The sequence below is a fragment of the Catonella sp. genome (genome assembly GCF_057250765.1).
The window spans coordinates 1-55,494 of the sequence record NZ_DBHIEC010000018.1; the positions used below are offsets into that span (position 1 = coordinate 1).

The 55,494-nt window shown below is 38.8% G+C and carries 42 protein-coding genes and 1 pseudogene; 5 read left to right on the forward strand and 38 right to left on the reverse strand.

The annotated features are described in order from the left end of the window. Positions 1 to 86: 86 nt before the first annotated feature. Entirely contained in the window at positions 87 to 746 is a 660-nt protein-coding gene (locus ACO6HM_RS09470) for a DUF3990 domain-containing protein (protein ID WP_485390804.1), read from the forward strand. 1 nt (position 747) lies between these two features. Next, complete coding sequence (locus ACO6HM_RS09475) at positions 748 to 1,194, forward strand: hypothetical protein (protein ID WP_485390805.1); 447 nt, start codon at positions 748 to 750, stop codon at positions 1,192 to 1,194. Positions 1,195 to 1,291: 97 nt separating this feature from the next. On the opposite strand, the gene ACO6HM_RS09480 is transcribed toward ACO6HM_RS09475, so the two are convergent. The 4 genes and pseudogenes from ACO6HM_RS09480 to cls form a co-directional block, all read right to left on the reverse strand. After that, positions 1,292 to 2,959: an amino acid ABC transporter ATP-binding/permease protein gene (locus ACO6HM_RS09480; protein WP_485390842.1), complete on the reverse strand. Its 1,668-nt coding sequence runs from the start codon at positions 2,957 to 2,959 to the stop codon at positions 1,292 to 1,294. Between the two features lie 117 nt (positions 2,960 to 3,076). After that, positions 3,077 to 4,801: pseudogene (locus ACO6HM_RS09485) on the reverse strand (ABC transporter ATP-binding protein/permease); the annotation flags it as partial. Further along, positions 4,794 to 5,234, reverse strand: a complete 441-nt coding sequence (locus tag ACO6HM_RS09490) for a YbaN family protein (protein WP_485390806.1) — start codon at positions 5,232 to 5,234, stop codon at positions 4,794 to 4,796. The gene ACO6HM_RS09490 and the pseudogene ACO6HM_RS09485, both read right to left, overlap by 8 nt. A gap of 13 nt (positions 5,235 to 5,247) precedes the next feature. Next, the gene (gene cls, locus ACO6HM_RS09495) at positions 5,248 to 6,813 is read right to left on the reverse strand and encodes a cardiolipin synthase (protein WP_485378555.1); all 1,566 of its coding nucleotides are present in this window, start codon (positions 6,811 to 6,813) and stop codon (positions 5,248 to 5,250) included. 304 nt (positions 6,814 to 7,117) lie between these two features. Between cls and ACO6HM_RS09500 the strand changes: the two genes are divergently transcribed. Then, positions 7,118 to 10,024, forward strand: a complete 2,907-nt coding sequence (locus ACO6HM_RS09500; protein WP_485390807.1) for a transglutaminase domain-containing protein — start codon at positions 7,118 to 7,120, stop codon at positions 10,022 to 10,024. Between the two features lie 55 nt (positions 10,025 to 10,079). On the opposite strand, the gene ACO6HM_RS09505 is transcribed toward ACO6HM_RS09500, so the two are convergent. The 6 genes from ACO6HM_RS09505 to ACO6HM_RS09530 form a co-directional block, all read right to left on the reverse strand. Next, positions 10,080 to 10,721: a helix-turn-helix transcriptional regulator gene (locus ACO6HM_RS09505; protein ID WP_485390808.1), complete on the reverse strand. Its 642-nt coding sequence runs from the start codon at positions 10,719 to 10,721 to the stop codon at positions 10,080 to 10,082. Then, complete coding sequence (locus ACO6HM_RS09510) at positions 10,687 to 11,376, reverse strand: DUF3990 domain-containing protein (RefSeq protein ID WP_485390809.1); 690 nt, start codon at positions 11,374 to 11,376, stop codon at positions 10,687 to 10,689. Before ACO6HM_RS09510 ends, ACO6HM_RS09505 begins: the two co-directional genes overlap by 35 nt. Positions 11,377 to 11,471: 95 nt before the next feature. Continuing rightward, positions 11,472 to 12,599, reverse strand: coding sequence for a metal ABC transporter permease (locus ACO6HM_RS09515; RefSeq protein WP_485390810.1), 1,128 nt, complete (start codon positions 12,597 to 12,599; stop codon positions 11,472 to 11,474). A 1-nt stretch (position 12,600) separates the two neighbouring features. Beyond that, positions 12,601 to 13,479, reverse strand: a complete 879-nt coding sequence (locus ACO6HM_RS09520; protein WP_485390811.1) for a metal ABC transporter permease — start codon at positions 13,477 to 13,479, stop codon at positions 12,601 to 12,603. Beyond that, the gene (locus ACO6HM_RS09525; protein WP_485390812.1) at positions 13,472 to 14,188 is read right to left on the reverse strand and encodes a metal ABC transporter ATP-binding protein; all 717 of its coding nucleotides are present in this window, start codon (positions 14,186 to 14,188) and stop codon (positions 13,472 to 13,474) included. The genes ACO6HM_RS09520 and ACO6HM_RS09525 overlap by 8 nt, the downstream gene beginning before the upstream one ends. A gap of 15 nt (positions 14,189 to 14,203) precedes the next feature. Next, positions 14,204 to 15,142: a metal ABC transporter solute-binding protein, Zn/Mn family gene (locus tag ACO6HM_RS09530; protein ID WP_485390813.1), complete on the reverse strand. Its 939-nt coding sequence runs from the start codon at positions 15,140 to 15,142 to the stop codon at positions 14,204 to 14,206. Between the two features lie 319 nt (positions 15,143 to 15,461). On the opposite strand from ACO6HM_RS09530, the gene ACO6HM_RS09535 reads away from it, so the two are divergent. Further along, on the forward strand, positions 15,462 to 17,693 hold the full coding sequence (locus tag ACO6HM_RS09535; protein ID WP_485390814.1) for an alpha-galactosidase: 2,232 nt from the start codon (positions 15,462 to 15,464) through the stop codon (positions 17,691 to 17,693). 81 nt (positions 17,694 to 17,774) lie between these two features. Here ACO6HM_RS09535 and ACO6HM_RS09540 read toward each other — a convergent pair whose 3' ends face one another. The 11 genes from ACO6HM_RS09540 to ACO6HM_RS09590 form a co-directional block, all read right to left on the reverse strand. Further along, positions 17,775 to 19,409 (reverse strand): sensor histidine kinase, encoded by a 1,635-nt coding sequence (locus ACO6HM_RS09540; RefSeq protein ID WP_485390815.1) that lies wholly within the window; start codon positions 19,407 to 19,409, stop codon positions 17,775 to 17,777. A 189-nt stretch (positions 19,410 to 19,598) separates the two neighbouring features. Beyond that, positions 19,599 to 21,170: a response regulator gene (locus tag ACO6HM_RS09545; protein ID WP_485390816.1), complete on the reverse strand. Its 1,572-nt coding sequence runs from the start codon at positions 21,168 to 21,170 to the stop codon at positions 19,599 to 19,601. Positions 21,171 to 21,243: 73 nt separating this feature from the next. Next, positions 21,244 to 23,454: a glycoside hydrolase family 3 N-terminal domain-containing protein gene (locus ACO6HM_RS09550; protein WP_485390817.1), complete on the reverse strand. Its 2,211-nt coding sequence runs from the start codon at positions 23,452 to 23,454 to the stop codon at positions 21,244 to 21,246. A gap of 32 nt (positions 23,455 to 23,486) precedes the next feature. After that, entirely contained in the window at positions 23,487 to 24,824 is a 1,338-nt protein-coding gene (locus tag ACO6HM_RS09555; protein ID WP_485390818.1) for an MATE family efflux transporter, read from the reverse strand. A gap of 11 nt (positions 24,825 to 24,835) precedes the next feature. Further along, entirely contained in the window at positions 24,836 to 26,794 is a 1,959-nt protein-coding gene (locus tag ACO6HM_RS09560; protein ID WP_485390819.1) for a family 20 glycosylhydrolase, read from the reverse strand. Between the two features lie 47 nt (positions 26,795 to 26,841). Continuing rightward, a complete protein-coding gene (locus ACO6HM_RS09565; RefSeq protein ID WP_485390820.1) occupies positions 26,842 to 28,434 on the reverse strand; it encodes an extracellular solute-binding protein in 1,593 nt (530 codons plus the stop codon). Positions 28,435 to 28,452: 18 nt separating this feature from the next. Then, a complete protein-coding gene (locus ACO6HM_RS09570) occupies positions 28,453 to 29,349 on the reverse strand; it encodes a carbohydrate ABC transporter permease (protein ID WP_485390821.1) in 897 nt (298 codons plus the stop codon). Between the two features lie 18 nt (positions 29,350 to 29,367). After that, the gene (locus tag ACO6HM_RS09575) at positions 29,368 to 30,297 is read right to left on the reverse strand and encodes an ABC transporter permease (protein WP_485390822.1); all 930 of its coding nucleotides are present in this window, start codon (positions 30,295 to 30,297) and stop codon (positions 29,368 to 29,370) included. 132 nt (positions 30,298 to 30,429) lie between these two features. After that, entirely contained in the window at positions 30,430 to 32,352 is a 1,923-nt protein-coding gene (locus tag ACO6HM_RS09580; RefSeq protein ID WP_485390823.1) for a beta-L-arabinofuranosidase domain-containing protein, read from the reverse strand. 68 nt (positions 32,353 to 32,420) lie between these two features. Continuing rightward, on the reverse strand, positions 32,421 to 33,416 hold the full coding sequence (locus ACO6HM_RS09585) for an aldo/keto reductase (protein WP_485390824.1): 996 nt from the start codon (positions 33,414 to 33,416) through the stop codon (positions 32,421 to 32,423). A 67-nt stretch (positions 33,417 to 33,483) separates the two neighbouring features. Further along, positions 33,484 to 34,578, reverse strand: a complete 1,095-nt coding sequence (locus ACO6HM_RS09590; protein ID WP_485390825.1) for a glycoside hydrolase family 88/105 protein — start codon at positions 34,576 to 34,578, stop codon at positions 33,484 to 33,486. Between the two features lie 417 nt (positions 34,579 to 34,995). Between ACO6HM_RS09590 and ACO6HM_RS09595 the strand changes: the two genes are divergently transcribed. After that, on the forward strand, positions 34,996 to 36,528 hold the full coding sequence (locus tag ACO6HM_RS09595; protein WP_485390826.1) for a hypothetical protein: 1,533 nt from the start codon (positions 34,996 to 34,998) through the stop codon (positions 36,526 to 36,528). A 183-nt stretch (positions 36,529 to 36,711) separates the two neighbouring features. Here ACO6HM_RS09595 and ACO6HM_RS09600 read toward each other — a convergent pair whose 3' ends face one another. The 17 genes from ACO6HM_RS09600 to ACO6HM_RS09680 all read right to left on the reverse strand — a co-directional run. Continuing rightward, entirely contained in the window at positions 36,712 to 36,930 is a 219-nt protein-coding gene (locus ACO6HM_RS09600) for a hypothetical protein (protein ID WP_485390827.1), read from the reverse strand. 129 nt (positions 36,931 to 37,059) lie between these two features. Beyond that, entirely contained in the window at positions 37,060 to 37,464 is a 405-nt protein-coding gene (locus tag ACO6HM_RS09605; RefSeq protein WP_485390828.1) for a hypothetical protein, read from the reverse strand. A gap of 70 nt (positions 37,465 to 37,534) precedes the next feature. After that, the gene (locus tag ACO6HM_RS09610) at positions 37,535 to 39,337 is read right to left on the reverse strand and encodes an RNA-binding domain-containing protein (protein ID WP_485390829.1); all 1,803 of its coding nucleotides are present in this window, start codon (positions 39,335 to 39,337) and stop codon (positions 37,535 to 37,537) included. Positions 39,338 to 39,438: 101 nt separating this feature from the next. Then, positions 39,439 to 40,263, reverse strand: coding sequence for a hypothetical protein (locus tag ACO6HM_RS09615; RefSeq protein ID WP_485390830.1), 825 nt, complete (start codon positions 40,261 to 40,263; stop codon positions 39,439 to 39,441). 613 nt (positions 40,264 to 40,876) lie between these two features. Then, positions 40,877 to 41,866 (reverse strand): GNAT family N-acetyltransferase, encoded by a 990-nt coding sequence (locus tag ACO6HM_RS09620; protein WP_485390831.1) that lies wholly within the window; start codon positions 41,864 to 41,866, stop codon positions 40,877 to 40,879. Positions 41,867 to 42,266: 400 nt separating this feature from the next. Beyond that, positions 42,267 to 43,697 (reverse strand): 23S rRNA (uracil(1939)-C(5))-methyltransferase RlmD, encoded by a 1,431-nt coding sequence (gene rlmD / locus ACO6HM_RS09625; protein ID WP_485390832.1) that lies wholly within the window; start codon positions 43,695 to 43,697, stop codon positions 42,267 to 42,269. Between the two features lies 1 nt (position 43,698). Continuing rightward, positions 43,699 to 44,649 (reverse strand): 3'-5' exoribonuclease YhaM family protein, encoded by a 951-nt coding sequence (locus ACO6HM_RS09630; protein WP_485378802.1) that lies wholly within the window; start codon positions 44,647 to 44,649, stop codon positions 43,699 to 43,701. Continuing rightward, positions 44,646 to 45,932, reverse strand: coding sequence for a S1C family serine protease (locus tag ACO6HM_RS09635; protein ID WP_485390833.1), 1,287 nt, complete (start codon positions 45,930 to 45,932; stop codon positions 44,646 to 44,648). The genes ACO6HM_RS09630 and ACO6HM_RS09635 overlap by 4 nt, the downstream gene beginning before the upstream one ends. Positions 45,933 to 45,934: 2 nt before the next feature. Beyond that, positions 45,935 to 47,350 (reverse strand): sensor histidine kinase, encoded by a 1,416-nt coding sequence (locus tag ACO6HM_RS09640; protein WP_485390834.1) that lies wholly within the window; start codon positions 47,348 to 47,350, stop codon positions 45,935 to 45,937. Between the two features lie 98 nt (positions 47,351 to 47,448). Beyond that, the gene (locus tag ACO6HM_RS09645; RefSeq protein WP_485390835.1) at positions 47,449 to 48,132 is read right to left on the reverse strand and encodes a D-lyxose/D-mannose family sugar isomerase; all 684 of its coding nucleotides are present in this window, start codon (positions 48,130 to 48,132) and stop codon (positions 47,449 to 47,451) included. Positions 48,133 to 48,143: 11 nt separating this feature from the next. Then, the gene (locus tag ACO6HM_RS09650) at positions 48,144 to 49,418 is read right to left on the reverse strand and encodes an ABC transporter substrate-binding protein (protein WP_485390836.1); all 1,275 of its coding nucleotides are present in this window, start codon (positions 49,416 to 49,418) and stop codon (positions 48,144 to 48,146) included. Between the two features lie 14 nt (positions 49,419 to 49,432). Further along, entirely contained in the window at positions 49,433 to 50,089 is a 657-nt protein-coding gene (locus ACO6HM_RS09655) for a response regulator transcription factor (RefSeq protein WP_485390837.1), read from the reverse strand. Next, positions 50,082 to 51,416: a sensor histidine kinase gene (locus ACO6HM_RS09660; protein ID WP_485390838.1), complete on the reverse strand. Its 1,335-nt coding sequence runs from the start codon at positions 51,414 to 51,416 to the stop codon at positions 50,082 to 50,084. The genes ACO6HM_RS09655 and ACO6HM_RS09660 overlap by 8 nt, the downstream gene beginning before the upstream one ends. A 2-nt stretch (positions 51,417 to 51,418) precedes the next feature. Further along, entirely contained in the window at positions 51,419 to 52,396 is a 978-nt protein-coding gene (locus ACO6HM_RS09665; protein WP_485390839.1) for a substrate-binding domain-containing protein, read from the reverse strand. 45 nt (positions 52,397 to 52,441) lie between these two features. Further along, the gene (locus ACO6HM_RS09670; protein ID WP_485390843.1) at positions 52,442 to 53,365 is read right to left on the reverse strand and encodes an ABC transporter permease; all 924 of its coding nucleotides are present in this window, start codon (positions 53,363 to 53,365) and stop codon (positions 52,442 to 52,444) included. Between the two features lie 95 nt (positions 53,366 to 53,460). After that, positions 53,461 to 54,945: a sugar ABC transporter ATP-binding protein gene (locus ACO6HM_RS09675; protein WP_485390840.1), complete on the reverse strand. Its 1,485-nt coding sequence runs from the start codon at positions 54,943 to 54,945 to the stop codon at positions 53,461 to 53,463. 211 nt (positions 54,946 to 55,156) lie between these two features. Further along, a partial coding sequence (locus ACO6HM_RS09680) for a substrate-binding domain-containing protein (RefSeq protein ID WP_485390841.1) occupies positions 55,157 to 55,494 on the reverse strand: 338 nt, incomplete at its 5' end.

A 55,494-nucleotide genomic window follows, 5' to 3' on the forward strand; every position in this document is an offset into this window, starting at 1 on the left:
GCTGTAGCAATCCTGTATCAATGGGTGTCAAATACTTTTGACACCCACATCATATAACATCATTATAAAAGAATTGGGGGCTATATATGGAGACATCAAAGCTTATACGCATTAATGAGTCTATAACTCTTTATCATGGCTCAAAATCAGGCATTAATGGGAATATTACACCAACAAGCAGAGAACACTGCGATTTTGGAAAAGGATTTTATATGGGCACCGAAAAATCACAGCCTCTCACACTAATTTGCAATTATCCAAATGCCAGCCTTTATACCCTAAATCTGGATTTAACAGGTCTTGATATTTTAGATTTGAATCTGGATTTAGACTGGGCACTGTTTGTAGCATATAATCGTGGCAAAATGGACATTATTAAAGGCTCTTCGCTATACAACAGGTATGCTGACTTAGGTGGAAACTATGATATAATAAAAGGCTATATTGCAAATGACAGGATGTTTATTGTATTAGACCGCTTTTTCAGTGGGATAATCACTGATATTGCACTTATTCACAGCCTCTCAGCCTTAAAGCTCGGTGAGCAGTATGTAGCCTTAACAAAGAAAGCCTGTGATAAAATTGAAATTATTAACAGCCAAGTCTTAACAGATGGCGAGCGTGAAAACTTAAAGCAAGAAAGCGAAATAAATCGTTCAAAAGGTGTTAGCTTAGCCGAGGAAATCTGTAGAAAATACAGGCGAGAGGGCAGATTTTTTGATGAAATCTTAAATATGGAGAATTGAGATGAAAAATTTTACACTCGAAAAAATGCAACTCTGTGATATACAGGGAAGACTTTTTGAACTTGCACTTAAAAAAGGTTATGACTGTCCTTCTTTCATAGAAGCCTTTATGAATAGCAGGGTTGCTGCCTGTCTTGATGATGTTTACGACAGAATGCAATGGGCAGGCGAAGAATATATGCTCGAAGAACTAGGTGACGAGGTAAATGGGCTTAAAAAAGCAGGTACCATTTTTGATAATGAGGTAATGTATTGGACGGGCTATTGCTACCGTTATTGGCATTATTATACAAATGAGTCAAGCAAGAGGATATATACAATCGCAGACGCTAAAACCATGAACGAGTGCTGGCAAGGTTTTCACACCCTCGATGTAGAGATGGCAATTGAGAACTTGAAGGAAATATACGCTCAAAAACAGGCTATGAATATTCAATATTCCACTTAACAATTAATCTTATAACCAAGGGTTACACCTTATCTTAGGGCGTAACCCTTGGTCTACTCTTTAATAGTTATATTAAATCAGGTTTAGTCCATATTATTTACCCCATCTCCACCATCTCATCCACAATATTCATAGTGGAATCTCTGTGTGAAACAAGGAGGATGGTTCTGCCCTTGCTCCTTTCCTTTAGAGCCTTCAATATAATTCCCTCATTTAAGGAATCCAGATTGCTGGTTGGCTCATCTAAGAGGATGAAAGGCGCATTGTAAAGGAATGCCCTCGCTATACCAAGTCTTTGCTTTTCTCCACTTGAAAGTGTATCTCCAAGCTCACCCACCAAGGTATCATAGCCCTTTGGAAGCCCCGAAATAAACTCATCTATTGAAGCTGCCCTCGCAGCCTCCCTTATTTCACTAAGTGTGGCATCAGGCTTACCAAGTGCGATATTCGAAGCTATCGTACCTGTGAAAAGGTGGGTTTCCTGAGTCACATAGCCCTCAAGCTTTCTAAGATCATCAGTAACTATCTGCTTTATATCCTTTCCCGAAATGAGAATCTCTCCTCCATCTGTCTCCCAGAACCTCATAAGCAGCTTAAGGAAGGTAGACTTACCTGAGCCGCTTGCCCCGTGTATGCCTAATATCCTGCCCTTCTTTATCTCCAAAGTGAAGTCTTCAAGGATAATCTTATCTCCATAAGAGAAATCTACATTCTTTGCCATTGCTCCCGAGAACTCCTTAAGCGTCACCCCATTCTTGCCCTTTTTAACCTCAACAACCTCAGGCTCTTCCTCAAGTAAGGCAAGCACACGCTCTCCACTTGCAAGAGTCTGATTCAGATTATTGGAAAGGGATGAAAGCGCTACTACAGGGCCGAAGGAACTCATCATTGCAATAGTTGATATCACCACAGCTTCAAAACTTATTACTCCATTACTGTAGAGAATGAGAGTTAAGAACAACATTCCATAGGAGAATAACTGTATGGCTCCATTGGTAAAGCTACGTTGCCTGCCCTCTGCATCAGCAAGCTCTTCCTGTATCTTAGCCAGTTGCACCGACTTTTTATAAATAGCCTTTTTCTTCTTCTCTCCTGCACCATACTGAATAGTCTCATCTATACCACGAAGCTCCCCAAGTACAAAGCTAGACAGCTCTCCCACAGAGTTTCTAAACTTCATTCCAAGGGCACTTCCCCTTCTGCCGTTAACGACAGGGATGATGGCACCTATTACCACATAGGCTATGAGTGCAAATACACCTGCTACTACCGAATAACTGCCTATAAACACAGTCATTATAAGAGATACGATGGCTGCAATGGCTATCGGAGATATTGTATGTGCATAGAAAACCTCCAAAAGCTCAATATCAGTAGTTATTATAGAAATGAGATTACCCTTGTCCCTGCCCTCAAGCTTAGCAGGGCAGAGCTTCCTAAGTGCCTCAAATATCTTATGTCTGATAACCGCAAGCAGCTTAAATGCTATAAAATGATTGCAGTACTGCTCAATGTAGTGAAATACTCCTCTTAATACAGCCACAAGCACCATAGCCGCCATTATCTTACTTACTTCCGCGCTAACTCCCGCATTTTTAGAGAGATAGTCCACAGCACCGGCAAGGAAGCCTCCTGTAGCAAGACTAAGCGCCTTAGCTCCAAGTATGGTAAGTGAGATGGCACAGAGATAGCCGGCTACTCCAAGTAAAATAGCAACAGCCATTATATGCAAAAGTGGCTTTATAAGGACTATAAGCCTGCTCATAATAGCAAGTCCGCTTCTTCTCTCTTCTCCCTTTGGCTCTGCATACTCTATTTCTTCGCCGTTTTCTTCACTATCAGCCACTACAGCCTTTCTTACGTTCGGCTTAAGCTCCTTCTTCTTTGCATAGGCTTCAAGGGCAGTCTGTGAGTTAAATAGCTTGGCGTACTTTCCATTCTTTGCAAGCAGTTCCTCATGCGTACCGCTTTCAGCTATCTCACCCTTATCCATCATATAGATATTGTCAGACTCTATTACATTGTAAAGTCTGTGAGAAATCATAATTACGGTTTTCTTGCCTGCAAGGCTCTTTATAACCTCCATTATCATCTCTTCGCTTTCAGCATCTATATTTGATGTAACCTCGTCAAATATCATTACCTCAGACTTAGATAGCAATGCCCTTGCAAGTGCCAGTCTTTGAGCCTGACCGCCTGAAAGGTTACCTGCCTTTTCACTAATCCTTGTATCAAGTCCGTCTCTCTCCTCAAAAAGCCCATCAAGTCTTACCTTTCTTAAGACCTCCCATAACCTTTCAGGAGTAGCATCCTTGTCAGCCATTCTAAGATTTTCTTCAACAGTTCCCTTGAAAATATAGCCATTTGACTTAACCAGGGTCACCTTTTTAAGAAGTGCTACCTCATCTACTTCCCTAAGTTCCTTACTGCCTATCTTTATACTTCCGGTGTAGCCCTTATTTCTTCCTGAAATTATACCTACAACCGTACTCTTGCCGCAGCCTGACTCACCAACAATGGATGTAAAGCTTCCCTTAGGAAAGAGCAGATTAACTTTTTTTAGTATATTTCTTTCTTCCTCGTACCTAAAGCCCACATCATAGAGGCTTATTACAGGAATCCCCTCATCTAACTCTTCGCTTCCCTTCTCTCCCTCATCGGTATCAAGAAGCTCAAATATCTTGTCGGAAGCCGACATTCCATTCATAGCTATATGAAAATACGAACCAAGTATTCTAAGAGGGAGGAAGAACTCTGATGCAAGGAGAATCACAGTAAGCATGCCTGCAAGGCTTATCTCTCCCTTAAGAAAATATCCTATTCCGACTAACATACCTACTGCTGTCCCGCCATAAGCCATTATATCCATAACAGTTGTCGATATTAGCTGCATGGTAAGGACCTTCATTGTTATCTTCCTAAAATGAGATGCCTCCACATCCATTTCGGCAGCCTTTCTCTCGTCTGCCCTATATATTTTGGAGGTGGTAAGTCCCTGGAGATTCTCTAAAAATGTATCTCCAAGCTCAGAATACACTCCCCAGTATTTCTTAAAGAGCCTTCCTGCTATCTTCATAACCGCCACTATTGAAACAGGAATGAGTGGTACGAGAAGGAGAAGTACAAGGCTGACTGCAAAGTTTACCTTGATAGCAAGCACCACAAAGAGAATAAGCGGTGCTGACATACTGTAGGCAAACTGTGGGAGATATCTGCCAAAGTAGGTTTCAAGCTGCTCCACTCCCTCTGAGCTAAGCTGAACTACCTGAGAGGTAGACACTTTCTCCCTGTAACCTGCACCAAGCCTAAGGAGCTTGTCATAGATTTTCTCCCTTATTATCCTTTTGACATCTACGCTTGCAAGGTAGGACTCCCTCACTTCAAGCTCTTCACAGGTAACCCTTATTATATACACTACTACAAAGGTAATGATTGCTATAAGAACAGCATTCCTGTCAAGTGCACCTCCTACAGCGTCTTCAAGCACACCTGCAAGTGTAAATACAAGGACTATCTGAGCAATTAACGACAGAATCTGCAACAATATATGATAAATAATATGCTTCCCGGCGTGTGACAATAGTCCTATCAGTCTCTTTTTAATCATTTTTATCCCCATCAATCTCTATATTTTTCGGGCTCTCATCCCCATTTTCATCCTCAGTATAATTCTTTACCCCAAATATAAAGTAAACCACATGGCAGACCCACACTATAGCGAGTACTATCCTGCCAATGGGAACATTTTTCATCATAAAAAAGCCAAATCCCATTACCAGGGTAACGCAGACAATAATTTTTATTTTTGTTTTAACAGTCATTCCTTTTTTCTTTACAAAGCTTTCAAGGTTTTTCTTGTATAGGTCTGTTGACATAAACCACTGATGAAGCCTATCCGAGCCTTTTGCAAATGCAAAGAGAGTTAACATATAAAACGGAAATGAAGGTAAGAGGGGAACTACAACTCCCACCGTACCTATACCAAAGCAGGTAAAGCCAAGTATTATCCAAAATATCTTTGTGACCTTATGTTTTTCCATGGTCTTCCCTTCACTACAATAATGATGCAAAAAGCCTCAAGAAGAGCTGTCCAAGCCTTATTACCGATCTTTTACCTGTGCTGTATTCTTCTGTCACCTCCCTGCACTGCCTAAATGTCTTCTCAAAGTCCTCTCTCATTTCGGTTGCGATACCCTCATCTACTATAAAGCAGGCATTTTCAAAATGATGGTAAAGGCTTCTATAGTCTAGGTTTATAGTGCCGCAGACAGCCATTTTATCATCTACCACATTCATCTTCGCGTGGCTAAACCCCGGAGTCCACTCGTATATCCTCACTCCATTTCTTGCAAGACCGTTGTAGAAAGAGCGGGTTACCTTATATACCAGCTTTTTATCAGGTATGCCGGGAGTTACTATCCTCACATCCACTCCACGCTTGGCTGCAAGGGAGATTGCATGGTTCATTTCATCCGTAATTATCAGGTAAGGAGTCATAAAGTAGCAGTATTTCTCCGCCTTATTTGCCATGCTTATATATACATTTTCTCCCACCTGTTCTTTATCTATCGGAATATCTCCATAAGGCTGTACAAAGGCCTTACTCTTTGCCACATAGTCAGTCCGTGGAAGATATTTCTCGATGTCAACATCATCCTTGTCCGAGCGCTTTACTGCATTCCACATCTCTAAGAATGATATTGTAAGAGACTTAACAGCATCTCCCTCAAGCCTTATTCCTGTATCCTTCCACATACCATAAGGATGGGTTAGGTTGAAATACTCATCTGCAAGGTTATAACCTCCCGTAAATCCAACCTTTCCGTCCACTATAGTCATCTTTCTATGGTCTCTGTTATTTAAGAACACATTGATACCGGGCATAAACGGATTAAACACCCTGCAGTTAATCCCAAGCGACTTGAGTCTTTTTGCAAAGTCTCTATTTACAAAGCCCACAGAGCCTACATCATCGTAATACACTCTGATTTCCACGCCCTTCCCAGCCTTCTCCACAAGTATCTCTTCTATTCTTCCCCAGGCAGTTGTATTCTGTATGGCAAAGTATTCCATAAAGATAAATTTCTCCGCCTGTTTAAGTGCCTCAAGCTGTGCCTCAAGCCCATCTTCAGCCCTGTCATAGTAGGTGACATCTGTATTTTCATATACGGGATAGTGAGAGTATTTACTTAAGTAAGCCGCAATCCCGTAGGCATTGGGTTCACACTCCTCCAGTTTATCTAATACATGTGTATTCTCAGGTAAAAGCGGAAATATCTGCTCATCTACCTTCTTATAACGCTCCTTCATCTTCTTGGTACCGCCATTTAAGCCGACAAGCAGATAAAGGGTAATTCCCACAACATGAGTTCCCAGTATAAGCAGTATCCACGGCATTTTCATTGAAGCCGTCTTTTGCTGTCCGTATATATACAGACTTAATGGCACTGTAATGATTCTAATTGTAACTTCTATCAAGGCAAAATCCCTGTAGAGATAGTTTATTATTATGAGAATCAAAGCAACCTCAACCAGTATAGACAGTACGACAAAGCTAAGCCTCTTGATACCGTTTCTGGTCTTACTCTTACTTTCTATGGTCTTTATTTTATCCACCATCATACCTCCGTACTCTGTAAAATAATCAATGACTTTCAATATCGTATACTATTTTAACATAACAACGCTTTTAATTCAATGATAGGACTCTAAATGTATATGACAGACTTTTTAATTCACATTTTTTAATGACAAAAGAGAAAAACTGTGATACACTATAGTTTGATTGGTTACTTTTTGAGTTTTTGTCTTTCTTGCAAATACATATATGTAACCTTTTGCATTATAAGTCATACACTACTCAACAAATCAGCCGATAAAGCCGAAATTATTAACAGATAGTCATTTAAGGAAGGACGGAAAAATGTTAAATAATAAAAACCAGAAATTATTCACTCTCTCAGCAAAAGGCGTTTGCTGTGGTTTACTTGCAACAGGATTGCTAATACAGACCGGCACTTACCCTGCTTTTGCAGCCACCTCCGGTCATAATAATTATAGAAATGCTCTCGCCTCTCTCTCAGATAGCGAGCTTCAGTCACTTCATGAAAAAATATGCAGTCTATGGGCTTATACTCAGGCTGAGGACGAGGATATCCTTATAAATGAGCACGAAATCACCCTAGATGTGGGCGATACCTTTAAGCTTGAGCTTAAAAGAACAAACGGTGAAGTAGTGCATGGGGTTGAATGGTTTGTAAAAACAAGGGTTCCTTATGATGAGCTATTTACAGCTGGAAACTACAATCTTCAGGATGGCGCCTGCTCTATAACGAGCGACGGACTTGTGACTGCCAAAAAAGCCGGTACGACAGAGTACTGGGCAAAGTACGGCGATGCCCTTTACAGATGTGTTGTAGTGGTAAATCAGGCGGGTGAAACAGCTCTTTCCAAAAAAGTAGTTGAAATAGCCGATAAGTTCAGGCATTTGAGTGATGTAGACAAGGTGATGGCTGTCCACGACTATCTCATAGACCACATAGAGTATTCCAATCCTCACATCAGAAGCTTTGCCTACGGTGCTTTGATTGAGGGAAAGGCAGTGTGTCAGGGTTATGCCCAGTCTCTTGCCATGATTCTTAATAACCTGAATGTCGAATGCCATACAATAGTAGCCATGACCAAAGGCTCTAATCCTGTGCTGCACGAATGGGTGAGGGTGAAGCTTGATGGAGAGTGGTACTACATTGACCTCACCTGGGACGATACTCCTTGGGCAGAGGACAAAAATTATAAATACTTTTTGATAAATACTGATATGATATCAAAGGACCACGAAACAGGGTATTCTCTTGCAGGCGGGCCTGAGGTAGACGGAAGTAAATATCTCTACTACGCTTACAAAAAGCAGGGTATATTTGCAGAGACAAAAGATGATATCGATAAGATTATAAAAGACCAGATTAATGCTACAAATCAGTCATATACTACGGTAAAAATAGCAGTGCCTGCCTCAGTCCCTGACTATGAGATTCATGGTGCGATAAAGAGAATAGCAGGGAATCAAGCTACCTTAAAAGAGTTAAATGACATTAAAAATACAAGTGGCAGTTATCATCATTACGGCTTTAATGTAGGCTTTATAAAGGCCGTTCCTACATCAAACGCAGAGCTTACGGGAATCAGGCCTATAAATGCTGCGGGCGGTACCACTACAGGCTTAGAGCTTACATTTAGCGAAGATATAGGAGAACTCACTCCTTTCAATGTAAAAATTAGTAATGCCCATATTACCGGTATCAGAAAAACAGGAGCAGGCATTTACGAGCTTACATTTGGAGAGCTTTTATCAAGAAATGATACTGACCTTACTGTTTCAGTAAGTAAGAGGGGATATAACATCTCAAACAGCGAAAAGACGGTGCATATAAGCGTAGCTAAAGAGCAGATGCCTGAAGTAGGCTTTGAGGCTACAGGGCTTACAGAGGGCAGGCTTGTAAGTGTAGAACCCGGGCTTAAGTACAGTGTGGGAGACGGTATCTGGCACGATATAACCTCCACATCTCCCGTTAATGTTACAACAATTTATAAGACTCCCATAGCTATCGTTAGAAAAAGCACAGTGGATGGCAGATTGGATTCAGAGGCTCAGTTTATTCGTCCTATCAATACCAGAGAGCCTATGAATCTAAGGGCGGTTAACTGCAGCACAAATAACAATGACGGTAAAATCCTCTATCTAAACCGTCAGATGGAATACCAAAAGAGTGGCGGCAGCACTTGGCTGGCAAGTCCCGGAAAAGAAGTTACAGGACTTTCAAGCGGAGAATACAAGGTAAGATATAAGGCCAGTGGCCTGAACCTGGCCTCAAGCGAGGTCACAGTGACCGTAAATGCAGGCCCTGCAAACACGGATGTACAAAGACCTTACACTCCTATATTTAGACCCGGTGTAAATGCCGGTACAGGCAGTCCTACAGGCGAAAATAATGGTTCAGTGGGCAGCTCCTCTGCCGGTGAGGTTGTAGGCTCTTCTGGAGGCGGCTTCGCTGGGGGTGGTGCTTCTAGCGGTGGTTCTGCAGGTGGTGGTTTCGCTGGTGGCGGTTTTACCGGTGGTGATTCTGCTGGTGGTGGTTTTGCCGGCGGTGGCTTCGCAGGTGGTGGTTTTGCCGGTGGTGGTTTTGCCGGTGGTGGCTTTGCCGGTGGTGGTTTTGCCGGTGGTGGCTTTGCCGGTGGTGCTGATACCGAGGCTGATAGTAAGAAGGCTGATGTCTCTAAGTCTAATGATGCAGGCGCAAAAGAAGCAGAGCGCAAAGATAATACAGCCTCTTCTACCGAAAGCACTGATGTTATAAGCATTTCTAAAAAGGTTGCTTCTTTTTCAAAGTCTGACCTTGATGACATTGTTAAGTCAGGCGTTAGGGCACTTAATATTACCGGCAACAAGGTGAAGCTTAGCTTTGAAGCAGAGGCAATTAAAGCGATTAGCAAGCAGGCAGAGGAAGATATAAATATAAAGGTAACAGGCAATAATACCGCCGGACTTTCCTCTAAGACAAAGAAACTTATAGGTGTCCATCCTGTATACGATATCAGTATTTCAGGAAAAGACGGCACAAAAATTACTACTCTGGGCAAGGGACGTGTGACAGTATCCATCCCTTACAAGCTTGGCAAATCAGAAAAAGCTGAAAATTTACTCATATATTACATTGACAAAAAGGGTAATGTTAAAAAAGTATCAAAGGCAGTTTATAGCTCTAAAACAAAAACCATAACCTTTGCAACAGGCAGGCTTACCCGCTTTGCTGTAGGGTATAAGAAGAAGTAAGACTTATAAATATGTTTTACTTTGATAAGCCCTCCGATAATTCGGAGGGCTTTATTTATCTCTCAATCAAATCCTCTACCTCACAGCCGAGGGTTTTAGCAAGGCGGTAAGCTGTTTCAAGACTTGCTTTGTTTATATCTTTATTGCGTTGCTCATACATTTGAATTGACCGAAGGCTAACACCTGAGAGCTTGGATAATTTTGATTGAGAACAACCATAGGTTTTACGAAACCGTTTTAAGTTTGTTTCAGGAAAAAAGCTCTTCACCCTCTCATCTATAATTTCAGCTGATTTTGTTATGTCTGCCTCATGTAAGGTATGGTACATTCTCTGCAAATCTGCAAATGACACAGCTCTTAATATTTCGCTAAATTTCCTGTTTGTATACCATTGATAATAGGCTACAACCCAGCCAATCCAGTACTCCTCACTACGTCCATAGGACTCTTTAGCCTCTACCTCAAGTATTTCTCCTTTAGTCTCAAATACAATTTCTCTCACAATTTCAATGCCGCTTTTGCCCACTATACTGGATGCTTCCCCATTTTCAATATGTCTGCTTACAGAACTTGTTGCAAATAGTTTTACAAAGTCATCACCTAGAATACCACAGTCATTTACCGCGTAATCAAAAGCAGTCCCAAGTACTGACTGTGCTTTATTAAGATATATTTCTTGGTATGCATGGATCGTCATTTGTTATGCCTCCTCTTATAATATCCTGAATATATAGTCCGTCGCTTTCTTTATCCAACATTTCAAAATACTGCCTATTAGCCTCATCATTTCTCGATTTGCGATGTACATAATATTTTCCCTGTTCTGCAACCTCAAAACCTTCATACTTTAGCTTTGTAAATGCATACTTTGATTTGATAACAATCTGCTCTCCTAATTTGCCTAACTTCATAGCCTGCGCAAGCTGTTCTACAGAAATAGCATTGTTGATAAACGACTCTGCATAGTCAAAATATGAATCATCTGCACGGTAGCCGGTAATAATATCAAATGCGTTAACATTTATACTAAACTTTTCAATAAGATAGTTTTTTGCTCTTCTTGCGACAGGCGTTGTAATAGAAAACAAGCGATGCTCCACTAACACTGCAATCCAGTTAAGTATAGTGTAAGCAGAACTATTTAAATTCAATATATTTAGATGTTTGGTATCAAGTGTGTATTTATTGGCAAATCCATCGTGCAAAGATGATACCGCCCATTCTTTAGCCAGTTCAAGGCTTTCAGTACAATAAAAGCCTATCCCAAAGTCATTATTCTTCCGGCCTTCACCCCACATTGGATGCTCAATTATTTTCTCTGATCCATGAAAAATAGTGATATAATCCTCCATCTTTTAACCCCCTTTTTGCGATTGCTTAGATTATATCACTATAGTGATAGTTTTTCAATTGATTTAATTCGGTTTTGCGTTATATTCCGTAGGATTTATTCCTCAATCTCCACGAACTTCTCCCTGCCTCTCTCGGTCAAATCATAAATATTCTTATCTATATCTATCCTTATAAACCCTTTTTTTATAAGTCTTCCTGCTATTTTATCAACCTCGGCCTGCTTCCATTTGAGATGGTTCTTGATTGAGCCTAATCCCAGTTCCTCACTTTCCTCCTTTTTGCCTGAATGATTACCTATATGGTTGAGGAAAAGTCCTAGTTTTAACTCACTTTTTCTCTGTAATCTTATAAATATAGCAGTAATCAGCCCTTCTCTATTAAACAAAAAGGTAAGTAAAAATGTAACTCCTGCGGCTGCCGCTGTCATTCCAGACATAGATACATTCATAAGAAGTGAAAGCACATAGCCTATACCAGAATTGATAACCGCATAGCCAACCGATATCACTATCATTACCTTTAGATCTTTACTTATAAGATAGGCTGCTGCCCCGGGAGTAATCAAAAACGAAACCACCAAAATAGCCCCCACCGCATCAAAGGCAGTAACTGCTGTAAACGATGAAAGTGTCATCAATGCATAAAACAGTGCTACCGAGGAAAATCCTGCAAGCTTTGCGAAGCCCCTATCAAAAGTAGTTATCTTAAGTTCCTTAAAAAAGATAATAACAAAGAGCAGGTTTATCAACAATAATATCTCCATTTGAACCAGAGCCTTAGGCAGGCTCATTCCAATAAACTCTACCCTATTTAATGGTGCAATTATGACCTCTCCCATTAGCACTATATCAGTATCCAGATGTACGTTCCTTGCAAATTTAGTGATTAAAACTACTGCAAGAGCAAAAAACATCGGAAAAACTATTCCCACTGCATCATCATTTTTAACAAGTCCTGTCCCTGAAAGAAACTCCACGACAAAGACAGTAATTACCCCAAACAATGCCGCTCCTGCTATTAGAAATGGCGAACCCACATCTTTTACTATGAAAAATGCGATAACTATTCCCAGTAAAACTGAATGTGAAATGGCATCTGAAACCATTGAAAGCTTCCTTAATACCAAAAACGGGCTCAAAATAGCACAAGCCATGGCAGTCGCTACTAGCACAAAAAGAGACTCGTAGGATATGGCAAAATATGACATTAGCGAATCTATCATTTCATCCCTGCCTCCTCATCCTAAGGTTCTTTATCATCCCATGTGGGCCTATCACAAGAGAAATGATTGCAAGACTTCCCATTATGAGGATAATAGTTGCTCCCGTACTCATCCCGTCATAAGCGGTTGATATATAAGTGCCGACAAGTGCTGAAACTCCACCAACCACACCTGCTATTATAAGCACCCGACTAAATTTATCACTCCACTGAAGAGCTGTAATTGCGGGTATTATAAGCAAAGATGAAATAAGGATAGCTCCCACAAGTTTCAGTCCTGTTGCTATTATTCCCATCGTCATTACAAGAATTATGCCATAGAGCAAAACCGTCCTTATCCCAATGGTGCTTGCATATATTTCATCAAATAAAAATACTTTTATTTCTTTATAAAACAAAATCAGTAAAACCAACATAGGTATGCCAACATATACAATAAGCTTTACATCATCCTTCATAATGTAAGCTGCCTGTCCGAAGATGTAGCTTGAAAGCCCTGACTGTGCTGCATCCTTATAAGTACTGTTGCCCTGAATATGGCTTTTTAGCACCATGCCCACTCCAAAAAATGAAGATAAAACTACTGCAAGTATCGCATCCAGCTTAAGCTTTGAATTCTCTTTTATAACTTGAATAAGCATGAAGGCAGTAGTACCTGAAACTACCGCCCCCAGAGTTAAAAGCACCGGTTCTCTTTGCATAAATAACATAAATGATAGGACTATCCCCGGAAATGCGGCATGACCAATGGCGTCTCCTATCAGCGACTGTCCCTTAAGTACTGTAATACAGCCCACAGCCCCTGCTATAGCAGCAAGCAAAAATGTCCCGCTTCCGACTATGATAAATGAATAGCTTGTAAGTATGTCGATGTTAAACATTTTTCATCATCGCCTTTTCTAAATTTTCGTTTGTGAATACCTCACTCACCCTGCCCGCGGCTACTACCTTTTTGTTGATAATTACAACATGGTCAAAATATTGCCTTATTGTGGCAAGATCGTGATGAACTATCACAGCAGTTTTCCCTTTTTTTTGCTCTTCTTTTATAAAATCAATTATTACCTTCTCTGTAACCTTATCTATGCCTGCAAGAGGCTCATCCATAAAATAAATCTCTGCCTCCTGTGCTATCAGCCTTGCTATAAATACCCTCTGTCTCTGCCCTCCTGAAAGCTTGGATATCTGCCTATTCTTAAACTCATACATGCCTATCCTTTTAAGAGCAGCCTCTGCTTTTTCCCTATCCTCCCTCCCGGGATGCCTAAACCAGCCAAGGTGTACATATCTGCCCATTAGCACCACATCCATAACCGTAGTAGGAAAGTCCCAGTTTACCTCAGAAGTCTGTGGAATATAGGCTATTTTCTTCTGAACCTTTTTAATAGGCTCACCCATAATCAAAATCTCTCCTGCAAGTTTTTTTTGAAGCCCTAATATCCCTTTTATTAAGGTCGATTTCCCTGCTCCATTAGGCCCTATTATGGCTGTAACCGAACCTGCCATTATATCTATGTCGCAATCCCTAAGTACAGGCTTGTCGTGGTAGGCTATGGTCAAATCCTCTACCTTTACAATCACCTCTTCCATGCCTACCCCTCCTTCTTACTTTAAGTTTTCAGTGATTAACTTTATATTGTGTTTATACATATCTATGTAAGTATCACCACTTTGCCCCTCGGGTGCAAGCGAGTCGGAAAACAGCTCATTTCCTTCGCCACTTACAACCTTTACATCAAAACCCTTCGCCTTGCAAGCCTCTTTAAGCTTCTCCATCCTTGCAGGATCTGTGGTAGATTCTGCAAATATAGCTTTAACCTTATGCTTCACAATAAAGTCAACAGTCTTATCTATATCTTTATTTGCAACCTCTGAATCTGTGCTAACCCCTTGTGGTGCTACAACTTCAATGCCGTATCTTCTTGAAAAATAGTTAAAGGCATCGTGTGGCGTAATCAGGTACCGTCCACCTTCAGGAATCTCTGCAAGTGATTTTTTATTTTCTTCATCAAGAGCTGACAGCTTTTCTAAGTAAGCTTTTGTATTTTTATCTATTTCATCTTTTTTATCAGGTAAAAGCTCAGAAAGCTTTGCGCCTGCATTCTCGGTGGCTTCTTTGTAAAGATCTACATCAAACCAAAAATGCGGATCTATTATTACCGCCCCATCTTCCTCCATCTTGCCTATTTTGTCCTCAGGAAATGTGGATGCTACCGCATATCCCTTCTTTTCAAGCACCTCCTGCATCTTCCCCTCAAAGTGCAGTCCATGAAAAAGCAGCAAATCAGCCTCTGCTATCTTCTTTAAGTCCTCAGGCTTTGCTACATATAGGTGAGGATCCTCTCCCGCAGGGATAATCAGCTCTTTATCCACCATATCACCTGCAAGCTGATTTACCATGTCGTACAGAAATGAAGTTGTTACTGTTACCTTCTTTTTAGGCTGAGAATCAGCATTACTTACAGCTTCCTTAGTACTACCCATATTCCCACAGCCTGTTAAAAGCAATACTCCAAATAGTAAAAATAATATTGTTTTTCTCAATTTTCTATTCTCCTTTTAGAAATAATTTAAAGCATGGATTGGTTAGTTATAACTAACTTATGCTTAGTATATTCTTATAGAGATTTCATGTCAAGTAGATTTTTCAGGAAGTAGTTTTCAAAAGCCTCAGTAAGCCTATTTTTCAGTTCTTTTCAAAATTTTAATCAAGGTATTGAAACCCGTCATATTAACCTGTAGAATAGACTTAAGCGGGTAGAGGTAACGCCAACTTCCCCGTTTATAGGCAGCTTAAACCCCTGCTTATATCTGTTTCAGAGTTTTTAACATTTTAACTTATATCACTTAACAGGAGGTATCTATGCCAATAGTATTTCACGAAAGTTCTATGACCTTCCATTTGTCAAATGGAAAGATAAGCTACATAATAAGCGTCATTCAAAATGGAGGAATCGAGAACCTCTACTATGGAAAGGCTATAAAAGACAGAGACAGCTTTTCCCACCACCATGAAGAGATGGGACGCGCACATATGGCTATCAGTGTGCCTGAGCCGGGACTGCTTGCACGACATTACATTAGAGATGAATATCCAAGCTATGGAACAGGTGACTTTAGAAGTCCTGCCTATACAGTTTTGCAGGAAAATGGAAGCCGCATAAGCGATTATAAATATATGGGCTACAACATACTCAAAGGCAAGCCAAGTCTTGCACCGCTTCCTTCTACTTATGTAGAATGTGATTCTGAGGCTGACACCCTTGAAATTACTTTGGTTGATGATGTAACAAATACCGAAATGATACTCTCCTATACCATTTATGCTGATTATCCTGTCATAACGAGGCATACCCGCTTTAATCACAAGGGAGAGGCTCCGATAGTTCTCACAAAGGCCCTAAGCTTTGCCGTAGACTTCCTTGATATGGATTATGAAATGATTCATTTCTCAGGAGCTTGGGCTAGAGAACGTTATCTAAAGAGAAGAAAACTTGAAATGGGTGTCCAGTCAATTGGAACCGTTACAGGAACAGGCTCCGGTGCTGACCACAACCCTTTTATAGCCCTTGCAAGGCCTGAAACTACCGAATGCTCAGGTGAAGCTTATGGCTTTAGCCTTGTCTACAGTGGCAATTTCTTAGCTCAGGTCGAAGTTTCTACCCACGATATGACCAGAGTAATGCTTGGCATACATCCTGAAAACTTTTCCTGGAAGCTTGAAAAGGGCGATAGCTTTGTAACTCCTGAGGCTGTGCTTGTGTACAGCGAGAGTGGCTTTAATTCGATGAGCCACTCTCTTCATGACCTATACAGAAACCGCTTGATCCGAGGAGAATGGAGGGATAAGGCTCGTCCTATCCTTCTTAATAACTGGGAGGCTACTTATTTTGACTTTGATGAGGAGAAGTTACTTAAGATTGCTTCAAAGGCTAAAGAAGTAGGCGTCGAGCTCTTCGTCCTTGATGATGGATGGTTCGGCGCAAGAGATGATGATTACAGGGGACTAGGTGACTGGTTTGCAAATACAAGAAAGCTCCCTGACGGTGTTCCCGGACTGGCTGACAAGGTAGAGGCTCTTGGCCTTAAGTTTGGTATCTGGGTAGAGCTTGAAATGGTGAATAAAGACAGTGACCTCTACAGAGCACATCCTGACTGGCTAATAGGTGCACCTGATAGATTTGAGTGCCACTCAAGGCATCAGCATGTTCTTGATATGTCAAGGGATGAGGTGGTTGACTATCTCTATGGCTGTATGGATAAGCTACTCTCAGAGTCAAAGGTTTCTTATATCAAATGGGATATGAACCGCTATATGACGGAGCCTTTTGGTAGGGAGCTTCCTTGTGACAGGCAGGGAGAATTTATGCACCGCTACATCCTCGGTGTGTACAAGCTCTACGACAGGCTTACCAAAAAATTCCCTCATGTGCTCTTTGAGTCCTGTGCAAGCGGAGGCGCAAGATTTGATCCGGGTATGCTCTACTATGCTCCACAGACCTGGACTAGTGATAATTCCGATGCAAATGAAAGAACCAAGATACAGTACAGTACTTCCTATATGTACCCTATCGTGTCTATGGGCTCTCACGTATCTGCAGTTCCTAATCACCAGATGAGCAGGACCACCAAGCTTTCGACCAGGGCTTCTGTGGCTTACTTTGGTACCTTCGGTTATGAGCTTGACCTTAATCTCCTTAGTGAAGAAGAAATTGAAGAGGTGAAGAAGCAGGTAAGCTTTATGAAGGAGCACAGGGAACTTATACAGTTAAAGAGCGACTTCTACAGACTAATCAGTCCTTTCGAGCACAACGAAACCGCCTGGATAGTTGTTGCAAAGGATAAGAGCGAAGCCATAGCCATGTATTATCAGAGGCTTTGCAAGATAAATGGTGCCTTCCTAAGGTTTAAGCTTGAAGGACTTTGCCCTGAGACCTGCTATGAAGTGTCCTACAATCTCTTAGGTAAAGAGATTTCCTACAAGGCTTATGGAGATGAGCTTATGCACATGGGTATACCTGTAAATAAGGGAGATCTTGGAACTATGGGCGGAGATTTTTCAGCGATAATATTTGTAATTAAGAAAGCAGTATAAACTGCAATTAAAATCCCTATCCTATAGAATGTATTAGAAATAGGCTAAAAATTAAACAGGACTGTCATATGGCAGTCCTGTTTAATTCTCTTTATATGGTATAGCCGGTATGCTCACAGTGACTACAGTTTCTTCATTTTCCTTACTTTCAAACTCCAAACCAAACTCAGAACCATAGTATAATTTAATCCTTTCATTTATATTTCTGACTCCATAACCCGAACCTGCGTGCTTTATCTCATTTGTCTCTTTTAGCAGGTTATCTATCTTATCTTTGGACATTCCTACCCCGTCATCTTTGATAATTATGTAGATTCTGTCCCCTTGAAGCACGAAGTTGATTTTTATTACACCTCTGCTATCCTCTTTTTCAAGAATACCATGCATGATGCTGTTTTCAACCAGGGGCTGAAGTATTATCTTTAATATAGAATACTTCTTAAGCCACTCTTTTTCCTCTATATCAAGACTTATTTTCTTTTCAAAACGCATATTTTGTATACGCACATACGCCTGTACATGACGGACTTCATCTTGAAGTGAGAAAATCTCTTTCCCCCTATTCAGGCTTAACTTATAAAATTCAACCAAGCTATTAATCATATCTGCTATTTCCGGGACATCGTGTTCAATAGCAAGGCAGTTTACCAAATCTAAGGAATTATAAAGGAAGTGCGGATTTATTTGCGCCTGAAGAGCTCTTAGCTCAGCATTTTTAACATTCTTACCCATCCGATACTTTTCATCTATCATTTCTTCCATACGAAGTGTCATTGCCTTAAAGCTTTTCATTAACTCTCCGATTTCATCTGAACCTACAGGCTTGATTTTGTGCGAAAAATCTCCAGATTCCACACGTTTCATTTCTTTATTTAAAATAAATATCCGCTTTAAATTGGAATTTATGGTCAAGTATGCAAGACCATATGACACGGCTGCAATCCCAAAAAGCGCTATTAAAAGAGTCAGATATAAGGCCTGCTGCTTCTCTAGCACCGATGCTTGTGGCACAAGAACGTTCAGATGCCATCCATTGGCACTTAGCATTTCTGTCCTAAAAATATATTTCATATTTTTATATTTTACAAAGCTCCAGTCATTACCAACTCGCTCTCTCTGCATCTTAGCCAGTTTTTCCGTTTCAAATTCTTCTCCGTTTCCTTTAATGCCATAAATAATATTTTTCCCATCACTGAGTAATACGGATGTTTCCGAATCAAACTTAATTCTCTTTAATAGTTCTTCTATTTTACTTTTGTCTATATCTATTCTTAGTACTGCCATAGGCTCACTTAACGAATCAGACCTATAGATTATTCCCAAATACGAGAAAAATCTTGACCTCGTTCCATCCGGTTCAATAATATAACCTGGCTTTACCCAGTGCCTGCTGTTCATTTTTGTATTAAGCTTCTTATACCACTCTGATTGTTCAGCCATATTTAGTGAAAATATCTCTTCATCATTTATGATGGATGGTCTGTCGCTTTTTACATAAAGCCTTATACCATCAATTTGTGATGACTGATTTATATAGCCTATTCTTTTCATAAATGCATTATAATAAAATCTCTGACTAAATACAGTATCACCATCTATACTTTCTGCAGCTAACTTATATACCTCGTCATTTGACAATATATTTCCGAGGGCTGTTTCCATAGCATCAAAATATCTATCTAAGATATATATTGCCTCATTATACGTATATGACATCGTATTTGTCGTTTGTTTTAGGATTAATTGGTTGGTAAAATAATATGAAACTGCAGTAAAAAGAAGCAGCGGTAGCACCAGAAAGAATACAAAAACCAGATTTATCTTTGTACTCAAAGCTGTATGAGCCAATATTCCCATCCACTTTTTATTAAATGATTTCATACTTTTAGCCTTTCTAACCACCCTCTAAATGCTTTCCCTGTATGCCTTTGGTGTTACACCGGTTTCCTTCTTAAATGCCTTAGAAAAATAGTTTGCATCGTGATATCCTATCTTCCAAGCAATAGAACTTAGAGGCGTCCTGTCCTTTTTTAACAGCGCCTTCGCCTTTTCTATTCTTACCTCGGTTATAAACTGATTTATGGTTTTGCCTGTATCCTTCTTAAATAATAAAGACAAATAATTGGGAGATAGGTACATTTTACCAGCTATCTGTGATATACTAAGTCTCTCATCTGAATAATTGTCGAGTATATATTTTGCAACTTTATCGGAGAGCTGTGAATACTGAGATTTACTATCTTTATTATTAAAATATATTTTTGCAGCATCCTTCAGACATTCACTCATTTCCTCCAGGCAACAAGCCTCTCCAAGAGCAGATAAAGTCGCTGCGCTTATATCTCCAAATTCAATGCTGTCCTGGCTTTTTGCTCTTTGTGTCAAAGTAAGTAACAGAGTGAGATAATATCCACGTACGCTGTCTACTGTAGTTTCTGTGAAAAGTGATATCTCATCTGCAAGTGTGGATAGTGAATCCTCCAGTTCACCATAATTTCCATACCTCCACAAGTTAAGCATTTCAATGGGTAATTTATCTGAAAAATCATACTTTCCTGTTGCCTGTTCTTTTGCATCTTTTATTACCCCGCCTAAGAAACATTTCCTCCTTGCAGCCTTTGCCTGTATAGCAGAAGCTTTTAACTCTTTTATGTCTCTTACAGATAAACCCACTCCTGCAAACACGCGACGTAGCTGTGGCAATTTTTGCAACAGTTCTTTCCTTAATTTTTCAATAAGACTGTATGCCTTATCTTTCTGTAAGTCATTATCTATATTGAACAATACAACAATATGATTTAAGTCCTTTACTGCAAACAGACAATATTTACGAAACATAGCATCATCAGACTCATTTGTATCGGGAACCCTGCTCCTAAGTAATGTCGCGATTAATTCTTCCAATATCGATGACAGTGCATTCTCATCATATTCTACTTCTGCTGAAGGATCCTGAGGATAAAGCCTAAATTCAGATGCAATATATTCTGTTCCGAGTAAAAAAGGGTATTCTTCTATATCAGCGGTTACATTCTCTCCTGTCAGAATGTCCATACATACCTTTTTTTGCTTGACATAGTAATTCCTATTCTCAAGCATTTGCTGTTTCTTAATTTCTTCAACTGCTGATTTAACTACCTCTTTTATCTCATCAGGCTTGATAGGTTTCTCAACATAGCTTACCGCTCTCAACTGTATTGCTTCTTTCAAATACTCTCTATCAGAATAAGCACTAAGAAAAATAATTCTACAATCCTCCTGCTCTGCTTTTAGGCATCTTGCAAGCTCTATACCATCCATCTTTGGCATTCTTATATCACTTAGCACTATATGAGGCTTGAAACCTTTAGCTATTTCAAGAGCTTCTCTTCCATCACCGGCAGTTTCAATTTTAGTGATACCTATTTCTGACCAGGTTATATGGTTTAATAGTACATTTCTTGTGATTCTCTCATCATCTACAATCAAAAGCCGCATACCTGCTCCCCTTTTCCATTGATTCAAATATTGTAAAATCACGGGACCAAAAAAGTCCCGTGAAATTTACCCCTTATATTAGTTCAAATGAAGCTTTATTTTCTGTAGCACTACTGTTTCCTATAAACAGATTGAAGTGCCCCTTCTCGCTGCCTACTGTATAATCAGCTCTTACAAAGCGAAGCATAGGCTCTGTTATCCTAAAGCTAACCTTACCTTCTTCTCCAGCCTCTAACGTAATCTTCTTAAAGTCTTTAAGCTGTTTTATTGGCCTTGCTACACTCGCTGCTATGTCATGAATATAAAGCTGAAGTGTTTCAGTTCCCTTTGCACTTCCTAAGTTTTTCACGATGACCTCGGCTGTTATTTCACCATCATCACTTAGCTTATCTGATGACAGGGTAATATTAGATATGCTAAAGTCCGTATATGTAAGACCATGTCCAAAAGGATACAATGCCTCATTTGGTGCATCTAAGTACTTAGATACAAATCTCTCTCCCGCGTCTTCCGGTGTAAGCGGACGGCCTGTCTGTAAGATATCATAGTGAATAGGAACCTGCCCCACATTGTAAGGGAAACTCATAGGAAGTTTGCCTGAAGGTGCATGTTTTCCAGTAAGAACATCCCATATCGCCGATGCTCCCATAGTACCCGGCATCCACACTACAAGTATGGACTTTACTTTGTCACAAATATCGGTTAAAGCAAGAGGTCTTCCGGTAAAAAGAACAAGACTTACATTGTCATTTAATTCACAGATTTTCTCAAGCAGTCTTACCTGATTTTTAGGTATGGTAATATCTGTTCTGCTTGCAGCCTCACCGCTTTGTAGGAAATGCTCACCCATAAATAAAAGAACTTCATCTGCATCTTTAGCTGCCTTAAGAGCATCTTCTTCCATAGCGCGGGTTCTATCTGCATTATAATCTATTTCTTCAAGCTGTACAAAACCAGGCATCTTAGTTCCTTCAGGAAGTATTTGACAGCCTTCGTGGAATGAGAGTTGATATCCATCAAGTCTCTCTCCAACCTCTTTTACTGTCTCTACAGGGCCTTCTTCGCCCATTATCGCCCAAGAGCTTAAGAGCTTTTTACGATCTGTATATGGTCCTATGCAAGCAATTTTCTTTCCTTTCTTTATTGGAAGATTTCCTTCGTTTTTAAGTAATACAAATGACTCACAAGCAGCTTTTTTAGCCAGTTCCTTATGCTCATCACATAGGCATAATTCTTTTTCTTTCACTAAATCCAGTCCTTTGAACGGATTCTCAAATAAGCCCAAATCATTTTTTAGCTGAAGGATTCTCATTACGCTCTCATCAAGCAGTTCTTCACTAACTATTCCCTCATCTATAAGTTCATCAAGATGTCTTGAATAATCTCCAGCCATCATGTCAATATCGCAGCCTGCTTTAAGTGCCATTTCTGCGGATTCCCTGTGGTCCGCACATACTCCATGCATAACTGCTTCTCTGATGGCAGCAAAGTCAGATATAAGAACTCCGTTAAAGCCCATTTGCTCTCTTAATACATCCCTCATAAGCCTTTTATTGACTGTTGTTGGTATACCATCAATTGTATTAAATGATGTCATTACCATCGCTGCTCCCGCATCAATTGCAGCTTTGTATGCAGGCATATAGTATTCTTCAAGCGTATGTTCAGACAGCTCAACTGTATTGTAGTCTCTTCCTGCCTCTACTGCTCCATATCCCGCAAAATGCTTCACGCAGGCAGCAAGAGTATCCTCTGCCTTAAGGTCATCTCCCTGATAGCCTTGTACTATGCTTTCAGCCATCACTTTATTTAAATAAACGTCTTCTCCTGTGGACTCAACAACTCTTCCCCATCTTGCATCCCTAACCAGATCCACCATAGGTGAAAATGTTACGTGAAGCCCTGCTGCCGCTGCCTCTCTTGCAGCCATCTTAGAGCACTCTTTAAGTAATTCCGGTGAAAATGTCGCTCCCATTGCAAGCGGCATAGGGTAAATGGTCTTATATCCATGGATGACGTCAACCATAAATATAAGAGGTATATGGTGAGGATGGTTCTCCATATATTTTTCCTGAATCGCCTTTAGCTGTGCTCCACCACTGCTGCCAAGTCCAAGGATGGTCCCACATAGTGCTAAATCCTCATCCGACAGCCCAAGATCCTTTAGCGGACCTGTAAGCACCGCATCGTCTGACAGCATATGTCCCATAATCTGAAATAGCTGTCCTATTTTTTCTTTCCTACTCATAGAGTTAAGAAGTTCTTTTAACTTGCTCTGTTCCATATTTTTTCCTTTCTCGTTAGGATGGTTGATATTTAAGTTAGATTATGTATCCATTTATCAGACAGAACTCTCGGTATGCCCCATATAGGTTTAATCATATCTTCAGCATTGACAAGCAGGAAGACTATCCATAGCGGAAAGCCTAGTTTCACGCCTATAAACCCAAAAGGTACACTAAAAAGCCAAACCGGCAATATATCCAGGAAACAGGCAAAGGTCGTATCACCACCACTCCTTAGAATGCCTACAACCATGACCACACTGAAGGCCTTCGGTATAAAAAGTATAGCATGTAAAAATAAGAGCAATCTTACACTTTCCATTGTTTCCGTACTAACTTCATATATTGATAGCAGTAAAGGCCTGCTTATAATTAGGATTATACCGACAAATGCAGCCAATACGGGAAGGATAACAAGAAACCTTCTGCTGTCTCTTTTTGCGTCTTCTTCCCTACCCTCTCCTATTGTATTGCCAAGCATTACCGCAGTAGCATTCCCGGCACCCCTTACAAATACAAAAAGGATTTGTGCAACGGCAGAAGCAATCTGTACTGCTGCTACCGTAGATGTTCCCATAAGCCCAAAAGCTACCATGTACAGGGATGTACCTACTGACCAGGCGATTTCATTAAATAACACCGGGGCTACCTTGCTAAAGTACTCCTTTACAAAGCCTCTTTTCCACCCTGTAAGCTCTCCTATACCGGCCGCTCCTATAAGCTTCTTTTTATAAACTGTAATTAAAATTATAAGCATTTCTATGAGTCTTGCAATCACCGTAGCTATCGCAGCTCCCGTAAGCCCCAAGGCAGGTGCCCCGAAGAGTCCAAAAATAAGTATAGCGTTACCAACTATATTGGTAGCCATAGAAATGAATCCGGCAACCGTAGGAAGCCCAACATTTCCAGTACATCTGCAAACAGTTGCAAGAGAAGTGCTTATTGCAGTAATTATATAGCTTATACTCACAACAAAAAGGTAACTGCTCCCATACTTTACAGCATCCGCATCGTGAATATAAAAACGTATAACCTGCTCAGGCAAAAATAATCCTAAGCAGGTAAAAATGGATGATACTCCTCCACTTAATACATATATTAGACCAAGCACCTTTTTTATGTTTCCATTTTCTCCTGCTCCCCAGTACTGGGCTATAAACACCGAAGCTCCTGAGCTTATACCAAACTGTATAATTGTTAACAGGAAAAATATCTGATTAGCTGCCCCTGCCGCAGCTATCTGAGCATCGCCAAGCTTTCCTATCATCATAACATCAATCAAATTAACAGTAGATGATATTAAAAACTGTATTGAAAACGGCAGGGTTAGTCTAATAAATTTTCTAATAAATTCTTTATCCTTTAGCACAAAATATCTCCTTAAGACAGATAACGAACTGATTCCGTATGGACTTTGCAGTTCTTGTCCGGATAAACTTCTGTTCTGAATTCCTTAAGTACCTTTTCAGGTCTTGGATTTGCCACCAGACACTTGTATACTGTCTCCTCACCCTTTTTAACAGGCAAAGTTGTAAAGGACATCTCAAGAAGGTGATCAGAAAGCTTAAAACCGTGATTATATCCCGGGTCTCCGTCCTTGGTTCTCTCCCATTTCACGTCTTTATTGCCTATGTTGTACCCATAAGTTAGAGGTACCTTTTCAGTCTGTCCATCTTCATATTCAAATACCAGCTGGCCAATCTCATATACTTCTTTCTCTGGGAATACTCCATCTACAAAGAACTTAAAGTCAACAAAGTAGTCAGTAGTATGAATAAGTTCTACATACGCAGGATGTCCATCGTGGCTCTCCTTTGCTTCAAGTCCCTGTGCATCAGCATATTTATAATGATAGAGATATTCAAAGGTCTTGTCTCTAATTGTCTCATAATCTCCATCTTCATAATTATGATTCCAGAACATTTCATACGCGTAGGAAATACCGAAGAATATAGTATTTCTCTGCAAAATTACCTCATTCAATGAACTCCAGTTTGAGATAAAGGCTCCATGGCGACCACTCTTTTCAATATGTGTCTTCCAGTTCGAGAAATAATATCCCTCAAAATTACCATAACGAATATTGAAGTTCTTATCTAGAAACTCATCTTCAAGATCCTCCCCAAGATTCCAGTTCCAATGTAAGATCAGAAGATCCTTAGGTACCATGTCGATTGCCTGGTATGTTGCAGGCATAATACCTATCTTTTTGCCATCTTTTTGGTGGAACTGAGGCATATACATCTGTATTTCAGCCCCACCAAAAGGTCCTGCATTAGGTACCTTAGCATTCTTCAGAAGCTTATCACCCCAAATTAAAGTTTTTACACCCTTTGATTTCAGGTAATTATATATCTTATTCACATCACCTGCAAAGATGTCAGCCCCACTCTTTCCTCTGCATTTTTCACAAACTCCAATTGTATAGTATTCATCATGTCCTATATTAATAACTTCGGGATTAAATACCTCTATAACTTCATCAAGTACATCAAACAGAAGCTCATAAGAAGCAGGGTTTGAAGGGCAGTAGGTATCCGCATATGGGTCCTCCGGTCTTTCAGCTATGTCCATATGTCCCATCATAAGATAGTCACAATGTCCAAGTGAAGGTACTTCAGGAATAACTTCTAACATCCTACTCCTACAGTAAGCCGCCAATTCTCTGACCTCATCCTGTGTCAGGAAATTACCTCCCCCGTTTTCCATATGTATGGCATTTTTGTACCATGGATAGGTGTAGTCCTGTATCTTTGTTGTTTTTCCTGAGTATTCGCTCATTTCTTCACAGTACTTAATCCAGCCTTCGTTTATCTCAGGATGTCTCTTATACTCCATTGCACCGCCGATTTCTATCATGATGCTGTTAAACTTAAAATAACAAATCATATCGACGAATTTCTTAAAAAACTCTATATCCTTTGATGCAGGCAAAAATACCTTCATCCCTCTTTCATCACATACCGGATAGTCATAAGCAAGAAGCTCATCAACACAGCCCTTTTCCATCAGGTGGATTACTGATACTGCACCGTAAAACAAACCTCTTTCACTTAGTGCATACACCTGAATCTCATCACCTTTAGCCTCAATTATGTGGCATTCACTATGCGAAGGTTTTGGTACATTAAACTCATTACTTATACGCTCACCAATAGCAGCAGGTATTTCCTTATGAAAGCAAATAACTTTGAAACCTTCTTCAGTGCCGGTATTTTTTAACTTTTCCGCAAGGATTTCCTGTATCACCGGGATATCTGTCTGTATTTTGGTCTGTTTATTTATATGTCTGGCTGTACCTGTCCTTTTTATATACTGCGGAACAATTCCTCTGCTCATCAGAACCCCTTTCTATTCTTTCATATCATTTAAGTATAAAAGCAGATTTATTTTTTAGCAGCATCAAAAACTGCCTGTGCCTGCTTGATTATTTCCTGATTAAACTTCTCCTCACCCGCTGCTTTAAGCTTTTCTTTGAACTCCTTAAGGGTAGCCATAGGATCTTCAGCAAAACCTAAGTATAAAATAGGTGTATACTCTGTTCTTACATTATATACATTTGCCTGCTCGGTATTTACAGAATCAAGGACGAATGACATACCATCTACAGGATTGAATACAAGCTGCTTAAAGTAATATGATGCCTGAATTTCACCATAGTTAGGGAAAGAATCTATAGGAAGACTTGGAGCATTGGCAAAACACCAGGTACTGATTCCGCCGTAAGCATCAGGTTTAATTACCTCTATCTGCTGGAAATCATGTCCATCTATCTTAACAGTTCCGAGAAGCTTGCTGTGTACTCCAGGTATACCGTTATTAATAAGGAAGTTAAGATCCTTATCGTAGTTAAGAAGATCCGTTGCCATCAATGCTCTTTCAATATTTTTGCTTCTTGCATTGAAGCCAACACCATTACCGGTAAATCCGGCTGAACCAAGTGGCTTATTCTCAAGAAGATTGATATATTCTACTTCCCAGTCAGGATGATTCTGTTTAGCGTTCTGCCAAGCAGTGTTTGCATCACCAATATTTCCGAATTTGACTGCACTCTTACCCGCATCAAAACGATTTGTGTTGGATGATGTAAGATCACTCTTTGAAATATAACCTTTCTGATTCCAATCCTTCATGCGCTTGATATGTTCTTCAAAGCCAGGAAGATCATAAAATGGTACAGGGTCAAGCTTTTCAGAGTTGGTGTAATCATAGGTCAAAGTATGTGAAAGATAGTAACGTCCCTGAGGATACATAACAAGAGCTCTCATAATAATTTCTGAATTGTTGCTTGAAACATCGAGAGGTATCATTCCTGGCTCATTCTCTTTAACCTTCGCCATAAACTTCTCTATATCTTCAGCTGTTTTAAGCGGCTCCATACCATATTTCTTACGAAGGTCGCCACGGACAAATGCGCCATAATGATTTGCCCAGTAGTTATTCTGAGGTATCATATAGTTTTTGCCTGCTACCTGAGTATTCTTCCACGCTGCTTCAGGAAGTGCTGCCTTTGCAAGAGGACAATATTTATCTACCATCTCAGGTGTTATTTCATAAAAACCACCCTTTGATGCTGTCTCAGCATAAAATGCCCATGCAGCTGTATAAATCATATCAAAGTCTTCACCTGATGAGAATAAAAGTGGATATCTCTGCTGATAATCTCCCCAAGATAAGTAATGAGGCTCAATCTTAGCATTGATTTTCTCTGTTAACTTCTTGTTAATTTCTTCAAAAACCATGTCATTATCAGACTGTGGCTCTCCTAAGAAATACATCTTAAGTGTAACCGGCTCCAATGTACTTGCCTTGCTCTCTGTGCCTGCACTTGATGTCTTAGACTGAGTAGACGCCTGCTTTACGGCACTTCCACCTGCATTGCTCTTGGTGTCATTCTTTGACCCGCCTCCACAAGCAACTAAGGCTAAAGCCATAGTCATTGACAATCCTGCTGCTAACCATTTTCTTAACTTTCTCATAATTCTCCTCCTTTTATTTTAACCTTTTACTGCTCCAATCATGATTCCGCTTACAAAGAATCTCTGTACAAACGGATACAGTAACAAGATTGGTCCTATTGTTACCAGTGTCATCGCCATCTTAAACGATTCCTCCGGTGGTGTTACAGCTGCTAACTGTGGCACCTTTGCTATCAGATTCCTAAGCATTGATATCTGGGACAACATCCTGTAAAGATAATACTGCAAAGGAATAAGCTTCTGTTCGTCTACAAACAGCATAGCATTAAACCAGTCATTCCAGTAATTAAGAGCCGTGAACAATCCCATCGTTGCCAATATTGGCTTTGAAAGAGGAAGTATCATTTTAACAAAGATATGAAATTCACCTGCTCCATCAATCTTTGCTGACTCTGTAATTGAGTCCGGAATACTATTGCTTATAAAGCTTCTTATGATAATGATATAAAACACATTGAAGAGGTTTGGCAGAATGAGTGCCATAATATTGTTCTTCATGTTAAAATATCTAATCATCAATATGTACCAAGGAACTATTCCTCCATTAAATATGGTAGTGAAATAGAAGAAGAATGAAAAGAATGTCCTTGGCCTAAATTCTTTTCTCTGTAGTACATAAGCTGCCATTGATGAGAAAAATATACCCACTACAGTTCCCACTATTGTAATAAAAATTGTAACTCCGTAAGCATTAACAATGTTTTCAGGTACTGCGAATACAGCTCTAAATGCTTCAAGCGAATACTCAATCGGAATCAGTGAAAACCCATGCTCAAGAATTGACTGCTCTGATGAGAATGCACCTGATATTATAAACAGGAAAGGAATTAGGCAACAAAGTGATAAAAATATAAGTATTGTGTATGCGAATAGCCCAAAACCAACATCTGCTTTTGATATTTTTTTAGTTAGCATTTAATTTCCCCTCCTTTCTTAGAATAACGCATAATCTTTCTGGAATCTCTTTACCAGACTGTTTACCCCAAGAAGAATAACCAAGCTGATTAAGGACTGGATAAGTCCTGCTGCAGATGTCATTCCCACATCCTGTATCTGTAAGAGAGATCTTACTACATAAGTATCAATTACATCAGTACTATCGTATAAAAGAGGGTTATTTGCCGTAACCTGGTAGAACATATCAAAGTCGCCTCTGAAAATCCTACCTACATTAAGCAGAGTCATAATTATAATCTGAGGTGTAATTAGTGGAAGTGTAATAGAGAATATCTTACGAACTCTTCCTGCACCGTCTATCGCAGCTGCTTCATACATCTCACTATCTAGCCCGGTAATGGCTGCCAGGTATATAACCGAGCCGTAACCCACCCATTTCCAAGCATTAGCTATTACAAGTACATACTTCCATACACCAACATTATTGTACATGTCTACAGGCGTAGCACCTACCGCCTTAAGCATAGTATTTAATGAACCATATTCGTAGTTAAACAAATTGTAGAGGAAGCCACCCACAATTACCCACGAAATAAAATATGGTAAAAATATAATGGACTGTGAAGCTTTTTTAAAAAACTTTGATTTTATCTCAGTAAGTAAAATAGCTACACCTACCTGTAGAATGAGGTTTACCACAATGAATACTGCATTATAAGCTATTGTATTAAAGGCGACCTTGAAAATCTTGCCGCCACTGAAAAGAAATTCAAAATTCTTGAAGCCCGACCAGGGAGAGGCAATAATGCCATCTGCATAGTTGAACTGCTTAAACGCCAGTATAGTACCTCCCATAGGAAGGTAAGCAAAAATCAGATAATAAATAACTGCCGGAAGTATCATAAGATATAATGTAAGATTTATCTTCTTAAACCTGTTTTTGGCAGTTTTTTTAGGTTTAACCATAAAACCACTCCCTTCTCCGCTTTATCTTTGTGTATCTTGCTCTATATTATATGTTTTATTCTTATGCTTTTAGTATATTTTACGCAAAATATTATTTCAATGGTAAGAATCTATGATTAAGGTGATTTTCTACTACTTAGTTAAAAGCCATACAGCTATTTCTTTCTTTTTGTCTTTTCCTGCTGAAGCATAGTCTTTTAAGTGTAAATCACCATCCTTAGTCTTAACATTTCCTTCAAAAATCGAATGGAAGTCTTCTTTGTCTGAAAGAGTCTCAAGACTAACTGATAGATTATCATCAGTTTCGATTTCTATCTCTTTTGACGCCTTCGACTTTGAAGAATCTTCCACCGCAAGCATAAGTGGGCCACGTTCAAGTGCAATATGTCTCTTTGCCAGCGGATCCTCCAAATCAAAGGTCGGTACGAGATAGTCATACTCAAAAAGCATGTTATTTACAAGTAGATCTTTACCGTATGGAACAGGGTATAAAACAAAGGTTCTCATATCGAAGTCTAATTCTATCTCATCTCCCTCTTTCCACCTTCTCATAATTCTTAGATATTCACTACCTTTTGTAAGGTCAGAGACAGATATTACTGGTTTCTCATCCAAAGCTTTGTCATGTATCTCTTTACCATTAAGTCTTGCAGTAGTAACCCTGCTCCAAGCAGGAATACGGAAATTCATAGCAAATTCATCATCTTCGCTTTCTTCAATCCTTATTTTTACATTTCCTTCAATCGGATAAGCTGTTTCTATGCTAAGGCTTAACTTTGAACCTGACTGGTTGACAGCCTCAATTCTCCCTTCTTCATAAAAGTTAAGATTATATCCTTCACTGGAATGAATAAACATTATTTTAGGTATGGTTCCAATTCCTGCAGAAGCTATACTTGCACAGCAGCCATAAGTGTTTCCTTCTTCAAGAATCATAAATCCACCAGCCTGCTTCCCTCTTCTTCCCAGAGTTAAAGGTGCATAACTGTCATAAGGAAATCCTTTTTTTACAATTTCCTGCATTTTTTCAGCCCTATCATCCATAAATCCTTGTGGATTTTCTGCCCCAAGATAGGCATTGTAAAATGAACGCTCAATAGCATCTGCAAAGCGGCTGTCTCCGGTTATCTTTAATATTCTGCCAAAGAACTTCATAAGTGTAACTGTCACGCAAGTTTCCTGCATAATAAATTCATTGGTTGTGTTCGCCTGTCTAACTGTTGAATGGTCGAATAACTCATGTGTACATCCGGCACTTCCTATCACAGTGAAATCTGTATCAAGAATCTTGTATGCATACTTTATTGCAGCCTGCTCCCATTTTTTATCACCTTTTACTTCTGCGTACTCCAAAAGCCCCTCAAAGCAAGAGGTCATTTCGTATGCCTTTGTGACCGGATACTGATAAGGACTTGCTTCATTTTCCATGGCAAGTTCAAATATATTGGCAATTGAAGTTCCTCCATGTGCTACTATGTGCTCTGCAAAGTCAAGATACTTTCTTTCTCCTGTTAGTTTATACAGTTTCACAACAGGCTCCAGTATCGAGCTTGAATTAAGTCCTCTCCAGCAGCCTGATGCAAATACTATTGGTGTTTTCCCATCCTCATCTCCAATAAATTGTATTATGTAGTCTACCTGCTTTTTAATACAGCCTACTACATTTTCCTTAAGCTTGTCATCCTTACATATCTCAAGGAAATATTCCATGCCTAAAATTACATATTTTCTGCACCACAAATCCCACCCATTGAACTCAGTTTCTACAGAGTAGCTGCTTATACGTCCGGTAGGAGCAGTAACTAAAATCATCTCCCTAACCGTTTCTTCAAGAATATTATATAACTCCTCATTTTCAGTATAGCTGTATACAAGAGATGCTCCGCGCATCATTTTGCCCCAGAACTCGCCTCTCCAGCCTCTGTCACCTTTATCTGTCTCTCCCTTAAATTGACTTACAAATCGTTTCCATAGTTTAGGGTCAATTAGCTGTTTGTTTTCTGCAAAATGCATTGCTTTATCCGCTAAGCCCTTTAATGAATATTTTATCTCCATTTTTCCACCCCTTTTATATATGACTACAGGGGACTGTACTTAAGCACAAATCCCCTGATTATTAAATTTTACCAGTTTTCTGTTGTAATCTTCTCAATTTCTTTAAGCTCTTCCTCAGAGAATGGAGCACTGTGTATGGCACGAATATTGGTAAGCAGCTGCTCTGCTCTGGAAGCTCCTACAAGCACAGAGGTTATCCTAGGATCTTTTAGAAGCCATGCAAGCGCCATTTCGGCAAGGCTCTGTCCTCTCTGGTCAGCAACCGCCTTCAACTCCTTTGCCTTCAAGATGTAGAATTCAACATCTTTCTCCTTGAGGAACCTACCATCTGTTTTCACACGACTATCCGCAGGAATGCCATTAAGATAACGGTCAGTAAGCACACCCTGTTCAAGCGGACAAAAACAAATAATTCCCTTTCCTAATTCTCCGGCAGTCTCCTTAAGTCCGTTCCTTTCAATCGTCCTGTCAAAGAGATTGTATCTGTTTTGATTAATTATAAATGGTACATGACGTTCTTTAAGAATAGCAGAAGCCTCAGCCATTCTTTTACCATCATAGCTTGAAAGCCCAACATATAGGGCCTTGCCACTCTTTACTATCTGCGCAAGTGCCTCCATAGTCTCCTCTAATGGGGTATCAGGATCAGGTCTATGATGATAAAAAATATCAACATAATCAAGTCCCATACGCTTGAGGCTCTGATCTAATGACGCAATCAAATACTTTCTGCTGCCAAAATCACCATATGGTCCGGGCCACATATCATAACCTGCCTTGGTACTTATAATAAGCTCATCACGGTAAGCACTAAAATGTTCTTTTAAAATTTTCCCAAAATTTATCTCAGCAGCACCAGCTTTGGGACCATAGTTATTAGCAAGGTCAAAATGTGTTATTCCATTATCAAAAGCTGCAAAGCAGATTTCCTCCATATTGGAATACTGTGAATTGTCTCCAAAATTATGCCACAATCCAAGTGATACTGCTGGAAGCTTAAGTCCGCTATTTCCTGAACGGTTGTAAATCATACTTTCATATCTTGATTCATTTGCCTTATACATATTTACCTCCTTAGTAGAATAAAATTTTTCATATTTTTGCGTGTCAAAAGATGATATAAGCGGTTACTTATATTGTATCAGTTCCCTCCTCACAGGCTATCAACGCCCAAAGCACCGCAGCAACGGCCTCTTTAGCATTTACACATCTTGCATAGTCCACATACTGATCATAGTTATTCTGAACACATAACCCGTCGCAGGCATCTGATATATTGTATCCGCCATCAATCCCGGCAGAACATTTTGAGAGAATTGCTTTATAGCCCTTATCTATAACCTCTTTTGCATATTCATTATCTATTAGTGAGAGGTCGTACGCCTTTTTAAGTGTATACACAAACATTGCACTTCCGGAGGTGTCATGAAAATTTCTTGGAAATCCCTGTTTATCAACCACTTGATACCATAGCCCACAGTTCCAGTCCTGTGTTTTCAGCAGATCCTCACATAACATAATAAGTTGATTTTTAATTTCCTTCCACCCATTAAAATTCTCGGGAATTATTCCAAGTGCTTCAACCAAAGCCATACCATACCAGCCAAGCCCTTCACTCCAGACCTCCGGGGAACAACCGTTTAGCGGGCTTGCCCATTTTGTATACGGATTATCACTATAAGCATGGTACACAAAGCCTGTTCTATCTTTCCTGGCATTTTCAAAATATAAGCTTAATTGTTTTACCGCCTCTTCATAGCTATTCTCTTCATCTCCTATGTATTTACCATATCTTACCAAAAACATCAATTCCATAAATAGTCCATCTGCCCACATTTCTCCCGGAAGATGCTTTCCATGTAAGAATCCACCTTTAGAATTCCTCGGATATGAGTCTAGTGCCTTACGAACCTTTTTAGCAGCAAGCTTAAATCTTTCTTCACCTGTTTTTGTATATAGCCAGATAAGGATAGATGCCGGCATAATATCATCAAGGCAGTCTCCAACAAACCTAGAAATTGTCCCATCATCTCCTACGTGAGTGTTACCATAAGCAAGCACATAATCGTAGTATCTTTTATCTCCGATTTTTTCAAATAACCTAACTATAGCCCATAGATAAAAGCCCTGTGGATAACTCCAGCTTTTATAAGGATAACTATCAGCCAGAGGATATTTCCTCATTAAATACTCTGCTAATTTGATAGCATTACAGCTCAAGCTCATCCCTCCTATCTCATTGTTTCACCATTGTTGTTTATAGTTATTTCATGATATGGATGTCAAATGTACTGGCAACCATTGATACAGGATTGCTACAGCTATACTTTTGACATTTGTATCAGTATATTAATCTATATCATATTTTTCAACAGTAATTATCTCTGAAAATAGCTTTATTCTACTTTTATCCCATTAATTACATAAATTTTTATTGAAAATAACATAAATGTCAAGGTTAAAATATGTGTAATCCTAATATTAATGGTAATTTTCAACAAACATTTTAGATATTATAACATTTTTATTGACAAATATAAACCATGAACATTATAATTATCGAAAATTATCATGATAATTACATAGTGTTATAAACAAACTTAATATTGTGGGTTCAAACCATCAGAAAGGGGTGTTATTCTATTGAAAAGAAAAACAGGTAGTATGAAAAAAAGTGCTATGGGACTATTTTTATCCACTGCTTTACTTACATCTGCAATCTTTCCGGCAAATGCTCTAGCTGGAGAAATGTCAAAAAGCCTCAATATTTTTGAGACTGCTGATAACGCCATTCCACTTAGCTCTGCACTTGCAGAAAATACCGAGAGTGCTGTCCAGATGTCTAAGGCAGAGAAGAAACGCGCTATAAAACAAATGGGTAAAAATCAGGGTAATGTGTGGGTTTGGTCAAAAGAAAATGTAGTAAAAGATCAGGAGCGTGGCCCGAACGGCGGACCCGGACAATTTAACGGTGGCTCTGTAGTATTAGGTGGTAGAGCTTCTTATGATCCGCCTGCTGACTGGTATTATTTGGGCTATAAGCGTGATGGTATGACGGATGAGCAGGCTAAAGAGCTGTTTGACAGCCAGCGCGGTAAATACTTAGACCGTATGGATCCTTGGGGAGTTGTCATGGAAATGCAGGACAATAAAGCCAAAAATGCCTGGTTTGATGTAAGAAATATGCAGGCTTTTGTACTGCGAGAAAATGAAACAACTTGGGAAAACCTTATAGTTGACCCTGTGGCTGTTGATTGGATTGATTATTTTGAAGGTAATATGTACGGATGGATAGGACAGGCCAAACGCGAGAAAGTATACGGCTTTGGTACCTCCGTAAAAATGCAGCCAAAGCAAGATAAGGTTGCACATTGGGGCTCCAAACAGATTTTAAGTGTTCCAAGTCCCGAAAGTATCCGTGCAGTATTGATTTCAGTTGAAGCGAGGATATCTGAAAAGTCTGATCCTAAGGCAAAATTAGGCATACAGGTAGGTGCAGATTGGAAATTCTCAGATGAGAGTCCTGCTGAGCATCCATTATGGTATCCCGGCGCAGGTCTTTCAGGCGTACAGCGCTTAACAAAAGATTGGGCAAGGTATTACTTCGTAAGTGTTGAAGGTATCCAGGATGCAATGCCTGAACGAGCAATTTCTGTAAATAAATTCTACTCAACGATTGTTCCTTTAGCTGATCTTAGCGCAAGTAATGATGAGAGTACAACCGTTACAGTTAGCAAAGAGGACTTAAAGAGCACCATAGAAAATAAGGAAAAAACTGTGACTTTAGCAACATCTGCCGCTAAGTTTGAGCTTGATAAAAAGGCATTTGAGCCACTTTCCAAAAAAGGCGATGTTACCATTTCCCTGACACCTGCAAATAAGCTTAATAGACTTGTCAAAAAAGCTGTAGGAAATAGGCCTGTATATGATATTGTCTTAAAAGCAGGGGATAAGAAGGTTGCTAATCTTAATGGAAAACTGAATATCAGCCTTACTTACAAGAAAAATGCTAAAGAAAAAGCAAAAGGACTTTTTGTTGCTTATGTAAATAACAATGGAAAACTGGTTAGGGTAAAGGATTCTTCCTACAATAGCAAGACCGGTAGAATAACCTTTACTACAAAGTCCTTAAAGAGATTTGTAGTTATGTATGAAGCCCCTAAAAAGGCCAAATAAAAATCAGAACTTCTGATTTTTAGTCAAAATTTGAGCTGTGCAGCCAAAATCGGTGCACAGCTCAAAATATCAAATTCTTAGTACATTTGCCTTCTATTTCTCCATCTAACAGCCTTCCGATGTTCTTGATAAATTTGTTCTATGATGTTAGTGAGGTACATGCTCTGCATTACCTCCCCGTGCCTAATCAACCTTCCTGTTTAACCTACGCAAGAACCTCTCAGTTCTGGGGTTTGATGCTGGCCTCTTTGCCTTAATCTCTTCTACTACCTCGGCCACTCCGTTTAATCTCCTGCCTTTATTGCAGGAGAGCTTGTCAAGCGGACACTGCCAGCCACAGCCCTTACAGACTCCTGTTGTCGTACTCTTCTCACCAATATTGCTATTATTTTCCATTCTCATTTATCCTCTTCTTTATCTCTTACCGAATAATATAACTAATGCCATTCCATCTGTCTAGTATCGAAAATGGAGTTATTATTCCATTTAATTCCACTATTTCTTCACTATTTTTCATTATTTTTCAGACCCTTAATAGGTTTCATAAATAAGTTCTTTATCAGCCTGAAACTTTTCATCAAATTTCACCAGTATATACAGCCTGCCAGCAGGGGATTCTCCCATATCATATCCGAGAGCAAACTCTTTATAACAACCGCTTTTATCAAATATAATCTCCGCCAGGTTTAACTTAGACGCATCTTCATCCGGATGGACAGCCTGTATTACCTTATGGGCATTGTCATCTAACTTCTCCAATTCCCTAAAAAGTCTTTGCATAAAATCATCCGGTATTAGTGACATATCCTTCTCAGTAAAACCGGTAAAGTTAAAATTTACCTCTTTATTGCCATATTTGCCTGTAAAATATATCCCTGCGTTATTTTTATCCCAGTCTTTTACATTCCATAATGTGAGCAAATCTTCTTTTTTCATTTTTAATCTCCGTTTAGTCCTCTACTAATTGCAAAAAAATGTATTAACATATCCATCATTTAAGGAACTTTCATATCGATTTTGTTTTCACATAACGTCTGCTTTTAGTTGTTCCTGTACATTCCAGATATCCTAATTCAACTAATTCATTAAGTAATTGCCTTGTTCTAGAACCCTTTAATCCAACCAACGCAGAAAGCTGATCTCTACTATAAAAAGTATCTTTCTTCATCACTTCAATAATTTGTTTATGTCTTTTTGTTAATATACCACCTTCTTTTTCTGCCGATTTTTCTGCCGATTTTTCTGCCGATTTTTTTCTTAATGCTTCGGCAAATTTCTCACTGTCAAACACCAAATCCTTATCAAATTTGAATTTTTCACCTATTATTGACAACGAATTTTGAATCTGTCCCAACTGATAGTCTGTTATTTTAGGTAATCCCTGAACAAATGCTTTCATTGCACCTTCTACCCCATCAATTTTAAGTGCATCGAGATTCCCGATTGATGTTTGTAACGCCTTAGCAATAGATTGTACATTTTCTTGATGAGTAGGTAAATTTGCAATTATCTGATTTTCCAGTCTTTGTAGGTTATCCATCCATGCCGGTACCATACTAAGTTTTAAAGTAACCTGATTTAGTATAGTATCTTCAATCAGCTCAGGTTTCACCCAGCCTTCAGCATCCCACGCTGCAACTATAGTAGGAAAACCAGAGCCAGCATTATCACCAAAGCCAACCATTCTAAGCATAGTCTGCATATGTGAGTTACGGGGTTTAGAATTACCGCCACGAAAAATATCTTCAATCGGCAGTTTAAGTATTCCCGGATTGGTAAATTCAAATGACTTATTCTTCTTTATTACCTTCAACGTACCCGCATCCATCAAATAATCTGCATGGATTATAAGATTAACAAATGCCTCTCTAATGGCTTTATGAAGCGGAGTTTCATCAATTCGTTGTATCCCTTCAAGCTTAAATGGCTTTGGTAAATCCTCAGTAAGTTTTGGCGTTACTTTAGAAAAGAAATTAAACAAATTATTCTCCCAAGTTCCATCATAGGTAATTCTATCGTTCCAGCGTACATCAATTGTAACTTTAGACTCTTCACGGTAATCCATGAAAATGTTAGAGAATCTTTCCCTTATAGCACGACCTGTACCGAACATTAAAAGACCTGCAACTGTAAGCCCTTCTACGCCGGTTTTACGATCACGATTGTACCCACCTAGCTGTTCAAGAAAGGCCTTATCATCCAATGGATTCCAGACATGTCCGTCATTTCTAATTTCAAAAATCTGACGATACTTTCTCAGGGTTTCTTTGTCAATGTCAGCCATAGTGTAGTGTTCCAAAATCGTTCCATCATTACCTTCCAAGCTCTGATCTCGAATCATACTTCTAGTCTCATGTTCTGTTGCATGATAATCACCATCGTGATTTCTCTTATATGTACCTTTGTACGGATTCTCACCAACATATACCGGACGCATATTAAAGTCGGCTCTAGGCACATGAATAACAAGAAGTTTTATATCCCCGTCTTCAACTACAAAAACATCTTCATCTTTTAAAACGTTAACATTTACTTTATTACCATTGATGGTGTTCCAAAAGTCCTCTTTTTGAGCCTCAGGATTTTTAATTCCTCGAATAATAAAACGTTCCTCCAGAACAGTTTTTGTTTTGTCTTCTATAACACCCAATATAATATATCCGCCCTTTGTATTTGCAAATGCAGAATATGATTCATATACAGATTTTGGCACATTTCCATCTGCTTTTTTGCATTCTATATCCACTTTTTCGCCCTGATATATAAGGCTTTTTAATTCCTGTATGTTCATTGCCACACCTTCTTCCATAAGACTATACTCTATATCTCTCTTTTAGGGAACTTTTATGTGTTTTTACCTTCAAAAAGTTCCCTAAGCTTCACCAGTCACACCCCAAATCCTTCTAAGCCTTAAATGTATCTTATATTCTTCCCAAACACAAATATTCTATAGGCGGTTTTCCCATCCAGACTATAGCCCGGCACATCATTTCGTATAAAAGGGATGAACATTTCTTTAAGCTTATTTTCCGCCTCCACAATCTCTTCCTCATCCATTGTAAAAGCTGCCAGGTGAGAGTCATCTACTTCTCCTTTAGAAATCTGCTCAAGTACATAGGAAACTGCTGCCTCCTCATTGTCAAAATGCTTTATTATATCCCTATGTCCTCTCTCTTCATAGCCATAGATAAAGTCGTTTCCGTCCCTATCCAAAAATAAACCCTCTAACGCCCTATATTTCCCAATTGAAAATGAGTCAAAGTTGTAGCATTCTTTCTCCATAAATTCTACCAGCTTATCAACGGTTTTTATCTTAGATGAGATATGACCAAACAAGATTCCACTTAAATAATTTCCTTTATCTGCGCCAACACAGTCAGTAGCAAGAGCCATTGGCGAAAACTGAGTCTCTCCTTTATTTGCTGTATCCATCAATAGAAGTACCGGATAAGGAGCATTTTCATTATCTCTTAAATCTATAGACCACTCACCGCCAAGATATCCTCTAAAAGTTTCGCCAATATATATTGTCAGATAGTCCAACATACTACTGTCATCAAGCAATTCGTTAGCATCCTGATAGTGACTTAGAATCCATCTTTCTAAATCATTAAGTGAAGCCATAGTATAATCAAGAAGCAAATGATTATTCCCTGCAAATTCCTGTGTGAATTTATCCATTTTATCGGGTATACAAGATATCCATTCCTTAAAATTTCCCTTTGTATCTGCCATAGTTTCATTCCCTCCGGCGGTCTGAGATTTTTCTGTCACTGCAAATTCTAAGTTGTCGAGTTATATAAACTTACCTAAGTGACGCTCCGAATGATAACATTTCAGACTCGCTCCGGCATCCGCTTCGCTCCGCCTAATGCGCTCGCTTAGAATTTATCATTCGGAGCTGGCACCTTAAATTTATACAAATAATAACTAGAATACCAAATGAAAGACAGCTACTCCCCCCAGCCCCCTTGTGGCTGATGTGTTTGTTTGCAATCATTCATCAATTAAACAGCCGGAGCTGATAATGCCTAAGCGAGCGCGTTAGGTTTTTCGTCATCATGTAAAAACTTAAAAGTAGCACCTTGCAGAAAAACCGGAGCGAGTCTGGACATTTATCAGTGAAGGCGTGACTTAGTTAGATAAACAAACACATCAGCCCTACAACTTAGAATTTGAGTATTTAAAAATTTCTTCCAGCATATCTTCCCTTTAGGGAACTTTATATCATTTATATTATCAAAAAGTTCCCTAAATTTCGACCGACAACCTCGTTCTATCCGGATTATAGCTTTCCTCGACAACAGGCGCTATCTTTGATAGCAGTATGGCTATCTTGGGGCAGTCTTTATAGTTCTTTTTTAAGCATAATAATTTCACTTGTTCTGTATTCTTCAACAAATCCATTCTTTAGAAATATCTTAACCGCTAGATTATCTATTGCGATATCGTCATACAACAGCTTTATGCCATTTTGTTTAGCAGCACTACATAACAAATCCAATCCAATACTGCCATAGCCTTTTTTTCTATATGGTGCATAGACTATAACATCAGCTATATAAAGGTTTCGATTGCTATCGTAATGATAGGCAATCTCTCCAATAAAATGACCAGCGTTATCCTTCAAATATCTGAAATAACGCTTGCCCTCATGATTTACAATCCAAAAATCATACCAGCCAAGCCACTCCTCTTTAGGAAAAGGAATTGTACCTCCCCAAGCGTGGTTATACGACATGGTTTCCGTATCTGCCATCATTTTCTGGCGAAACCAAAGATCTTCCAAAGATGGTGTATATAGCGTGATGAGGTTTTCCCATTCGTCTTTTGTTAATAGGCTTACATGTCCATTTCTTATTTCGCCCAACAGCGGAACCGGCACATCTTCAGTAGCCCATTGGTACTTGAACCCAAGCTTTTCCTGAACACGCTTTGATTTCTCGTTGCCATCATAATAGCCACACCAGATGCGAACAAGGTTCAGATCCTCAAAGGCATGACGCAGCAGCTCTCTTCCCGCCTCAGGCACAAGACCCTGTCCCCAATAATTAACTCCCAGCCAATAACCAAGCTCCGCTTCATCATCCTTTTCTGCAAGATCGTTGTGGTGAAAGCCGATGCTGCCAATTGGAAGTCCTGTTTCCTTCAGTACAATAGCGTAGGTCTCCGGTGCCATCAGCACATCCCGGATGACCTGTCGGCTGTTCTCTTCACTTGTATGCACAGGCCACCCTGCAACCGGACCTACTCGTGGATCTTTTGCGTATTTATAGCATTCCTTAGCATCCGTTTCTTCCCACGGACGAAGGATAAGTCTCTCTGTTTCTAAAATCATATCTACCTTTCCTCTCTCTTTGTAGCTGGAAGTAGCTCTTGCTCACCATGGTCTCAACTTTTTTACCTGCAAAATCTTATACTTCGATTATTCATTTTTTTAACTTATACTTTCGATTTCTATTTTCACCAACAGGGATAATATCTTCCATCTTTGATAGAATTACTCGTGTTCTCTCAGCGCTTAATTCAATTATGCTTTTCGCTTCAGAACAGAACTGTAAAGCTTTTTCCTCAATGCTAAAATCATAATTTTGTGTTTCGTCTAGTACCTGATTCACTTTAACTTGTGCATTAACTTGTGCATTTTTAGATTTAACTTGTGCATCAACTGGTTCATACCAATTTTCTTTGAACTCAAACCATCCACTCAGTATGGTGATACTTATTCGCCTTGAATGCTACAGCGCTTGAAGAAAACTCTGCTCTCTATTCCCTTCTAGAGATAACCTCACCACACTCTCCACATGCACCCCCCTCGAGAACTGATCCACCGCCTGTACCTTATCCAGTCTATACCCTCCATCCCCACAAAGCACCTTCAAGTCCCTCGCAAGTGTAGCAGGATCGCAGGACACATAAACCACCCTGCTTGGCTTATAATTCATTATCGTCTCAAGGAGCTTTTCATCACAGCCCTTTCTTGGCGGGTCTACTACTATTACATCAGGCTTTGGAAGTTTTTTAGCCTCATCCTCTGCCTTGCCCACTGTGAAATACACATTCGACATTCCATTTAATTTAGCATTCTCCCTCGCATTTACCACTGCTGCCTCTACAATCTCCACTCCGTAGACTTCCTTTGCCTTCTTAGCTAAAAACAGACTTATGGTACCGATGCCGCAGTAGAGATCCCAAACCACTTCTTCTCCGGTAAGTCCTGCAAACTCCAAAGCCTTACCATAGAGCTTCATTGTCTGTGCGGGATTTACCTGATAGAATGAAAACGGAGATATCTTAAACTTAACATCCTCTATCATATCCACTATGTAAGGCTTCCCGTAGATACATCTAAGCTCATCTCCGAATATCACATTGGTAACCTTCTTATTTACATTTACGCAAATGCTTGTTATCCTTACATCACTCCTGCCCTCAAATGCCTTAAGCACCATAGCTGTAAACTCATCAGCCTTTGGCAGTACATCTCCGTTTATTACTACGCAGATGCCTATTTCACCTGTAGCAAAACCCTTCCTAGTCATAATGTGGCGCACCAAACCCCTAGCCTTTTCAGGTTTTTTCGTCTTTGGATTTATTTTTTCCTCGTAGGCAGAGATTTTATACTTCTTCATAAATGCCATAAGGGTATCCAAAATAAGCTCATTCTCCTCAAACTGAATGTAGCATTTGGTCGTATCCACTATCTCGTGGCTCCTCTTTGCATAAAAGCCCGTAACTATCTCACCCGCTTTATTCACACCAACAGGAAACTGAGCCTTATTCCTATAATGCATAATCTCTTCACAACCGATTATAGGAAGCATAGGTATCTCTTCATCGCTAAAACCACCTATACGCTTTATGCAGTTGAACACCTTCTCCTGCTTGAACTTAAGCTCTGCCTCGTACGAAAGTTGCTGGAACTGACAGCCTCCACATCTCTTTGAAATGGGACAGACAGGCTCTATCCTATCTGTTGACGGCTCTATGATACGCTCACATCTTGCATATCCATAGTTTTTTCCTGCCTTTACCACCCTAGCCTCTATCCTATCCCCCGGAACTGTATCCTTCACAAAGAGGGTATAACCATTTGCATGTGCTATACCCTCTCCCTCACTTCCAATTGCCTCAATCTGAAGTTCTAAAATATCATTTTTTTCAAACATATTATTCCTTATTCTTTGTAGCTATTCTTATATTCGACTCAAAAAACTTGTTGTAACCAAGCCAATCCGTTCTGCCCTCATTTACTTCCAAAAGCTCGGTAAATGTCTCCATCTTCGCATCCATGTTGTCAGCAAGGCTGAGTGCAAAGGCTTCCATAAGTGCAGGCATCTTAGGCGAACCAAATTCCAGAGAGCCGTGGTGAGATAAAATGCAGTGAATAAGCTCATCTGCCAGTCTTTTTGGAAAATTTTCAATGCTGTTAATCTTCTCATTTATCATATTTGCACCAATGTAAATATGACCTAGAAGCTGGCCTGAGTCAGTATATTCATTAGTTGGAAATCCGCTAAGCTCAACCATCTTACCTATGTCGTGCAGTGGTGCTGCAGTTATAAGCAGGTCTCTGTTAATCATAGGATATTGATTAGACATAAAATCACAGACCTTTACCACCCCTAAAGAATGCTCCAAAAGCCCGCCCACAAAGCTGTGGTGAACTGTCTTTGCCGCAGAATGATTCTTAAACTTCTCTGCAAATTCCTTGTCCCTGAAAAATGCATCCAATAACTTTTTATAATAAGGATTCTTTACTGTATCGATGATGTCTAAAAGCTTCCCATACATCTCATCTCTATCGTACCTCGAAGTAGGTATGTAGTCCGCTAGGTCATATTCGCCTTCACCACATCTTCTGGCTCTGATAATTTTGCCCTGCAAAGCTCCCATATAGATAGAAACCTGTCCCTGAACACAGACAAAGTCACCACCCGCAAAGTCCTCAATTCCATTTGAATTCGTATCCCATACCTTAGCATCAAGACTGCCTGTTTTATCCTGCAAAGTCATTGAATAATATGGTTTGTCATTTTTACTTCTAAGTTCCTTCTTCTCCTTACAGTAATAGATGCCGTTTAACTGCTCTCCGTCCTTAATATCCTTTATATATCTCATTTTATACCCCTGCTGTCTCCTATCTCTACTTCTAATTCTATTTTCTTACCCTCATTCCTTGTTACCCTGTAAATGAGGACTTTTACCTTATTCTTTGGCTTTTTACTTTCAAGGAAGCTCTCATAGTCGCTCATATTTTCAATGTGTACGCCGTCCATCTCGTATATTATATCGCCTTCCTTAAAGCCCGCATCATCCGCAGGAGAACCCTTGGTGACGCTGTCTACCATTACTCCTCCTGATATTCCTGTCTTCTCCTCAGCTCCGTCAAAAGCCTTGGACTTGATTCCTATATAAGGCAGGGGCTCATCATTCATCATTTTCTCAAGTAAGGTCATTATCTTTGAAATGTTAATTATCTGAGTTACATCCTGATTTCCCTTATAATATATGCCTACGACATTTCCATCAAAATCAACAAAGACAGCATCTCCGTTCTTAGCTATATCTATATCTGTAAACTGCGAATCAAAGCTGTAGTCATCTTCTATCAGGGACGTCTCAGCACCTGTTATAACTCCCGGTAATACTGAATAGATGTTTCCATTCGGATTACCTATAGCCATAATAGGCTCACCTATGCTCTTGTAGCTAATTCCTCCAAACTTAAGAGGTTCAATATCATCCTTCTTTGCAATTCCCTTTAGATTGACCATCACAAGAGCAAGCTCCAAATTAACCGAATAATTCTTAATTATCCCCTCTGCAAGGAAGCCCTGCTTAAACTTTACCTTTATATTATCAGCAGACTTAATGCTCTTATAATCCGTTAATATATAAGCCTCGTCGTTCTGAACCGCAATTATATATCCTGCAGCTTTATTTACAGCGTCATAAGGATTTTCAAACCAGTCCTTTCCCTTTACCACAGATTGCACTTCAACTACAGACTGATTTTGCTCGTTTGCTAACTTACCAAACTGACTTAGAGCCTGCTTATAGTCGGATAGATCAGCAGAAACTCTTTTCTCAATTATCTTAACCTGCTTTTTATCCGCCTCAGGCTTACTTTCCTTAGCTTCCTTTACTGAACTTTCAGTAGCTATCGAAGCTCCGCTTACCACTTCTTCATTTTTTCTAAGCTCAATCAAGTGATTTTTCTTAAATAAGTTAAAATGCGGAAGCACCTCACCTGTAACTTCAAATATAATTCTTTCCGTAGCTCCGAAAACAACACCCAAAAATAAAACTACAATTAAGCCAATAAAAAATTTCTTAACAGGATGCATCTTCTTTTGAACTATTTTTTCGTTAATGAATTTATAATCCTTATCATCGCTCATAATCATACCCCTGGTTTACTAATTGTAAATACAAACTCAGTTCCTGCGTTTTCAGTGCTGATTACATCTATTTCTTCTCCATGCGACTGGATAATCTCCTTAACTATAGCCAGTCCCAAGCCGCTGCCCTTCTTGTCCTTCCCCCTCGAAGTATCCGTTTTATAAAACCTCTCCCATATTTTCTTAAGACTTTCCTTAGGTATACCAATGCCATAATCTTTAACGGATACTATTACCTTATTTCCCTTAGATTTTGTAGTTATATTTATATCTGAATCGTTGTGGCTGAACTTTATAGCATTGTCAATCAGATTGTAAAATACCTGCTCAATCTTTCCCTTGTCAGCCATTACAATGGACTCATCCCCTTCAAATATAAGATTCAGCGAAATATGCTTGTCTCTGCATTTTCCTTCAAATGCCTCCACTGTCTGCTTTATCATACTATGCAGATCAAACTCTCTGATATCTAAAAGAGCCTGATGACTGTCAAACTTGTTAAGCTCAATCAACCCGCTTGTAAGCTTTGTAAGTCTATCTGTTTCAAAGCAAATGGTACTTAGATACTTGTTGTAAAGCTCAGGAGGAATAGTTCCATCCATCATTGCCGTAGCAAAGCCCTTTATAGAGGTAAGCGGTGAGCGAAAATCATGAGAAATATTTGAAATAAATTTTCTCTGATATTCTTCCATAAGACTCAGTTCTTTAGCCATATATTCAATGGTGTCCATCAAATCCCTAAATTCATCGTGTCTGTTCTCCTCAGTGGCAAATACATAGTCAAAATTTCCTCTGGCATATTCTCTGGCAGCCTTAATTACCGCTCTTAAAGGAATAATCGATATCCTATAAAGAAATAGCAGGGCTACGAGAAATACTACTCCAAGTATCAAAAAGCAAATATTCAAGGTATCTATACTATACGAGGCGTCCTTTTCAAGCTCAGATAAACTCATTGAAAGCACCACATAGCCCTTAAGTACAAAGTCTATATCAATAGGGGAAATTACCGCCACTATAGCTTTATTAGATAATTCCTTGATATTGCCACCCACATATGAATCCTTCTCTAAGAACCAGGCAGGAAGTCTTCTTCTCTCATTCTTATCGTTAAAAGAAGTTCCTCTTGTATCAGAAACTACTTCACCTACAACATTTATTATCATTATTCTTGCATCTGCAAATGTATCAATAGTCTTTAGCCCATTGTCTACGTCAAAAAGAGACATATTTCCGGAATAATATCCCTTCATGTAGTCGCTTGTTATAGTCTCTGCCTCAATCTTCATAGATCTTATATTGTCATTTATAATCCCATTTCTGATACGCCCTGCTCCTACTGTGTTTAGTATAATAAGGGAACTAATAACTATTAGGAGGTAGCAAACCAGGTACTTAAAAAACAGATTTGCTTTCATAAAAATGCACCTTCACCCATTGTTAATACACTTAACTACAGTATAGCGAAATTTGATGTATTTTACAATAATTATGTGATTTTATTTATGTTTAACAATTAGTTTTTTGCATCTGGATATTCATTGCATAAAAGCCTGTATGGAGGCTCATCTTCTTCAATTTTGGGAAATCTTCCGATTTTCTCATAGAACCTATTATCTGTTTCATCATCATTGCACTGCGAAACTTCGCCAATAAGCACACTTCCACTGCTAGGAACTACATGGAATTCATGATAAAGATAAGGAGTTATAGTTATGCTTTCACCCGGTTTTAGCTCAACCATGCCACCCGCCTTTATAGTGTATTCTCTTCCATCGGAATGTACTATTACATCTGTGTCCAAAAGATTTCCATCTTTGTCGGAGTTATACAGTTTAATAAGCATGGTACCTCCTCCCCTGTTTATTATATCCTCCGACTTAAACCAATGAAAATGCATTGGTGCCATCATATTATCTCTTAAAAAGAGGATTTTCTCTGCATATACTTTTTTATATTTCGGATTATGCTGGTTTCCATTTCTTATAGTAAAAAGTCCAAATCCAACCTTATTAAAGTCACCCAACCCAAAGTCAGTTATATCCCATCCCAGCCTATTATCTCTTATCTCATCATACTCCCTTCCTTTGGTTTCCCATTCTTTTGGTGTCCAATCTGCGAAAGGGGGCAGTTTAAAACCATTTTCATTTATAAGTACTTCCATTTCTTTTATTATATTATTGATTTCTGAACGCTTCATTCTATTTCCTCCTATTTCGATATATATTCCTGTACCTTTCTTTGGATAATCCTCATTGCATTGTCCAAGTCTACATCCTGAGTATAATAATTGTTTATTTCTGCATCTGCTATCTGTATAGCGCCTTCATATCTTTCAAATTTTGGCTTTACACTTCCACTATCTATGACTTTTCCAATAAATTCTCCATCAATATCCTTTATAAGATTTTTATCTTCAGTTACAGAATGTAATACAGATGCTGCTGGTGCATTTAAAAACATATCTTTTTGAACTTCTTCATTTCCTGTCATATATTTTAGAAATTCCCAAGATAATTCCTTATGTTTGCTATCTTTTCCCATCCCTATATTTAAGCTGTCAACCACTGAAGAATTACTTCCTTTTTTACCTTTTGGGAGAGTTATACAGTCCCATTGAAAATCAGTATATTTTTTAATTTTATATGGGTATGCCTTATAAGTTCTATACTCCGCATAGCTAAGTGGCATAAAGGCAACTTTGCCCTTATCAAAAAGCTCTTTTGTGACTTTTTGGTTTTCATCTAATTCACTTAATGCTTTGGTAAATTTAATAGCTTCCTGTAGTTTGGTGCTAGTAAAATAACACTGCTTACCATCATTTGAAAACAACCTAGCTCCGTTAGAGACTGCTGCCTCCTGCCAACTATACTTAAATATCCCAAACTGGTCTATAATTCCATCTCCATCTAAATCCTTCGTTATTTTTTTGCAGACATAATATAAGTCATCAAAAGTATAATCTTTATTGGGAATATCTATACCCTCTTTATTCAACAGAGTTTTATTTACAAACATAAGGTACGGAACGGTCTCAAAGGGCAATGCATATTGTACATTTGCTATTTTCCCCGATTTTAATGCAGTTTCGTAATATCTATTAGCATCAAATTCCTTATCCTTTTTCAAATAATCATCCAGATTTTCCAGTATTTCAAGCTCTGCAAAGCGGTTGAAGTCTTCGTCCTTTATCATCATGACATCAGGTGCATCCCCTTTTAGTATCTTACCACTAAGCCACTCCGAATAATCTTCCTTAGGTATACCACTTACGTAATGCACCTTTACCCCTGGATGCTTTTTCTCAAATCTATCAATAGCCCTGTCTATAAAGCTATAACTATCCTGTATTTCCACATTCCAATTACTACCATTAAACATAGCAAATTCTAGAATCACAGGTCTTTGATTTAACCAAATGACATATGACAATATAACAATGGCAGTAATTATCATCTCTATTACTAATATTTTCTTCTTAATCAAGCAAATCTCCTATCTTAATGGCTTCTATGTGACTGTATCGCCCAAATCGCAAGCTGAGTTCTGTCTCTTAAAGACAGCTTTTCAAGAATAACTGACAGATAGTTTCTTACTGTTCCCTCTGACAAAGCAAGAGTCTCTGAAATCTCTTTATTAGATTTTCCCTTTGCCACCTCGTCTATTATTTTCCACTCACCTGCGGTTATATCTTTGACCTGAAAGTCTTCGATTTTTATTAGCGATTCATCCTTAGCCATATCTGAGAAAAATTTCAATACCTTTGTTGCAACATCAGGATTAATCATTGACTGTCCCTGATGTGCAGCCCTTATAGCCTCCTGTAGTCCTTCCATGCTTACTCCCTTTAGCAAATAGCCACTAGCTCCAAATCTCAAGGCATTATAAACATACTCATCATCATCAAAAGTTGTAAGTATAATAATTTTTATATCCGGATATCCTTCCTTAACCATCTGAGTACACTGAACTCCATCAACTTTGGGCATTCTAATATCCATAAGTATAACGTCCGGTTTATTTTTTCTTATGCTCTGAATGACCTCAAGTCCATTTGCTACTGCATCAGTAACCTCAAAATCTTCTTTACTGTTTAATACAATTTTGAGGCTTTCTCTAATCATTTCCTGATCATCTGCAACCAATACTTTAATCATATTCTTTACCCCATCTTATGGGAACCACTGCCTCTACCACAAAGCCATCCTTATTGGTAAAGTTAACAGTTCCATTCAACATTTCTACTCTTTCTTTCATATGTCTTGTTCCAAAGCCTTCTTTAATTTCAGTGCAACCTATACCATTATCTGATATTTTCAAATATATTTCAAACTGTCTTTTTTCAAGTAAAACCGTTATTTTCGTAGCCATTCCATGCCTTATCGCATTGGTAATGCATTCCTGTACAATTCTATAGATTGCATTTTCTTCATCCTCGTCTAATTTCAGCTCTTTTTCATTGCAATAATAATCTACCTCAACCCCCATAACCTTTCTTGTATTTTCAATGAGGTTGTACAGGGCTTGGTTTAGATTCAGCCTCTCTAAAGTATCAGGTCTTAGAGAACTTACTGAAGCCCTAATATCTTCAACTCCTTTACGGCTAATCTCTGAAATCAATTTTAGTTGCTCTCTTAAGATTTCAGGCGAGTCTTTTGCAAGTGCTATACAAGCGTCTATTCCAGCAATTATTCCTGTTAAAGTGTGCCCCATGGTATCATGAATTTCCCTAGCTATACGGTTTCTTTCTCTTATTTCTGCCAATTTTTCATTTTCTTCAACCATGCATTCAAGTTCTTTATTAACTTTGATAAGATTGCTATTGGCAAGTGATAACTGCTCGTATAAATCCTTTGTTTTCTTTATTGTTTCATCCTTTTTCATTATAATAAAAAGGCAGCATGCAAAAAATGCAATTATTGTCATAATGTTTAGTATATTATAAGTGAGATAGAAGTAGCTCTGCTCATCCTTAGAATATACCGAAATATAATCTGCAATGTTATAATTTTTTAGCCACATAGATGCAAGGTTTTTATCTGTAATTACATAGCTGATTACCCCTCCTCCAATGTATAATACTGAGAAGCGGCTCTTTATAAGATGTGCAAGGAAGTTTGTAAATACCCATAACAAAACCCCATTATAATTAAAGTTTAATAAAATAATAATACGAAATGCTATTAAATAATCTACAACAAGAGTAATCGTTATTATTTTTTTTACTTTTTTACCAAAATAGGTCCTAAGCCCAAATGTAACTCCAAACATTAGCATGTAAAAAATAGTTTTTTGTGCCAAAACCTCAGCATTGCCTGGTAGTCCACTTATTTCAGCAATAAATTCCCTTGCACCAAAGTTAAGTGTTATCTTATCTATACTTAGGCATACAAACTGGGAAATCCAGATTGCTGTAGAAAAGCATATAAAATACATAAAGATAAGAATCTTGTTTGTTTTAATACTAAGAAGTTCATTTTCCATATCTATTGCCATTCATTTATATTGGTTTTATCCATATTTTCTTTAGTTACCATATCAACATCTATAGTAATATTTTTTTCAACTTTTTTATTCTTTAGATATTTATACGCTGTATCTGCTGCAGTTCTTCCCATGATTATAGGATGCTGTGCTGCAGTTCCAACCATGTATCCTTTTGATATTAACTGCTTGGCATACGGCGAACCATCTACTCCATATACCATTATCCCTTTTTCTGTCAGCTTATTTACCTCGAGCGCTGCAAGAGCACCAACAGCTGTTGGGTCATTATTTCCAAAAACAACATCAATATTAACTCCTGATTTAATAATCTTATCCATCTCCATGGTTGCAACTTCAATTTCTGAGCTCTTGTACGAATTGGCGACTATTTTGTACTCATCATGTCCTTTTATTCTATCTAAAAATCCCTTTCTTCTTACCTGGGTAGATTGCACATTGTAATGGGATAAAAGCACTATATTTGCTCCTTTGGGAAGCCTTTTCATCATATCTTCTGCCACAAGTTCACCTGCCCTGTAATTATCAGACTGAATAACAGAAACAACATTGGCTCTATCCTGAACCTCTGTATCTACAACAAATACTGCAACTTTAGCCTTCTTACAAGCTTCGAGTGCAGGCTCTATGGTCTTAGAATCGACAGGGTTGGCAAACAATACTTTAATACCTTCATCTATCATCTCAAGTATTTGTTGATTCTGTCTATCCTGACTTTGTGCAGGGTCTCTTGTAAGTAGTATATCTCCATTTGCTTCAATTACTTCTCTAAGGCTTTCATTAAGCACGGAAAAATAAGGATTATTCATAGTCATATAAGTAGCACCAAAAACTCTAGGTATATGCTTGTGAATACCATTATATGTTATTTTTAGCCCAATTAATACCGAAAAAAGAATAGCTCCTGAAATAATAGGAATTATCCAATCTTTAAGGTATGTTCTTATGTTATTTTTCATGTTACCTCTAAAACAAAGGGGTGAGTCATCCTCACCCCTTTTATATTATTTATTCTTTTTAAGTGTACGGATATAGTCTAAGAATACTGCAAGGAGTATAACTACACCCTTTACCACTGTCTGCCAAAAAGAATTGACATTCATAAGGTTGAGTCCATTACTAAGTATACCTATAATCAGCGCACCAATCAAGGTACCTCCTAATTTACCTGAACCACCAGACATAGAAGTTCCACCAACTACAACCGCTGCGATTGCATCCATTTCTGCACCGTCACCAGCTGTAGGCTGTCCGGAGTACATTCGTGAAGCAAGGATAATACCTGCAAGACTCGCCATTATTCCGGAATATGCGTACACAAAAAATTTAACTTTTGATACATTAATACCTGAAAATCTAGCTGCCAATGGATTTCCACCTACTGCATATATATGTCTTCCCATCTTGGTTTTATTCATGATAAGTATAGATAGTATGAATACTATTACCATTATTATAACAGGAACAGGAATACTTGCAATATAACCGGCACCAAGCCACTGCCATTCTTTAGATACAACTCGTACAGGAGAACCACCTGTGTATACTCCCGCTAAACCTCTAGCAATGTTCATTGTTGCAAGTGTCACTATGAACGGTGGTATAGTTGTCTTTGAAATAACAAGACCATTAAATGCTCCAGAAACAACACCTATAACAATACCTATCAGCAAGGCCATCGGTATGCTCATTCCATTCCTTGAAACTAAGCCGGCTGAAATAACACCTGTCAGAGCTATAACTGAACCAACTGACAAGTCAATTCCACCCAGTATAATAACCATAGTCATTCCACAAGCTAAAAGCATATTGGTAGAAATCTGTCTCAATACATTCATCATATTTTTCACAGTTGGAAAAGTTCCACTTGTTCCCGGAAAAATAGATAAGAATATGCATAAAATAACCAGTGCCACCATTATTCCCATATTCTCCTTAAAGAATACAGCTACCTGGTTGGCAGATACCGCCTTGCTGTTGGATGTAACAATTTTTTTATCTTCCATCTTATTCACCTCTGTTTTTAGATTGCTGCAAGATGCATGATACTTTCCTGAGATATTTCTTCCCTGCTTATGCATCCTCTTACTACTCCACCTGCCATTACATATACCCTGTCACTCATATTAATAATTTCAGGCAATTCCGATGAAATCATTATAATAGAAACTCCCGTTTTTACGAGATTATTCATTATCGCGTATATTTCTGATTTGGCTCCTACATCAATTCCTCTTGTCGGTTCATCCAATATCAGCACCTTAGGCTTTGTAGCCAGCCACCTTCCTATCATCACCTTCTGCTGATTTCCACCAGAAAGATTTCCTATTTCCTGTGCCTGCGATGGAGTCTTGGTAGACATAAGTTCTATATATTTCTGAGTAATTTCAGTTTCTCTTTTGTCATTAACCCTAAACTTGCCTATAAACTCCTTAAGTACCTCAATTGTAGTATTATATTTAACACTTTGTACAAGGTATAATCCCTGCTCCTTACGGCTCTCTGGAACCAGCGCAAGCCCATATTTAATGGCATCTTCAGGATTATTTATTTCTACTTTATTTCCTTGTATATATATTTCACCCGTCACATTTTGTGTGAGACCAAAAATAGCCTGCATTGTTTCACTTCTTCCTGCTCCTACAAGTCCCGCAAATCCAACAATCTCACCTTTTCTTATATTAAAATCGACACCGTTTACCTTGTCTCCATCAGAAAGCCCAACTACCTTTAGTATTTCTTCTCCTGGCGTGCCATAGTCTCTTACATAATAATTAGTCAGAGTTCTTCCAACCATCATTGCTATAAGCTCGTCTTTAGCTGTTTCCTTTACATTCTTAGTACCAACATATTCACCGTCACGCATGACTGTAACTCTATCACATATCTCATCAAGTTCACTCATTTTATGAGATATATAAACTATTCCAACTCCTTTTTTAGTCAAATCTCTCATTATCTTAAATAGGTTTTCTACTTCTTTATCACTTATAGAAGAAGTTGGCTCATCCATTACCAATATCTTAGAATTTACTGATACTGCTTTGGTTATTTCCACCATCTGTTGCTTGGCTATAGGAAGATCCTTAATTAGACTTCTTGCATCTATATCCATTCCCAAATCATCTAAAATCTTCTGTGCATTTTTAGTCATTTCTGATCTATTTACAAATATACCACTTCCAACCTCACGTCCCAGATAAATGTTTTCGGCTACACTCATATGTGGCACCAATACCAGTTCTTGGTGAATAATAGCAATTCCATTCTGCTCCGCATCTTGAACACTTGCTATGCTTACATTCTTGCCTTCAATCTCAATATCACCCTCTTCAGCATGATATATACCACCAAGTACCTTAATCAAGGTAGATTTACCGGCTCCATTTTCACCAAGTAAGGCATGTACTTCTCCACTCTTTAACTCAAAGTTAACATTTTTTAATGCATAAACTCCGGGAAAGCGTTTATTAATGTTTTTCATTCTAAGAATAATATTATCGCTCAACTAATCATCCCCTTACTCTATAAATTTACATGAAATCTTCATGGTTCTTCCAAAACCAAATAACCCATTTTTTTCATATAGGTACCAAACTCCTTTGGCATCTACATACAGATATAAAAACTTTAATAGTTTGTAAAAAAAGGTGCTAACTCCTTCCCTCCGGACGAAGAAAGCACCTTTGCTTCCTAATACAACTTATTATTATTAAAATTTACTGCCAACCATCTGTGCCATAGTCTTTTACATTATCTGCAGTAATAAGGAAGGTATCTACCGGATATTCTTTATCTACAGCCTTTCCTTCTACATGATTATACATAATCTCAACTGCCTTTTCTGCAATTGCCACTGGAGACTGGGCACCTGTTCCTTCTATAAGTGATGTTCCAGAAGCAAGTTCTTTCTTGATATCAGGAGATCCATCAATACCATAAATGAAACATTTACCCTTCTTGATACCTGCTGCATTAGCTGCTGCAAGCGCTCCAAGAGCTGTAGGATCATTTCCTCCGAAAATAGCAACTACATCACTATGTGCTTGAAGTAAGT

What these genes read in the sequence shown, in the direction of transcription:
- ACO6HM_RS09470 (WP_485390804.1), top strand. Translation starts at nt 87, where the DNA reads ATGGAGACATCAAAGCTTATACGCATTAATGAGTCTATAACTCTTTAT.
- ACO6HM_RS09475 (WP_485390805.1), top strand. Translation starts at nt 748, where the DNA reads ATGAAAAATTTTACACTCGAAAAAATGCAACTCTGTGATATACAGGGA.
- ACO6HM_RS09480 (WP_485390842.1), bottom strand. Translation starts at nt 2,959, where the DNA reads ATGAGCAGGCTTATAGTCCTTATAAAGCCACTTTTGCATATAATGGCT.
- ACO6HM_RS09490 (WP_485390806.1), bottom strand. Translation starts at nt 5,234, where the DNA reads ATGGAAAAACATAAGGTCACAAAGATATTTTGGATAATACTTGGCTTT.
- cls (WP_485378555.1), bottom strand. Translation starts at nt 6,813, where the DNA reads ATGGTGGATAAAATAAAGACCATAGAAAGTAAGAGTAAGACCAGAAAC.
- ACO6HM_RS09500 (WP_485390807.1), top strand. Translation starts at nt 7,118, where the DNA reads ATGTTAAATAATAAAAACCAGAAATTATTCACTCTCTCAGCAAAAGGC.
- ACO6HM_RS09505 (WP_485390808.1), bottom strand. Translation starts at nt 10,721, where the DNA reads ATGACGATCCATGCATACCAAGAAATATATCTTAATAAAGCACAGTCA.
- ACO6HM_RS09510 (WP_485390809.1), bottom strand. Translation starts at nt 11,376, where the DNA reads ATGGAGGATTATATCACTATTTTTCATGGATCAGAGAAAATAATTGAG.
- ACO6HM_RS09515 (WP_485390810.1), bottom strand. Translation starts at nt 12,599, where the DNA reads ATGATAGATTCGCTAATGTCATATTTTGCCATATCCTACGAGTCTCTT.
- ACO6HM_RS09520 (WP_485390811.1), bottom strand. Translation starts at nt 13,479, where the DNA reads ATGTTTAACATCGACATACTTACAAGCTATTCATTTATCATAGTCGGA.
- ACO6HM_RS09525 (WP_485390812.1), bottom strand. Translation starts at nt 14,188, where the DNA reads ATGGAAGAGGTGATTGTAAAGGTAGAGGATTTGACCATAGCCTACCAC.
- ACO6HM_RS09535 (WP_485390814.1), top strand. Translation starts at nt 15,462, where the DNA reads ATGCCAATAGTATTTCACGAAAGTTCTATGACCTTCCATTTGTCAAAT.
- ACO6HM_RS09540 (WP_485390815.1), bottom strand. Translation starts at nt 19,409, where the DNA reads ATGTCATATACGTATAATGAGGCAATATATATCTTAGATAGATATTTT.
- ACO6HM_RS09545 (WP_485390816.1), bottom strand. Translation starts at nt 21,170, where the DNA reads ATGCGGCTTTTGATTGTAGATGATGAGAGAATCACAAGAAATGTACTA.
- ACO6HM_RS09550 (WP_485390817.1), bottom strand. Translation starts at nt 23,454, where the DNA reads ATGGAACAGAGCAAGTTAAAAGAACTTCTTAACTCTATGAGTAGGAAA.
- ACO6HM_RS09560 (WP_485390819.1), bottom strand. Translation starts at nt 26,794, where the DNA reads ATGAGCAGAGGAATTGTTCCGCAGTATATAAAAAGGACAGGTACAGCC.
- ACO6HM_RS09565 (WP_485390820.1), bottom strand. Translation starts at nt 28,434, where the DNA reads ATGAGAAAGTTAAGAAAATGGTTAGCAGCAGGATTGTCAATGACTATG.
- ACO6HM_RS09570 (WP_485390821.1), bottom strand. Translation starts at nt 29,349, where the DNA reads ATGCTAACTAAAAAAATATCAAAAGCAGATGTTGGTTTTGGGCTATTC.
- ACO6HM_RS09575 (WP_485390822.1), bottom strand. Translation starts at nt 30,297, where the DNA reads ATGGTTAAACCTAAAAAAACTGCCAAAAACAGGTTTAAGAAGATAAAT.
- ACO6HM_RS09580 (WP_485390823.1), bottom strand. Translation starts at nt 32,352, where the DNA reads ATGGAGATAAAATATTCATTAAAGGGCTTAGCGGATAAAGCAATGCAT.
- ACO6HM_RS09585 (WP_485390824.1), bottom strand. Translation starts at nt 33,416, where the DNA reads ATGTATAAGGCAAATGAATCAAGATATGAAAGTATGATTTACAACCGT.
- ACO6HM_RS09590 (WP_485390825.1), bottom strand. Translation starts at nt 34,578, where the DNA reads ATGAGCTTGAGCTGTAATGCTATCAAATTAGCAGAGTATTTAATGAGG.
- ACO6HM_RS09600 (WP_485390827.1), bottom strand. Translation starts at nt 36,930, where the DNA reads ATGAGAATGGAAAATAATAGCAATATTGGTGAGAAGAGTACGACAACA.
- ACO6HM_RS09605 (WP_485390828.1), bottom strand. Translation starts at nt 37,464, where the DNA reads ATGAAAAAAGAAGATTTGCTCACATTATGGAATGTAAAAGACTGGGAT.
- ACO6HM_RS09610 (WP_485390829.1), bottom strand. Translation starts at nt 39,337, where the DNA reads ATGGAAGAAGGTGTGGCAATGAACATACAGGAATTAAAAAGCCTTATA.
- ACO6HM_RS09615 (WP_485390830.1), bottom strand. Translation starts at nt 40,263, where the DNA reads ATGGCAGATACAAAGGGAAATTTTAAGGAATGGATATCTTGTATACCC.
- ACO6HM_RS09620 (WP_485390831.1), bottom strand. Translation starts at nt 41,866, where the DNA reads ATGATTTTAGAAACAGAGAGACTTATCCTTCGTCCGTGGGAAGAAACG.
- rlmD (WP_485390832.1), bottom strand. Translation starts at nt 43,697, where the DNA reads ATGTTTGAAAAAAATGATATTTTAGAACTTCAGATTGAGGCAATTGGA.
- ACO6HM_RS09630 (WP_485378802.1), bottom strand. Translation starts at nt 44,649, where the DNA reads ATGAGATATATAAAGGATATTAAGGACGGAGAGCAGTTAAACGGCATC.
- ACO6HM_RS09635 (WP_485390833.1), bottom strand. Translation starts at nt 45,932, where the DNA reads ATGAGCGATGATAAGGATTATAAATTCATTAACGAAAAAATAGTTCAA.
- ACO6HM_RS09640 (WP_485390834.1), bottom strand. Translation starts at nt 47,350, where the DNA reads ATGAAAGCAAATCTGTTTTTTAAGTACCTGGTTTGCTACCTCCTAATA.
- ACO6HM_RS09645 (WP_485390835.1), bottom strand. Translation starts at nt 48,132, where the DNA reads ATGAAGCGTTCAGAAATCAATAATATAATAAAAGAAATGGAAGTACTT.
- ACO6HM_RS09655 (WP_485390837.1), bottom strand. Translation starts at nt 50,089, where the DNA reads ATGATTAAAGTATTGGTTGCAGATGATCAGGAAATGATTAGAGAAAGC.
- ACO6HM_RS09660 (WP_485390838.1), bottom strand. Translation starts at nt 51,416, where the DNA reads ATGGAAAATGAACTTCTTAGTATTAAAACAAACAAGATTCTTATCTTT.
- ACO6HM_RS09665 (WP_485390839.1), bottom strand. Translation starts at nt 52,396, where the DNA reads ATGAAAAATAACATAAGAACATACCTTAAAGATTGGATAATTCCTATT.
- ACO6HM_RS09670 (WP_485390843.1), bottom strand. Translation starts at nt 53,365, where the DNA reads ATGGGAATAATGGTGGCACTGGTTATTTTATGCATATTCTTATCTATT.